55 protein-coding genes, 1 other RNA gene, 3 pseudogenes and 1 other annotated feature (1 of these 60 cut by a window edge) are annotated in these 57,118 nt (G+C 45.9%); of the genes and pseudogenes, 21 read left to right on the forward strand and 38 right to left on the reverse strand.

All coding sequences use genetic code 11. From position 1 onward, the window contains the following. Positions 1-82: 82 nt before the first annotated feature. The 3 genes and pseudogenes from ACOTYB_RS19085 to ACOTYB_RS19095 all read right to left on the reverse strand — a co-directional run. Positions 83-1,153 (reverse strand): annotated as a pseudogene (locus tag ACOTYB_RS19085) (integrase domain-containing protein); the annotation flags it as partial. A 722-nt stretch (positions 1,154-1,875) separates the two neighbouring features. Beyond that, complete coding sequence (locus ACOTYB_RS19090; RefSeq protein ID WP_023317204.1) at positions 1,876-3,228, reverse strand: SIR2 family NAD-dependent protein deacylase; 1,353 nt, start codon at positions 3,226-3,228, stop codon at positions 1,876-1,878. Between the two features lie 888 nt (positions 3,229-4,116). Then, positions 4,117-5,109, reverse strand: coding sequence for an ankyrin repeat domain-containing protein (locus ACOTYB_RS19095; protein WP_000424355.1), 993 nt, complete (start codon positions 5,107-5,109; stop codon positions 4,117-4,119). Between the two features lie 174 nt (positions 5,110-5,283). Between ACOTYB_RS19095 and ACOTYB_RS19100 the strand changes: the two are divergent. Then, positions 5,284-5,431 (forward strand): annotated as a pseudogene (locus tag ACOTYB_RS19100) (ATP-binding protein); the annotation flags it as partial. Between the two features lie 66 nt (positions 5,432-5,497). On the opposite strand, the pseudogene ACOTYB_RS19105 reads toward ACOTYB_RS19100, so the two are convergent. After that, positions 5,498-5,626: pseudogene (locus ACOTYB_RS19105) on the reverse strand (IS3 family transposase); the annotation flags it as partial. Between the two features lie 240 nt (positions 5,627-5,866). Here ACOTYB_RS19105 and ACOTYB_RS19110 point away from each other — a divergent pair. The 3 genes from ACOTYB_RS19110 (at position 5,867) to ACOTYB_RS19120 (ending at position 7,530) form a co-directional block, all read left to right on the forward strand. Continuing rightward, positions 5,867-6,721, forward strand: a complete 855-nt coding sequence (locus tag ACOTYB_RS19110) for a DUF6387 family protein (protein WP_000800614.1) — start codon at positions 5,867-5,869, stop codon at positions 6,719-6,721. Between the two features lie 122 nt (positions 6,722-6,843). Further along, positions 6,844-7,050 (forward strand): helix-turn-helix transcriptional regulator, encoded by a 207-nt coding sequence (locus ACOTYB_RS19115; protein WP_001064738.1) that lies wholly within the window; start codon positions 6,844-6,846, stop codon positions 7,048-7,050. Positions 7,051-7,254: 204 nt separating this feature from the next. After that, positions 7,255-7,530 (forward strand): hypothetical protein, encoded by a 276-nt coding sequence (locus tag ACOTYB_RS19120; protein ID WP_001065761.1) that lies wholly within the window; start codon positions 7,255-7,257, stop codon positions 7,528-7,530. 173 nt (positions 7,531-7,703) lie between these two features. Here the strand turns inward: ACOTYB_RS19120 and ACOTYB_RS19125 are convergent, their stop codons facing one another. Further along, entirely contained in the window at positions 7,704-8,009 is a 306-nt protein-coding gene (locus tag ACOTYB_RS19125) for a hypothetical protein (RefSeq protein WP_000813690.1), read from the reverse strand. A 69-nt stretch (positions 8,010-8,078) separates the two neighbouring features. Continuing rightward, the gene (locus ACOTYB_RS19130; protein WP_000072654.1) at positions 8,079-8,642 is read right to left on the reverse strand and encodes a helix-turn-helix domain-containing protein; all 564 of its coding nucleotides are present in this window, start codon (positions 8,640-8,642) and stop codon (positions 8,079-8,081) included. Between the two features lie 994 nt (positions 8,643-9,636). Here ACOTYB_RS19130 and ACOTYB_RS19135 point away from each other — a divergent pair. Continuing rightward, positions 9,637-10,062, forward strand: coding sequence for a hypothetical protein (locus ACOTYB_RS19135; RefSeq protein ID WP_000065074.1), 426 nt, complete (start codon positions 9,637-9,639; stop codon positions 10,060-10,062). Positions 10,063-10,198: 136 nt separating this feature from the next. Here the strand turns inward: ACOTYB_RS19135 and ACOTYB_RS19140 are convergent, their stop codons facing one another. The 19 genes from ACOTYB_RS19140 to smpB form a co-directional block, all read right to left on the reverse strand. Then, positions 10,199-10,519: a hypothetical protein gene (locus ACOTYB_RS19140; RefSeq protein WP_001594383.1), complete on the reverse strand. Its 321-nt coding sequence runs from the start codon at positions 10,517-10,519 to the stop codon at positions 10,199-10,201. Between the two features lie 26 nt (positions 10,520-10,545). Continuing rightward, positions 10,546-10,932, reverse strand: coding sequence for a hypothetical protein (locus tag ACOTYB_RS19145; protein ID WP_001079016.1), 387 nt, complete (start codon positions 10,930-10,932; stop codon positions 10,546-10,548). Between the two features lie 49 nt (positions 10,933-10,981). After that, positions 10,982-11,254, reverse strand: a complete 273-nt coding sequence (locus ACOTYB_RS19150) for a hypothetical protein (protein WP_000377562.1) — start codon at positions 11,252-11,254, stop codon at positions 10,982-10,984. 188 nt (positions 11,255-11,442) lie between these two features. Next, complete coding sequence (locus ACOTYB_RS19155; RefSeq protein ID WP_000677821.1) at positions 11,443-12,666, reverse strand: relaxase/mobilization nuclease domain-containing protein; 1,224 nt, start codon at positions 12,664-12,666, stop codon at positions 11,443-11,445. Then, positions 12,663-13,067, reverse strand: coding sequence for a hypothetical protein (locus ACOTYB_RS19160; RefSeq protein ID WP_012139001.1), 405 nt, complete (start codon positions 13,065-13,067; stop codon positions 12,663-12,665). Before ACOTYB_RS19160 ends, ACOTYB_RS19155 begins: the two co-directional genes overlap by 4 nt. Before the next feature lie 177 nt (positions 13,068-13,244). Then, positions 13,245-14,189 (reverse strand): ankyrin repeat domain-containing protein, encoded by a 945-nt coding sequence (locus ACOTYB_RS19165; RefSeq protein ID WP_205916315.1) that lies wholly within the window; start codon positions 14,187-14,189, stop codon positions 13,245-13,247. A gap of 15 nt (positions 14,190-14,204) precedes the next feature. Further along, a complete protein-coding gene (locus ACOTYB_RS19170; RefSeq protein ID WP_001044498.1) occupies positions 14,205-14,645 on the reverse strand; it encodes a hypothetical protein in 441 nt (146 codons plus the stop codon). 355 nt (positions 14,646-15,000) lie between these two features. Continuing rightward, positions 15,001-15,987 carry an ankyrin repeat domain-containing protein gene (locus tag ACOTYB_RS19175; RefSeq protein WP_012138996.1) on the reverse strand — a complete coding sequence of 329 codons (987 nt, stop codon included), beginning with the start codon at positions 15,985-15,987 and terminating at the stop codon, positions 15,001-15,003. Positions 15,988-16,416: 429 nt separating this feature from the next. After that, positions 16,417-17,388, reverse strand: a complete 972-nt coding sequence (locus tag ACOTYB_RS19180; RefSeq protein ID WP_000494846.1) for a Kiwa anti-phage protein KwaB-like domain-containing protein — start codon at positions 17,386-17,388, stop codon at positions 16,417-16,419. Positions 17,389-17,398: 10 nt separating this feature from the next. Continuing rightward, positions 17,399-17,992 (reverse strand): anti-phage protein KwaA, encoded by a 594-nt coding sequence (gene kwaA, locus ACOTYB_RS19185; protein ID WP_000378353.1) that lies wholly within the window; start codon positions 17,990-17,992, stop codon positions 17,399-17,401. Between the two features lie 52 nt (positions 17,993-18,044). Then, on the reverse strand, positions 18,045-21,284 hold the full coding sequence (locus ACOTYB_RS19190; protein WP_001096909.1) for a type I restriction endonuclease subunit R: 3,240 nt from the start codon (positions 21,282-21,284) through the stop codon (positions 18,045-18,047). 58 nt (positions 21,285-21,342) lie between these two features. Continuing rightward, complete coding sequence (locus ACOTYB_RS19195) at positions 21,343-22,464, reverse strand: restriction endonuclease subunit S (protein ID WP_021536851.1); 1,122 nt, start codon at positions 22,462-22,464, stop codon at positions 21,343-21,345. Then, positions 22,461-24,008 carry a type I restriction-modification system subunit M gene (locus ACOTYB_RS19200; protein ID WP_000101605.1) on the reverse strand — a complete coding sequence of 516 codons (1,548 nt, stop codon included), beginning with the start codon at positions 24,006-24,008 and terminating at the stop codon, positions 22,461-22,463. Before ACOTYB_RS19200 ends, ACOTYB_RS19195 begins: the two co-directional genes overlap by 4 nt. Before the next feature lie 1,410 nt (positions 24,009-25,418). Next, positions 25,419-26,315, reverse strand: coding sequence for a ParB/RepB/Spo0J family partition protein (locus ACOTYB_RS19205; protein WP_000614783.1), 897 nt, complete (start codon positions 26,313-26,315; stop codon positions 25,419-25,421). Then, complete coding sequence (locus tag ACOTYB_RS19210) at positions 26,312-27,208, reverse strand: ParB/RepB/Spo0J family partition protein (RefSeq protein WP_000936460.1); 897 nt, start codon at positions 27,206-27,208, stop codon at positions 26,312-26,314. The genes ACOTYB_RS19205 and ACOTYB_RS19210 overlap by 4 nt, the downstream gene beginning before the upstream one ends. Next, positions 27,198-28,754 (reverse strand): recombinase family protein, encoded by a 1,557-nt coding sequence (locus ACOTYB_RS19215; RefSeq protein ID WP_000135614.1) that lies wholly within the window; start codon positions 28,752-28,754, stop codon positions 27,198-27,200. Before ACOTYB_RS19215 ends, ACOTYB_RS19210 begins: the two co-directional genes overlap by 11 nt. 282 nt (positions 28,755-29,036) lie before the next feature. Further along, positions 29,037-30,266, reverse strand: coding sequence for an integrase domain-containing protein (locus ACOTYB_RS19220; RefSeq protein WP_001062342.1), 1,230 nt, complete (start codon positions 30,264-30,266; stop codon positions 29,037-29,039). A 166-nt stretch (positions 30,267-30,432) separates the two neighbouring features. Further along, positions 30,433-30,796: a transfer-messenger RNA gene (gene ssrA / locus ACOTYB_RS19225) on the reverse strand. 89 nt (positions 30,797-30,885) lie between these two features. Continuing rightward, positions 30,886-31,368, reverse strand: a complete 483-nt coding sequence (smpB, locus tag ACOTYB_RS19230; protein ID WP_003863115.1) for an SsrA-binding protein SmpB — start codon at positions 31,366-31,368, stop codon at positions 30,886-30,888. A gap of 156 nt (positions 31,369-31,524) precedes the next feature. On the opposite strand from smpB, the gene ACOTYB_RS19235 reads away from it, so the two are divergent. After that, positions 31,525-31,962: a type II toxin-antitoxin system RatA family toxin gene (locus ACOTYB_RS19235; protein WP_003863117.1), complete on the forward strand. Its 438-nt coding sequence runs from the start codon at positions 31,525-31,527 to the stop codon at positions 31,960-31,962. Next, the gene (locus ACOTYB_RS19240; RefSeq protein ID WP_023314692.1) at positions 31,952-32,239 is read left to right on the forward strand and encodes an RnfH family protein; all 288 of its coding nucleotides are present in this window, start codon (positions 31,952-31,954) and stop codon (positions 32,237-32,239) included. The genes ACOTYB_RS19235 and ACOTYB_RS19240 overlap by 11 nt, the downstream gene beginning before the upstream one ends. A 61-nt stretch (positions 32,240-32,300) precedes the next feature. Here ACOTYB_RS19240 and bamE read toward each other — a convergent pair whose 3' ends face one another. The 3 genes from bamE to nadK form a co-directional block, all read right to left on the reverse strand. Beyond that, the gene (bamE, locus tag ACOTYB_RS19245; RefSeq protein WP_032609930.1) at positions 32,301-32,639 is read right to left on the reverse strand and encodes an outer membrane protein assembly factor BamE; all 339 of its coding nucleotides are present in this window, start codon (positions 32,637-32,639) and stop codon (positions 32,301-32,303) included. Positions 32,640-32,777: 138 nt separating this feature from the next. Beyond that, entirely contained in the window at positions 32,778-34,439 is a 1,662-nt protein-coding gene (gene recN / locus ACOTYB_RS19250; RefSeq protein WP_409249053.1) for a DNA repair protein RecN, read from the reverse strand. Between the two features lie 85 nt (positions 34,440-34,524). After that, on the reverse strand, positions 34,525-35,403 hold the full coding sequence (gene nadK, locus ACOTYB_RS19255) for an NAD(+) kinase (protein WP_003863124.1): 879 nt from the start codon (positions 35,401-35,403) through the stop codon (positions 34,525-34,527). A gap of 122 nt (positions 35,404-35,525) precedes the next feature. On the opposite strand from nadK, the gene grpE reads away from it, so the two are divergent. Continuing rightward, positions 35,526-36,119 (forward strand): nucleotide exchange factor GrpE, encoded by a 594-nt coding sequence (gene grpE, locus ACOTYB_RS19260; RefSeq protein ID WP_003863126.1) that lies wholly within the window; start codon positions 35,526-35,528, stop codon positions 36,117-36,119. A gap of 52 nt (positions 36,120-36,171) precedes the next feature. Here grpE and ACOTYB_RS19265 read toward each other — a convergent pair whose 3' ends face one another. Together ACOTYB_RS19265 and ACOTYB_RS19270 are read right to left on the reverse strand one after the other, a co-directional pair. Continuing rightward, a complete protein-coding gene (locus ACOTYB_RS19265; protein ID WP_026094274.1) occupies positions 36,172-37,458 on the reverse strand; it encodes an HlyC/CorC family transporter in 1,287 nt (428 codons plus the stop codon). Between the two features lie 19 nt (positions 37,459-37,477). Continuing rightward, the gene (locus tag ACOTYB_RS19270; RefSeq protein ID WP_045343837.1) at positions 37,478-38,269 is read right to left on the reverse strand and encodes a cytochrome C assembly family protein; all 792 of its coding nucleotides are present in this window, start codon (positions 38,267-38,269) and stop codon (positions 37,478-37,480) included. 166 nt (positions 38,270-38,435) lie between these two features. On the opposite strand from ACOTYB_RS19270, the gene ffh reads away from it, so the two are divergent. From ffh to ACOTYB_RS19305, 7 genes are all read left to right on the forward strand, one after another. Beyond that, positions 38,436-39,797, forward strand: coding sequence for a signal recognition particle protein (ffh, locus tag ACOTYB_RS19275; RefSeq protein ID WP_045343829.1), 1,362 nt, complete (start codon positions 38,436-38,438; stop codon positions 39,795-39,797). A 116-nt stretch (positions 39,798-39,913) separates the two neighbouring features. Beyond that, the gene (gene rpsP / locus ACOTYB_RS19280; protein WP_003863133.1) at positions 39,914-40,162 is read left to right on the forward strand and encodes a 30S ribosomal protein S16; all 249 of its coding nucleotides are present in this window, start codon (positions 39,914-39,916) and stop codon (positions 40,160-40,162) included. Between the two features lie 15 nt (positions 40,163-40,177). Then, positions 40,178-40,717, forward strand: coding sequence for a ribosome maturation factor RimM (rimM, locus tag ACOTYB_RS19285; protein WP_003863136.1), 540 nt, complete (start codon positions 40,178-40,180; stop codon positions 40,715-40,717). A 31-nt stretch (positions 40,718-40,748) separates the two neighbouring features. Next, on the forward strand, positions 40,749-41,516 hold the full coding sequence (gene trmD / locus ACOTYB_RS19290) for a tRNA (guanosine(37)-N1)-methyltransferase TrmD (protein ID WP_003863138.1): 768 nt from the start codon (positions 40,749-40,751) through the stop codon (positions 41,514-41,516). Between the two features lie 43 nt (positions 41,517-41,559). Then, positions 41,560-41,907, forward strand: a complete 348-nt coding sequence (rplS, locus tag ACOTYB_RS19295) for a 50S ribosomal protein L19 (protein WP_002914145.1) — start codon at positions 41,560-41,562, stop codon at positions 41,905-41,907. Between the two features lie 132 nt (positions 41,908-42,039). Continuing rightward, entirely contained in the window at positions 42,040-42,444 is a 405-nt protein-coding gene (locus ACOTYB_RS19300; protein ID WP_003863141.1) for a DUF2946 domain-containing protein, read from the forward strand. Between the two features lie 38 nt (positions 42,445-42,482). Next, positions 42,483-43,853, forward strand: a complete 1,371-nt coding sequence (locus ACOTYB_RS19305; RefSeq protein WP_023314689.1) for a PepSY-associated TM helix domain-containing protein — start codon at positions 42,483-42,485, stop codon at positions 43,851-43,853. 2 nt (positions 43,854-43,855) lie between these two features. Here the strand turns inward: ACOTYB_RS19305 and ACOTYB_RS19310 are convergent, their stop codons facing one another. From ACOTYB_RS19310 to ACOTYB_RS19325, 4 genes are all read right to left on the reverse strand, one after another. Further along, positions 43,856-44,341, reverse strand: a complete 486-nt coding sequence (locus ACOTYB_RS19310) for an OmpA family protein (RefSeq protein WP_220153299.1) — start codon at positions 44,339-44,341, stop codon at positions 43,856-43,858. 12 nt (positions 44,342-44,353) lie between these two features. Beyond that, positions 44,354-45,574 carry a diguanylate cyclase DgcN gene (gene dgcN / locus ACOTYB_RS19315; RefSeq protein WP_023323614.1) on the reverse strand — a complete coding sequence of 407 codons (1,221 nt, stop codon included), beginning with the start codon at positions 45,572-45,574 and terminating at the stop codon, positions 44,354-44,356. Further along, a complete protein-coding gene (locus ACOTYB_RS19320; protein ID WP_045343831.1) occupies positions 45,567-46,103 on the reverse strand; it encodes a YfiR family protein in 537 nt (178 codons plus the stop codon). The genes dgcN and ACOTYB_RS19320 overlap by 8 nt, the downstream gene beginning before the upstream one ends. Positions 46,104-46,255: 152 nt before the next feature. After that, positions 46,256-46,630, reverse strand: a complete 375-nt coding sequence (locus tag ACOTYB_RS19325) for a DUF2799 domain-containing protein (RefSeq protein WP_045343833.1) — start codon at positions 46,628-46,630, stop codon at positions 46,256-46,258. A gap of 212 nt (positions 46,631-46,842) precedes the next feature. Between ACOTYB_RS19325 and aroF the strand changes: the two genes are divergently transcribed. Genes aroF through ACOTYB_RS19340 form a run of 3 tightly spaced genes read left to right on the forward strand, consistent with a single transcriptional unit; the run spans position 46,843 to position 49,978 of the window. Next, positions 46,843-47,913 carry a 3-deoxy-7-phosphoheptulonate synthase AroF gene (gene aroF / locus ACOTYB_RS19330; protein ID WP_006811632.1) on the forward strand — a complete coding sequence of 357 codons (1,071 nt, stop codon included), beginning with the start codon at positions 46,843-46,845 and terminating at the stop codon, positions 47,911-47,913. Between the two features lie 10 nt (positions 47,914-47,923). Next, entirely contained in the window at positions 47,924-49,045 is a 1,122-nt protein-coding gene (gene tyrA, locus ACOTYB_RS19335) for a bifunctional chorismate mutase/prephenate dehydrogenase (protein ID WP_006811631.1), read from the forward strand. A gap of 60 nt (positions 49,046-49,105) precedes the next feature. Beyond that, positions 49,106-49,978, forward strand: coding sequence for an SMP-30/gluconolactonase/LRE family protein (locus tag ACOTYB_RS19340; RefSeq protein ID WP_421765869.1), 873 nt, complete (start codon positions 49,106-49,108; stop codon positions 49,976-49,978). Here the strand turns inward: ACOTYB_RS19340 and pheA are convergent. From pheA to bamD, 4 genes are all read right to left on the reverse strand, one after another. Further along, the gene (pheA, locus tag ACOTYB_RS19345) at positions 49,975-51,135 is read right to left on the reverse strand and encodes a bifunctional chorismate mutase/prephenate dehydratase (RefSeq protein ID WP_023314685.1); all 1,161 of its coding nucleotides are present in this window, start codon (positions 51,133-51,135) and stop codon (positions 49,975-49,977) included. The genes ACOTYB_RS19340 and pheA overlap by 4 nt on opposite strands. Positions 51,136-51,165: 30 nt before the next feature. Beyond that, positions 51,166-51,291, reverse strand: a sequence feature (Phe leader region). Continuing rightward, positions 51,243-51,290 carry a pheA operon leader peptide PheL gene (gene pheL / locus ACOTYB_RS19350; RefSeq protein WP_100229775.1) on the reverse strand — a complete coding sequence of 16 codons (48 nt, stop codon included), beginning with the start codon at positions 51,288-51,290 and terminating at the stop codon, positions 51,243-51,245. (Overlaps the previous feature by 48 nt.) Before the next feature lie 104 nt (positions 51,292-51,395). After that, positions 51,396-51,737 (reverse strand): ribosome-associated translation inhibitor RaiA, encoded by a 342-nt coding sequence (gene raiA / locus ACOTYB_RS19355; RefSeq protein WP_003863162.1) that lies wholly within the window; start codon positions 51,735-51,737, stop codon positions 51,396-51,398. A 267-nt stretch (positions 51,738-52,004) separates the two neighbouring features. Beyond that, a complete protein-coding gene (gene bamD / locus ACOTYB_RS19360) occupies positions 52,005-52,742 on the reverse strand; it encodes an outer membrane protein assembly factor BamD (protein WP_003863164.1) in 738 nt (245 codons plus the stop codon). A gap of 131 nt (positions 52,743-52,873) precedes the next feature. On the opposite strand from bamD, the gene rluD reads away from it, so the two are divergent. The 3 genes from rluD to clpB all read left to right on the forward strand — a co-directional run. Beyond that, the gene (gene rluD, locus ACOTYB_RS19365) at positions 52,874-53,854 is read left to right on the forward strand and encodes a 23S rRNA pseudouridine(1911/1915/1917) synthase RluD (RefSeq protein ID WP_023314684.1); all 981 of its coding nucleotides are present in this window, start codon (positions 52,874-52,876) and stop codon (positions 53,852-53,854) included. After that, complete coding sequence (gene yfiH / locus ACOTYB_RS19370; RefSeq protein ID WP_003863167.1) at positions 53,851-54,582, forward strand: purine nucleoside phosphorylase YfiH; 732 nt, start codon at positions 53,851-53,853, stop codon at positions 54,580-54,582. The genes rluD and yfiH overlap by 4 nt, the downstream gene beginning before the upstream one ends. Positions 54,583-54,711: 129 nt before the next feature. Further along, a protein-coding gene (gene clpB, locus ACOTYB_RS19375) for an ATP-dependent chaperone ClpB (RefSeq protein ID WP_003863168.1) crosses the window boundary here: on the forward strand, positions 54,712-57,118 show its 5' portion. It continues 167 nt past the right edge of the window; 2,407 of the gene's 2,574 nt are visible here — the first part of the coding sequence; it begins with the start codon at positions 54,712-54,714; its stop codon lies beyond the right edge, outside the window.

Raw genomic sequence — 57,118 nt, forward strand, 5'->3', positions numbered from 1 at the left:
ATAACGCTTACCGCTCATGGGTACCTCTCTTTAAGTCATCTTAAATGACTCTGAGGTGTCTGTTAAACCTGTGGCGATTCACAATGACATCAGGCGGAAATCCTTCCTCATTGAGTGCCGTACTAGCGATAGAACGTAAACCGTGTGATACGAGTACGCCTCCTAAGCCAGCACGCTTAAGTGCGGCATTAACTGTTTGGCTGTTCATTGGCTGGGTTGGTTTGATGCGGCTGGGAAAGATAAACTCTCGGCCACCGCTGAGGGACTTCATCATTTCCAGAATTGAGATAGCCTCATCTGATAGTGGAACCGTATGGTCTCGGTTCATCTTCATTCGAGCTGCTGGAATTTTCCATTCGTTAGCATCAAAATCGATCTCATCCCATCGTGCCTCAGCGGCTTCGGCAGGGCGGGTAATGGTGAGAAGCTGCCACATGAACAAGCACCGCGTTGACATACTGATACTTGCTGTACGCATTGTTTGCATTAACTGTGGAAGCTGATCCGGACGGATACTCGGCATGTTTTTCTTTTGCGGTTTCTCGAACGCTTTTCCGATATTTACACTGGGAACTGCATCAATCAGGCCTGTGTTCTGCGCATAAATCATGACTTCGTTAATACGCTGACAAAGGCGGCGAACAGTCTCTAATGCACCTCTGGCCTGAACCGGCTGAACAGCTTTAACCAGAGTATGAGCCTTAATCTCAGTGACACTGATATCACCGATTGCTGGGAAAACATCTCTCTCAAGCGAGCGCCAGATATCGTCGGCATAGTCCTCTGTTACGCTGGTTTTCTTCACATTCCACCAACGCTCGGCAACTAACAGGAAAGTGTTGGTTTTAGCCTCTTGAGAACTTCTTACCTGTTCTTTCTGATGTTCCTGAGGATCGATGTCTTTCGCCAACAAAACTCGAGATTCAGCTCTGAGTTTACGCGCATCAGAAAGGGAGACAGCAGGGTAGGCACCGAAGCTCTGTTTGGTTCGCTGTTTTGTCAGCGGTCGATAGTAACGGAACTGCCAGAGCTTACTACCACTGGACTTGATTAATAGAGTAAGCCCGTCACCATCATACAGCTGGTAATCGGCATCTTTAGGTTTGGCGGCTTTGATTTCCGTATCGGTTAACGGCTTGGTTTTTCTTGCCATGGGAGTCTCCATGCGTTTAGGCCCAACGAAAACAATAGAGCTTTTCGTTGGGCCTATCAATGGGCCTAAAAGGTTCGGATTTAATTAGTTCTCTTCGGACTTCGCGGGACAAATTGAGGGCACAAAAAAGCCCGCAAGGCTTGCGCCGTGCGGGCTCTTAGGACTTCATCGGATGACTCTGGTAATCATCGATGGAGAATTTTGGTGGGCTGGCGTCCCTGTGCTTTTAATTATAGTGTATTGATATTTAATATTTTTGTTTAAATTAATTTCGTTATGGGTTCCAAAAAGGAACCATAAAGTAGAACCACAGAACCTCGCATGGTTCCAACATGCCTAGCGACTTCAAAATAACACGCTCTATGGCAAACTAAATGTAAGTGTGGCTGGATATTTAGCGTCTGATTACTGAGAGGGTCAATAAAAACTGCTCTATCTCAAATACTGTAGTGGCCCATAAACTTGTCCGCTTGAGTCGATGGTGTACCTCGTCCGTTCAGGCCCGGAGTGGCTAATTAGCAGAGTATTCATGTCTGCTATGAGCGAGGATCGGACGTAAAACAACTGTAAAAAACTATTTAACTCAGGCAGAAATGTCAAGATTCAGTGAAAATGTCTAATCACTGGTTCGTTAGAAATGCCCATATGTTGAAAAGGCTGCTGCAAAAAAGTCTCTCGCAGCGGCCTCTTTAATATAACGTCATTGTGTGCATCATCTTTAATTATGGGTTTAACTCAAACTGTTCCCCGTTTATTAATTTTCGCAATAAGTCAAGTGCCTCAGATGAGTATTTTCCGACACCACTTTTCCCAGATTTAATGAAAACATGATAATTGTTGTCTGATGCTTTAATGTTGAAGTCGGTTAGTTTTCTTAATTTTTCGAATTCTTGATTAACATAGTGCCACGATCCCATGTCGAGAATCCTTGCCAGATCAGACATTGTATATGGGAAACTAGCATTTAGTGCCTGCCCATTATTGAGTTCAGCGATACCATACATTTTTGCTAATGCATCATCATGCTCTGCAATATTGCGGAACATCTCAAAATCGTATGGAAGTTCTTGTTTAACAAGGGATTCTGATGCGAATGTGTACGTTCTGGCTAGAAATGCACGCACAAGTTTTGGATTAACGCTAATTTCCGGTGTATTAGATGATAACGCATCAAAAATCCAACCAAAATTATTTGCGTATATCACCTTGATTCGAACGCTTTTATTCTCACCAACACCGATTAGCAATTCCTTTTGATGAGAACCAGTGGCCTCGCAGTCCTTACTGAAGGAGACAAGATAAATATTTGGAATCAATGCATTATTGGGAGCGATGATTTCATCTATATCAGAGAGAATTGCCTTTATGTTTTCATCATTGATACTGTACCCAAAGAAAAACAAGGGGTGTTCAGCAAAATATGTTAGCAACTTAGCACTGATATATTTCTTACGTTTATAGAAATCAACATAATCTTCATTTGTAATAACAATACTTTCAACTTCATGACTGCTACCATGAATTTTCATGATTTCGCCATAAGATGAATAATTCACTTTAACAACGTTATGACCAACTATTGCCTGATAATTGTCAAATATTTTTTCTAATGTGTCGTCATAATTTGTTGTGATTATTGCATGAGGTTTTACTTTCCTTAATTTCTGAACTTCCTCTGTATATTCCATGTTCGAGAAATCAACGGAGTTTGATAATTCATTCAGAATGGATGCAATTTCATGCTTAATATAAATATCTTTTGGAGTCGTTCCTTCAAAGTATGTCTCTGGATAGCGATCCTTGCCATCATCCCAAGCCCATTCAGCATAGAAGTCACAAAAATCGCTAGCAATCAAAGGTTTGTTATCACCCTTTGTTTGGCTGTAGTAACCATAAGGGCGTTTGATCAAGGGGCATATTTCCGCTAGTTGCTTTAATAGACCTTCCCAGTCAGGCGCTTTTATATATCGTTGTGAAATACCTGCACCCATGAATAAAATGGGTTGGACTTGTAAGTTTTCAAGGCAAGATTTAACATCTTCGATTATTTCTTCTTGATATTCCGTAAAGTCCATATAGTTACCTCAGGGATAGGTGATTGCTATGTGATGCACCGCGAAACGGTTCGGGGCTTTGTGACACCCAAACTTTACCCCGGTTTCCCAGCGTTTCCTTTGTATATAATATCATTGAAGTTAATTGCGTTTCTCAGAAATCTTCTTAGGATGTGATTGCAATAACGGCAACACAGCGCACACATCGCGGCTGATCAGTGAGTATGAAGTGGTTTACTGAATTTGGCCGCCTGAATCGAGAGACAAAATGTCCGCTCCTGGCACTAAGCAGAAGTTCCCGAACAACGTAAGCTGGCATATGCCCTCGTTCCTCCGTGGGGACTATCGATCTATTTGCCGGTTGTGTTTAAGCAATATCGCCAGCGGCGTGAGCTCTCAGTGCATTCAATCAAGCTCACAAATCACACAGTCTTTACTTTTTTTAGATTCCCTAATGGTTTCGCGTCATAGCCTCAGCCAGATAAACCTGAGCTGCTTTAGGGGTATATGCCTTTCCGAGCATAAAGGATACTGTTTCTATGAAAACTGATCGCGAGAGCACGATTAGGAGATCAGAACCTGATTTGACATTGATACTGGCTATCAGCGATGGGCAGTTCTCGAATACATCTGACAATCATTTACCTCATTAAGTTTTATTTCCAGAAGTGCCGTGATCCAGCACGAGTGCTGATAATCAATATCACTTGGGTAATGATTGACAAGTTCACTAAACAACGAGCAGATATTTTAAAATTGCCTGCAGCTTCCACATCACCAGGCAGAGGCGTCAGACCCTTAGCACCATACGATTCATAGAGTAATTCCCAATATAGTTGATGCTGAATTTCTTTGTTCATGTTGAGGCAGTATATTGAAACAATGAGAATGAATCACACATATAAGCTCTCACAATCTTCCGCCGTTTTTGACTGTTGCAGATATACTTTTAGCAGGTTTTAAATGCCTGGAGATTTCTTTCTGTTCTCGACGGATTTTGTATGAATTAATTTCTTCATAATCCTTGTGTTTATTTATTTTTGATAAATCAACCAAGAGATTATTTCTTATCATCCACTTTACAATTCGCTTGTTGATATCTTTATAGAGAGGGCCGCCTTTATATTTATAGAAGTGAATATCATGAATTTCACTGATGAAATCAAGTATGGATAAGATTTCTTTATAATCACCAATGTAACTGTTAATGGTGAAATGGTCTTTATTAAGTTCTATTTTGAATCCATGTTCAGAAAGGTAATACAAGAAAAAGGCTGAGTCGAGATCACAAAAATCTACATGCAGCGTTCTTCTGTCAAATTTATCAATATGCGAGAGAATGATATCATGTAATTCATAATCATATACATTTTCAATAAATCCTTTCCCTGAATGATCAATTTGATTGACATTGCATCCAGCATCTATTGCTACGGATAAAACTTCCGGGGAAAGGGGCATGAAGAGAATATTCATTCCTTTTTTATCGATGTGATTTATATCACAACCAGCATTAATTAATTCTGTCAATCCTTCAGCATTCCTGTAATGTTCAAAAATGCATGTGTAGCCATTAGTATCCGTATGCGAGGTGTCTAAACCCAGTTCAATCAGTTTCTTCAGTATTTCTGGATTTTTTTGATGAAAGAGCGCATTTTGCCCATGTCCGTTGATATGGTGTATATTAATTCCATAACTGAGCAGGCAATCCATGGCTTCCAGGGTTCTGCAGGCAAAAATGGCATTGTTGCCGTTACTGTTAACAGCATTAATGTCATAGCCTATTTTTAAAGCTTTCTTTATATCATCAGGTGATCTTGCATTGAAGAATGATTCAGAAATGGCAAGGTCTAATGCCTTTTCTAATAATCCCTTTTGTAATAAGGATATGACTAATTCCATAAACACCCCCATGAAAAAATGTTTAAGTCATTAGATATCAGAAATTCTGTGAAATGCAACAGCTGGGGAAAGGTGTTCATGATGTGCGGAATAAAAATTTCCACAAACCACCCGTGGATACATCAGAAACACCTGCAGTAAATTTACGCCTGTAACCTGCCGTCCGGACTATAGGACCAAACCTTCGCGGGAGATGCTACCATTACATCGGCAATGTTGAACCGGATTTTACATCACACACGTCGTACAAATAAAAGAAGAAGGCTATCGACTGAAGCAAAAACGGAAAGCCGGGGTTATCGCTGAAGCTAATCCTGAGTAAACAAGGTGGATCAACATTAGACCGTCGGTGGTGGCGGTATGCGGATCACTTTTTACCCGTTGTTGACCCCTGGCGCTCCCAAACCATTTCCAGTGCTCTGATGGTAAGTTTGTTGTCAGGTGAGAATTGAATTTCATTGCCCACCCCTCCGGTTTTTCTGGCGAACAGGTCGAGAACAACGACAAGATACGCCCAGAGTAAAGTAAGAGGCAGGGCGTAGTCGGTCCATGTCCCTGCCTCTCCTTTCCTGACAGGACGTAGACCCTGGCAAGTTGCATCAAAAGATAACAAATTTCTCAGTTCAACTTCCTTCTGGCTAGGTTAACTTGCAAGCAGGAAGTGCTTTTCATCGATTAGTGAATACGGTAGTTTTTTCAAACTAACTGAACTCTATTCGTATGACTTAAATCTTTAAGAAGGCAGGAGATTTGAATTTTGAAAAACTGGTCACCAGAGCATACTAAAGAAATCAAAGCTTGGCTTGACATAGATAACTATCGCAAGCTCGAAGACATCAGTTTAAATGCCTTGTATCACGAACTTTGGGCAAGAGCACTTCTGTACAAGCCTGGGCCTACTGACGAAGAAAAGAAAGGGCTATGGGTGTACATGACTGAAATTTTCAGTGGGAACCCCCATCTTTTCAAAGGGAAGCATCTCGATTATCCAACAGTTAACGATACTCTCTACAGTCCTCCACACATTTTTATCACGGATATCACCAGGCTTGCTGAACTTAGTGTGATGGCTCTTAGTGTGAATCTTTTCACCTGGGAGGAAGGAAACGATGAATATTGTGTTAATGCGCCTCATCACGAAGCTTATGTGTCACAACTCTTGTCCCCCTTATGTGAGAAAACGGTGTTGCTTGAAATCGATCTTGGTAGTGGTACTGACGATGAAATAGCCGAATCGATAAAAGCGGCCCTGCCACAATGGAGATCGGTAAAAGGAGTGGAAGTTAATGAAACCGGTATCGTTCGTTTCGGCTATGGAACCATTAAAAAAATTATAAATTACAGGTTGGTTGCGATGCTGGACATCTTACTTTGGGCAAAAAGGAAAGAACTAAGAATCTCAGATGATCGCCTCTCCCGGCTTCTTTATACTGATGAAGATGAAGAAACAACTACCCGTTTAGGGTATCACATTAAAGACTCAGATCGTCCGCTTGCGATGAAAGCTGCAACGATAGACTTCATTAGGCAGTTCAATTTTTTCATGAACCGAAATCCCCACCTGAAAAACATGAGAGTTTCAGATGTGATGAAACTCTCTGATTCTAACTGATCTCGAATTCCCGAAGTCTACTACTGCAGGGCAGACCGTAACCCTGCAGTTAGGAAGCTCGCTCCTTTCTTTTCCCAACTGTTCGTATAGTGATCCCATCACAACGACAAAGGGAAAACAAAATGAACAATCAAAATACCCGCCTAATTCGCTTGCCAGAAGTTATGAACAGAACCGGCTATGGCAAGGCCTGGATTTATCGTCTAATCAACGAAGGTTTATTTCCACAACCAATAAAAATTGGTTCGCGTGCAATTGCATTTGTCGAAAGCGAAGTAGATGAATGGATCGCATCTGCAATTGAACGTTCACGTAAAAATGCAGCCTGATTACGGGGCTAATGATGAGTGTATTAAATTTGGTGTGTAAAAATAAATGGTGCTATTCAACAATGAGCCGAGGGCCGCCTGATATTTTATAAGTAGTATTAGGTTAGGCTTTGGTATTAAGAAGTAATAACAATAGTCATTGGTGGAAATTATGATGGCATTTTTACCGTGACATTATAAATTAATAAGTACAGGAGATTTAAAATGAATAATTCAATCAGAGTACCGGAAGATAAAGATTTTGTATGTGCATTTGTGACTTCACCGGATAGCTTGTATGAGGCTATTGAAACCTATCGTAATTATGTAGATCCAGTCGAAGAGATAGAGTTTGAGCACGTCCTTCTTTATTTGTTGTGTTCTATACTGGTCGAAGGTGCTACAGATGTTACCATTAATGATGAAGTACGAATGTGTATTGAGCACCTTGTCAATGAAAAAAATATTATCAGAAAGAATAATGCAGGTAAAAAGGTGTAAAGTCTGTAATAAATTATCATGGGTACAGACAGCACAAGTCTGTACCTTCTTATTTTAATCCTACTGGTAATGATATATAAAAATTATGTGCTTTTGATAGCGGTCATGTGGTTTTGCTATAGTAAGCATTGCAGGATAGGAATATCCTAAACTTTCATTCTCTGCCCTTTGTTTTATTTAAGATAACTGAAAAATACAGGGTTTAAACGATACTGGTATTTGAACTCAGTAGGTATAATAACATTCGTATCAATCAGTTCATCGATGGCCCGATAAAATCGGGCTGGCGTAATATGTATATCTTCCTGCTGTGCGATGGATGTTGCACGGTGAAAGTTCAGGTAAACAGTGTTTTTATCTGGTGTGTATGAAGCGATTAATGTGAGAAGCCAAAACACATAGTGAGCAGTATTGTTCAGATTGCGTTGTTCATCTGATAATTTATTCTGGTAAAGGTAAGCAGGGAGTCTTTGCTTCATAAAGATATCCTTTGTTTTATTAAGTTTTTCGCTGGTGTGGGGCGTAAAATCACCGCGCTGTTATGTCTTTTAAAAGGGAATGCCGTCAGTTGGATATCTGTTTCTGGATTTTTTTACAGGCTTTGTTTTGCGCCCTGCGCGATAAAAGTTGAATGAAGTGGCAAAATCTTCAGTCTCAAGTCTGGATTTACTGAATTTATCCATCAGATCTTCATTGAAACGATGAGGAATACCTTTTACGCATAAATTAGAATTCAGGTAAACCTGACCGTCTTCAGCGTTACGAATCAGTATTTTCCTCTCAAATAATTCTCTGAATGCACGTGAAACATTCGATTTATTCAGTCCTAACTCTCTGGCAGTACGTGACTGTGAAAAGTCAGGGATAATATTTCCATAATCAATGACTGAGAAAAGATAAAGAACAATTCTGAATGCCGTTGGTGTCAGATCCATTCGGGCGAGTGTGGCCGTATTATCTTTAAAGACCATCGAAAAATCGTCACGAAAGGATGTCTTTTTACAGGCACTTGCTTTAACTTTTATTTCTTCCAGATCTTCGGGCATAACATCTAATGCTTCTGCAATGATTGCTTTTTGTTCTTTAGTTAACATAACACTTGTGTTTGACATAATGGCTCCTTTTTTATTATTGTGATAACAGATATGGCATATTAAATTTGTTTGTCAATATTATTAGTAATAAAAATTTTAAAATATTATATTTATTGCTCTGTGATTATTTTTTTAGTGAAATATTAAGGGTTGTCAGAGTTATTACGAAGGGTGCTAAATTTCACCATCACCCGTTATGTCATTAATAATTTTTGGTTCTGAAAGATACAACCAATATTCTATCTTAACTTGTTGATGTAATTGATTAATTTTCTTTTTGTATTTGCAAGATAAAAGAGTGATAAAGAAACAAGAAACCGAAATTTAGCTTTAGACTGACACAAAATTCCATTGTACACAGTTTGATAAACACTGCTATTGCTGATTTTCCTTCGTAATATTATTCCTTAAGTGAAGCCTGCGCACCTGTATGTTGCGCCACTGGGCTTCAGAACATTGCTATAGTGTTTAACTGTCAGTAGAAATACGCTTCGCGCAGGAGTTCAGACAGTTGGGTTTAGCTCTCAGCACAAATACGCTTCGCGCAGAGATTCAGACTGCTGAGTTTAGCGAAAGAGTGGACCCGACTACATGATTTACCCGTTAACTTAATACGGCTCACGCCGGAACCCCTTCGGAAAAATCCTTTCTGCTTCAGCGAGTGAGTGCTGTGGGCACTCAGCGGCGCTGCAAGAGGGATTAAACGTTGGGTTTTCATCTGACGGGTAAAAATAATCTACATATATCTGTCGTCGGGGGCGTGAGCCGGTGCGTAGCACTCTCTCAAAAAAATTCCTGAAGGGGTTTTATCTGAAATCTGGAAACTACCTGGCTTTTGAAAAAAGGAAGTGGTAATGCAATCGATCGGACTCAACATTGCAACAGCGTAAGCTGTTTCCAGTATTAAAAGAATAAATAGTTGTCATTTTAAAATAAAATATTTTCAATTTTGTATTGATTTAAATTTTAAAGCTGATAGTACTTAATTATAAAAACAAAAAAGGAGAGGGTTATGAGTAATATTTGTGTTTCTTCTCAGGAAGAAAAGTTTATATTTGTTGTTGATAAATATATAACACAGCATCGCGACAGTGTTAATAACAATATTTTTTACAGAAAACTTTATGTGCTTTTCGCTGGATACCATCTGAAGTATTTTTATTCACGGGCGCAATATCGCAATTCGTGTTATCACGTTGATAATATCATGCAGATGTTTATGGGTGTCGTTTCTACCCTGAAGGCCCCTCTGCTCAGGCAACTCGCAAACAGTGACACATTACTGCATTGCCTGAATTCGCTCGTGAATTATATTTCAGGCAATCTGGATGAAGCAGAGCACATTTATGCTGATTTACTGGCACAGTATGAAAAGAAACGCATTGCACGTTCTCTGGCTTATACACCACCAGGATCCGTGGTCAGGAAAAGGCTGTGAGGCAGCGGATACGTACTGGACAGGGGATGGCAGAGTGACATAAAAGCAGTCGTTTCCCGCAAGACATTACCGGGCATTAAAAAGGCAGGAGCCACCGGTCTGGTGTCCTGCCTGGCGGGATTGTTTTACTGTGGTCTTACTTATCAATGACCTGCCAGCCATCATCCGTTTTGATCAGCGTGACAGCCGCTGTGCGTTTTTCGTTATCGACAACAGCTGTTACATTGCATTTATAGCTTTTATCCGATAGTTTTTCGCAGTCATGCTTTTTGACAGATTTTAATTCCCGCAGTGCGTCTTTCGGGACATCTTTACCTGCTATGGATTTAACGATGGCATTCGTCTGCTCCATGACCTTATTCATCGCAGTGTAAATATCCTGCTCAGACGGTTCACCGGTACAGCCACTCAGCAAAAAAATGGACGCAATGAGTGTGGTAAATGCATATGTTTTCATAAAATAATCCCAGACTGTAGAGTACGTTATTGAATAAGGCCGGTTTTCATCTTGCTGTTGTTTTCAGAGATCGTCCACTTACTGACCGTTTCGCCTTTAAATTCGATTTCCAGCGTTTTGGCCTGCGTCTGTGAACCGCCTGTCAGCAACCCGACCACTGGAATGAATGTGGTGGCATCAAACTGATTGTTATCCATCGAATAAGTCCATTCTTCATTGCCACTATCAAGTGTAGTTTTGGTTTCGGGCTCACCTAATGCGGTAATGATTTCTGATTTCGTTGTTTTATTTTTTATAATTTTCGACTGCAGACTTTGTGCTGTTTCTTTTTTTAGATGCTGGTTGCCTGATGTTGAACAACCAGAAATAAGGAAAGCAGAAATAAAAAACACAGAAATCATGAATCTGTTCATAAGTTCTCTCATATTAATTTTTTATGTTTGCGGTGGTGCGAAATTAATATCACCGTATAAAAACAACTCTGTCTGCATATTTCTTTTTAATTATGCAGATAAGAATAATGACGCTGGCAAAAAATGTAATGACTGAGACAGGAGTGCTACCGGTCAATGAAAATACTAACCAGGCGAGACCGAATGCCACGAATTGAAACAGGAATGCCACACTGAGCGGACTTTCACCATAGGCCACTTTTGCATGGCAACCTTTGCAAATCCTCACGCCGTGCGGGCTTTGTGTAAAGCAGAAGGGGCAGCTAATCGTTTTACTATCCATCATGACTCCGTGGCCTGATTTAAAGTGATGTATTTTTGAACATTTTCGATGAATGATCCGCTTTAGTAAAATTGCTTGTACCGATCGATGGATCTTAGATGATAGGTTTTAACTATCATAACTAGTTTATCGATCTATATAAACGATCAATATTTTGTTGACTATTACTAAAGTATGGACTGTTTAACTTATGGTGCAGGATGGGGGTTGTTTTTAACTAATTGTTCTTTAATGGGATTTGTTGTCATGGAATGACAGGGTGTCAGAAGATGCAGGTGCAGGATTTGGTGGAAAGAATGTGCAGTGGCATGTAACAGAGACATGCCCCTGCGCCTGAGAAGTGCCACAATATGGCCGAGCAATACAAGCCACGCCTTCAGGCGACGCTGGCGGGGTATCTGACGGGTTGTATTGTGCAGCTTGCTCCTGAGCTGAATGATACCCACTGTCTCCTGTTGTCTTTCCAGACGAATTTTTTCTTCAAGCTGATGGATTTTCTCCAGAATCGTTTCCCGGTTTGCAGCCTGTTCTTCAGACTCGCATGATGGCATTGGCACTGGCATTGGCACTGTTAATGGCACAGGTGCAGGTACTGTTGGCTTTTGTGCTTGTTTCAGTAAAGTCAGATGTTCCGGTACGAAATCAATCAATGTTTGCAGGGAAGACCAGCCATATTTTTTACCCAATTGAGAGGCTTTAAAGGCAATACCTTGGTACTGAAATGAAAAGCCGTTCATTTTTCCCGTTGAGGCGATATTGGGTTTGCAGCTGACGTCTACCTTTTCCAGCATAGCGATAAAAGTCAGCAAATCAGGGCGGCCGGTTAACGCATTATCAATCAGGCTCTGCAGAGTGGACCTGGGGCAGGGAGTTGTCGTTCTTTCAGCCATCATCAGCTCGTTGCGGGAAGGCTTTCTTTTCTCCTGACTATGACTACTGATTGCAGATGTGGTTTGAGTGAGTTTGTGGACTTTCTCCAGCTCGCTGATAATCCGGGTACTGATAAGATTTTCATTTTTCCCAAGGTACAGCTTCCCACCGACCATGTTAATTCTGTTAGCTATTATATGGATATGCTGCCCGTCCGAATCATCGTGCATGATATAGCAGCGAAGATGGGTTTCAGTGAATCCCATCCGGGTCATATAATCGTCAGCGAATGCAGCCCATTGTCTGACTGACAGTGTTTCTCCCTTTGGCAGGCGAAGCGAATTATGCCAGACAGGTTTGGCGACACCGGGGCGCAGTAGTCTTGTGCCTTCAAATTCACTGATAAGTTCAGCAGCAGTGCTTCCCGTCATGTTGCCACCGATAATATAAGGCGTGATTTTGTGGTGAGATCCTGACTTAAGGCTATAGAGAACCACACCTGCAAACTGTTTACCCCGCTTTATTTTCTGCATGCCTTTCACTGGTCTTGCTCCAGAAAGGTTGATGGAATAAGGTGATCCCTGAGAGTTTTGATTTGTCTGCGCAGGGCGAAGAGTTCTGTACGGGTCAGTTCGCTGTCAGGGCTTTTGCTGTCGAGATGATTCAGCAGGCGGTTTAAATCCTGTGAAAGGTTGCCGAGTTTAACCCATGCTTCACGATTGATTTCAGGTAATACCGGTGGGAGTTTGTTGAGGGATGCCATTCTTAGCCATTCCCCTTTTTTATAAGGGCCTCTTTTACTATCGAGAATAGATAATTCTTCTTCGTTTAACCGAACGCTGACGCAGTGAGTTCGAACTTCATTAGGTGAATATTTTGCTGTATGGAATTTACCTCTTCTTGAGCTTCTTGATAGATCTTCTTTACTTTCATTTTTATGCATATCTAACCTTTTTTAAAATGTGTTCATGATCTACAGTTAGCGCATTGGTAAAATAAGTCAAGGCAGTGTCGAAATTTATAAATAAGATAGGTGGAGCAGATTGCTAATTAGGTAATCTGCTCTGGGTAAAAATAGGGTTCATATTAAATTCATTATGACAGTGAGGAGGAGCGGAGGTTACAATCTACGTTTTACTGGCATTAAAGATATTGTTTGTTTCATAATTTCGCTAAGTTTCTTTCTCTCATGTTCTGCTATATATTTACAAATCTCATCATGTCGAATATGCTGTTCCAGTTGTTTTTTATCTATTTTGATGTCATTGCGGATAAACCATTTAATTGTTTCAATGTCCCCGCGTAAATCATAACCTCGCAGTACAATATGGCGAAAATGTGTGTTGCTGATATCTGTCTTCTTCTTTAGTTCGCTGAAGAAAGAGCTCATTTCATTTTCATTGGCACTTAGATAAACCTGGCAGTTATCAGAGATAGTAAAGTTAAGGTTTTTCTTCTGAAGCAAATCCATTATCTGCAGACTTTCGCTGTTGAGGTAGTTGAAAATTACTGGACTGCTATCCTTCATACTAATATGACGAATGAGCATTTTGGCTTTGAAATCGCCTAATGAATAGCAAATTTCAAAAATACCGTGACCCTGGTTATCTCTGTGGTTTATATTGCAACCGGCCTGAACCATCAAATCAAAGATAGAGTGATTTTTTACGTAAAAAAGTATTGTTCTTCCGCATTTATCCACATTGTTGACATTAATTCCAGCATTGATCAGGGTTTTGCAACAGGATATATTATCAGCTAACGAGCATAAACAGGTTTGGCCGAGACCATTTTTGTGGTGTATATCTACGCCGGAATCAATCAATTTTTTCAGTATGTGAGGATTTCGCTGGTTAAACAAAACATTGTGACCATAGTTGTCAGCATGGTTAAAATCTATTCCTGCTTTAACCAGAGTGTCAATCATTCTTGGGTTTTTACAGTAAAACAGTATATTTCTTCCAAACGAATCCAGTGTATTAATATCGGAGCCTGCATTAATGCAAGCCTGAATGTCTTTTGGAGTTTTACAAGAGAGTAATGCATTTATTGCGTTGTTATTCATAATTTTTCTCCTCTGTTAAGCGACTAATCTGATATAGTTGTCATGGTTGGTTTTATATTCCTTTATTTTTTTAATGTCTTCGTAAATTCGAGCGAGTGAAAACCATGAGATCTCTTTCAACATGTTTTTGTTGCTTACATACAAAATGTTACCACCGCGAAATGAAAAAGCATTATGGAATGTACTTTCATTCGTCGTTTTGAGAAATCGAATGAAATTTTTTATTGTCTCTTTTTTGTTCATGTTATAAGAGGTGAATGTATAGATAGAGAATACGGTTAAAATATTTCTCTTCGAGACCATATGTCTTGAGAAATAATCGAAATAAAATCTTTGCTCCTGAGTGTCACTTTTGCAAAAAAAAGAAAATTGTGGATTATATAATCTATAAAGATCTGCGTTCTTTTTTGTTTTGGCGAGATAGTTAGTCAGGCTTGGATAGTTTGTTTTATTCATTTTAGTTCTCCTTTATTTAATTAACAAAGGAAATATATATTATTAAATAAACAAAATGCAAATATATTTTTATATTTATTTAATTAAATAGATATATTTTTATTATATTTCATATAAGGTGTTGTTTTTCATTGTTAATTATTTTTATCAAAAAGTGCTGTGTTTTATTTGATTGATTTGGTTTGAGAGTAGTAATTGATATTGTATGAATTGGCGATGAGGGTGTTTTAAAAAATAAATTTCTCAAAGTGCTAAGGTGCAATGTGGGGCTTTGTATTAAATTAATGATGTTAGCGTCCCTTGGCTATCTAACTAAAGGTTAAAGCCAAGGGGAGAGTGTTCAGGCAGATTCAATTCATAATCTTTTTTTTGTAATTGCTTTACAGGTAACTGGTTGAATCGTTGTTCGTAAAACCTTTTGCTCTCTCTGTGATTTTTCCTGGAGGATTTCTTCATAGAAGTAGCGTTCTTTTAGTGATTCTATATCAACTTTTATATCATGACATATTAACCATTTAATTAGCAGTCTTCCTGCATAGTGAGTCAGTAGATATGTACTGTTTATGTAAAACCAAACATGACTAATGTCTGTCAGTTTCTTTAGTTGTAAAATTAATTTTTTAACGTCGGCATTTGTTGGTGTGATAATGCACTTATCACTTATCTCAAATTCATTTTTTTGCTTTATAAGTAACGACAACAGCTCAATTGATTTAAATGTAATGTTCGTGAATACAATTTTTGAACTGTCTTTAAGATGAATATTACGGATAAGAAAACGAATGTAGTTATCGTTTTTAGATTCCCAGTGAGTATATTTACCAGCTATGCTGTGGTTTTCTGACTGCCAGTAATCGAATGCTGTCTGCCCGCTTAAATTTTTATGATTAATGTCGCAACCAGCCTCAATGAGTGCATCGTATACATATCCTTCAAATGGAATGAAAAGAAAGGAGTTGCCATAGCTATCTTTGGTATGGATATCTAGTCCAGCTTTGATAAGATATTTTACTAACCCTGGTGAAACATCAATATGTTGAATCGCAAGGGTACCTGACTTATTCCGGTGGTTAACATTAATACCATTGCTGACAAGAAGTTCCACTGTTTCAACATTTTGAGCATAGAATAATGCATTATTACCGTCATTATCCAAGTGGTGAATGTCAATGTCAGCGTCAATCATTGCCTGTATAGCTTCAGGTACATTACAGGTAAAAAGAGCAGTTTGACCTTTACTATTGCACATATTTATATCCATGCCAGCCTTAAGGCAACGAAGGACACCATTTTTAGACTTTACACGGAATAGGTTATTTTTATTATTTTCTCTTGATATCATTATTTATCTCCTTTTTTGTTGTTTTCAAGATATTAATGACACCAGATTTTACGGTATTCAAATTTACTTTTGTTTTATTAGGGGGTATCTGATTTGGTTTGCTTGAGGTTATTCTTAACTTAATGGAACATAGGGACGTTAAGGTTATCCTATGTGATGTGGATCAACCATTTTCACAAGAATATTTATCCATATTGGAGCTAATCTGTATAAAGGAGATAATTAGAGGCGCAGATATTAATACTATAGAGAGTAATGCTATAGGATATGGAAAAGATCATGTAATATAATGGTGGTTATTAATGTTCTTCTTAATTTTGGAAATTAAATGAGTAGTGTTTTTTATGAGGTTTTTTGCTGTTGATAATTCTTATTAAAATTTGAAGAGCATCCTTTAAGTTATTCGGCTTGAGGATGCTCATTTAAAATTTAAGCAGCGGAGTCTTTTTCAACAGCCAGGAAGGGCGAGTTATCAAGTGCTGCAAAAGATGCTTCATTATTTAGAAGCCGAATAAAGTATCTCTTTTGATCTTTAGTATTAAGGTTTATTAATCCTCCTGTTAGATCAATATTCCGTTGAAATACAGGGAATTTTTGCATAACTTGTTGTATTTGAGGGACTGAAACTCCCGTTTTTACTAAATTCCCTTTTGAAACCATAGCAAGTCTACGCATAAATGCTCTGTCTTTATACATGTCCTTGAAAATATCTAGTGGCACTGGCATACCTTGTGTATTAACAATTCCAAGGTTTATTATTAATGGCGTTGAGTTATTTGCAAGATTATCTATTACACTTTCTAATCCATACATTCTTTCAAGAAGTTTAATGTTTAGCGCATAGTACTTATTCTGAAAAAAGAAGAAGTCAATCGTGTCATTTATATCAATACTGTCATGAGTGATCTTATCTAAGGTTCTGCCATTTAGACTCAAGAAAGACTTTTTTGTTTTCTTATGTAGAGAAACAGGATATTTATGTTGGTAAATGACTACGCTGTTTCCATTACCATCACAAAGGTGGTAAATTACGGCTTTTACCGATGTCAGGCTTTGTGTTGCAAAATCAAACTGTGTTGCATTCCCATTGACACCGAAATTTAGCACGTTGTTCATTTTAGTAAATTCAATTGGGAGATGATTAATTGCTAAGTGATCATATTCGAAAACTTGTTTATCTCTTTCTAATAAAGTGGATACAAGTGGAACGGCCACTTTACCTCTGTTAGGTTCAATAATATTATTGATTAAGCTTTTAGAAAATGAAGTGGTCAGATCTTTTTCAGCATCAGGTTCAAGGTTAACCTTAAATATATCTATCGTACCTTGAATATCAGTGACAAAAAAAGCTTCGCCAGAGATGCGTTTCGATTTTGAAATATTTTCAATGTTAGTGAACATGTCATGACCTCTACACTATTTTAGCCAAATAAGTTTCATTGTCGATTTTTATATACTTTATATTATCTGTGCTCTTTAGAACACTGCGGCAGATTACTGTGCATTTTTTCACTCCACGGTCATGGACATTAGCTTTGTATATTCTGAATCCGAGTATTGCAAGTGATGGGTTAGAATAAAACCGGTTTGTCTTTACGTATATTGCGCCGATTAAAAATATCATCAATCCTAAATTTAATACAGTTCTCTTACTATCGACATCAGTGAAAACTAAGGGCATTATATAAGTGGTTAAAAACTCTAAATGTTCATGGTTTTCATTGCTGATATCCGAGACAGTGCATGCAACAGACCAACCCGAACCAAAGCTATTTGCAAGGACTATTAAAATAATTGCACCAATAAAGATGAAAATCAAACTAACTATGAAAACGATATTTCTCACTTTCAATGACGAGATTGAGAAAGTAAAGTTTTCAGTAAAAATATAGTCCCACACATTTTTTATCAAAACCTTATCGTAGGACATAATTAATAATGATAAAAATAGAAGCCATAGTGATAGTATATATAGTACTGTTTTAAGATATGGCCTGCTATCCATTAGCTTCTCCTGTATAACTTAAAATAGTTTGTATGTTAAAAATTTAGGGGAATCATTTTCCTAATTCTCCAGCTAAAAGTTCAGCCTGCTTCAAAATGGTCTCTGTGGCGAGCAAGGACATATCGGGTGGATAACCATATTTTTTGAGCAGACGTTTTACCACCACGCGAATTTTTGCTCTTGCTGCTTCTTTCACTGTCCAGTCAAGACTGACATTGTTGCGGATAGCCTCTGTAAGTACGACTGCCAGTTCTCGTAGTTTTTCCTTTTCCATTAACTCGCGAGCACTGTCGTTATCTGCAACAGCAGAATAGAAGGCATATTCATAAGCGCTGAGGTTTAACTGGCTGGCAAGGCTGTCAGATTCCTGGATAGTCTTGGCAAGCTTGATTAGCTCATCAATTACCTCCGCTGCGGTCAGTACCTTGTTCTGGTAGCCATTGATTGCAGAGGTCAGCATATCAATCAGTTTTTTGCCTTGGGTGATACTTTGATTCGAGCGAACCTTGATCTCGTCAGAAAGCAGTTTTTTAAGCGTTTCCAAAGCAATATTTCTGTGTTGGTAATCCTTCATTTCCTGAAGGAATTCTTCAGAAAGAACGGAAATATCAGGCTTTTGTATCCCAGCAGCGTCAAAAATATCAACAACTTTATCGGTAACCAGAGCCTGATCGATAGTCTGTTTTACCCGAACTTCCAGACTGTCATTGTGTTCTTCTTCTGATCCGTCTGAGTTTTCAGTAAATTTATTCAGTCTGGCTTTTACTGCCTGGAAGAATGCTACTTCGGGTGCCGCTTCCATTGCTTTATCGTGCGGTGTCGCCAATGCAAATGCCTGCGACAAGGCTGCAACCGCAGCCAGGAAACGCATTTTACCTTTACCGTTATCCAGCCCTAAAATATGGTTTTCTGATTCAAGAATAATTGTCAGGCGTTGTGAGGTAGTTGCGGCAAAGTAAGCTTTGTAATCGTATCCATGCATCATGCCTTCCAGGATTTCCAGCTTTTCCTGCATGAGCGTTACGGCTTCTTCCTGAACCTCAGCAGGATCTCCACGTCCACCTGCATCAGAGTAAAAGGAGAGGGCTTCTTTTAAATCAGAGGCAATGCCCAGATAGTCAACAACCAGACCGCCTATCTTATCTTTATACACACGGTTCACACGGGCAATTGCCTGCATAAGGTTGTGGCCTTTCATTGGTTTGTCGATATACAGCGTATGCATGCTGGGAGCGTCGAAGCCGGTTAACCACATATCACGCACTATCACCAGTTTCAGCTTGTCGTCGTCATCCTTCATACGGTTAGCCAGAACCTGACGTTCTTTTTTTGTGGTGTGGTGTTTGGCAATTTCTGGCCCGTCAGCAGCAGAAGAGGTCATGACGACTTTTATTATACCGTCATTTAAATCATCGCTGTGCCATTCAGGTTTTAAGGCTATGATTTCTTTATATAGTTCAGCAGCAATACGGCGGGACATGGTAACAATCATGCCCTTACCATGATCGGCATTGGATTTTAAGCGCTGCTCAAAGTGCAGAACCATATCCGCCGCAATCGCTTTAATACGTTTTGAACTGCCAATCAAACCTTCGATTCTGGCCCATTTAGAACGTTCTTTTTGCGTGAGCGTCAGTTCGTCCTCGTTAAACTCATCATCAAAGTCTTCAATAAGCTGACGACCTTCATCACTGATGGCAATTTTGGCAAGACGGCTTTCATAAAAGATACGAACTGTTGCACCATCTTCAACGGCCTGCGAGATATCGTAGATATCAACATAGTTACCAAAAACAGCAGGCGTGTTGACGTCCGTTTTTTCTATGGGGGTTCCGGTAAAGCCGAGATAGGTCGCATTAGGTAAGGCATCACGCATATATTTGGCAAAGCCATAAACAGTGCGCTTACCTGTAACGTTGCCTTCACTGTCTTTCACGTCAACTTCTTTGGCGCTGAAACCGTATTGTGAACGGTGGGCTTCATCAGCGATAACGACAATATTGGTTCTGTCTGACAACAACTCATAGATATTGCTGCCATCATTAGGCTGGAATTTTTGAATAGTGGTAAACACCACACCACCAGAGGCTACGCGCAAATATTCTTTGAGTTCTTCCCGGTTGTCGGCCTGTTTTGGTGTCTGACGAAGTAGCTGAGTGGCAGAAGAAAACGTACCGAATAGCTGATCATCCAAATCGTTACGGTCAGTGATCACTACCACTGTTGGATTATTCAGCGCCAGTACAATCTTCCCGGTATAAAACACCATCGAAAGCGATTTACCGGAACCCTGGGTATGCCACACGACCCCCGCTTTACGATCTCCGGTTTTTTGCGCATTAACAAGAACTTTACTGTTACGTCCCTGCTGGCGCAGTGCTACTTCGGCAGAGGGGGAATCTGCATTTACACCTGAGGCACGAATAGTGGAAAGTACTGCTGCATTAACCGCGTAGTACTGGTGATAAGCAGCCATTTTTTTAACGGTACGGATACTGATAATCCCTTTGCTGTCTTCATGTTTGCTGGCTTCAAACACGATAAAGTGGCGGATCACATCCAACAGCGTTACAGGATTAAGCAATCCCTGTAATAAAACTTCGAGCTGTGGTTGGGTACTGGTAGCTTGTGTTTTACCATTAGCGGTTTTCCATGTCATATAACGACTGAAATCGGCAGAAACCGTCCCCGCTTTGGCTTCCAGCCCGTCAGATATCACATTAAAAGCATTGTAGTTAAACAGAACGGGGATTTGGTTCTGATAGGTTTTAATCTGATTATAGGCACCTGTTACCGTAGCATTTTCGTCAGCGGCATTTTTAAGTTCGATAACGACTAATGGCAGGCCGTTGATGAATAAAATAAGATCAGGTCGGCGGGTATGATTGCCTTCTTTGATGGTGAGCTGATTAATGACCAGAAATTCATTATTAGTGGGATCGTTAAAGTCGATCAGGCAGGCCAGCTCTCCTTGTGTATTACCATCCTTACTGACTTCGATATTGATCCCTTCGGTCAACAGGCGATGAAAGGCCAGATTGTTTGCCATTAGATCAGGTGTGCTGATCTGCATCACCTGTTTCAGGGCTTCCTCACACTTCTGTTCACTAAGGTGCGGATTCAGGCGTTGTAGAGCAATACGCACCTTATCTTCAAGGATAACCTGCTGATAGCTACGTAACGGATTGATGCCACTGGGTTCAATGTCCGGGCCGTAAACATACTCATAGCCCAGCCCTTGCAGGTGCTCAATTACCATTACTTCAATATCGGATTCGGTCATCTTTGCCATGCGTACTGTCCTTATTGCCGCTTAACCAGAGAGCGGGCTGTACACCCGCATAATTATTTTATGCTACTGATGCGATTGCTTCTTCTGCATACTGAACCCGTACTTCACCGCTCATCAGTTTGGGAAGTAAGGTATCGCGGAGTTTTTCTAAGCTATCAATTTGTTTTGAGTTGTTAATAAGTTTACTTTCAAATGAATCTAATAGCTCATTAATTATACGTAGCGAAGCTTCTGTTGGCAGATTAACATTGAACTTCTTAAGATGATCCAAGTTAACTCGTTGTCTGCCAGTTGAACCTTCCATACAGCTTTCTGCATATTCTTTGAAGTCCGGGTTTCGGCACATGATATATGAGATAAAAGGATGGATTTCTTTTTTAGGACGCATAACTATGAATTCGGTAGAACCCCATCCAGTTTCATTGTCGTCTAAAAAATCAATATAGGCCGCTTTCCCATTTTCTAAACATGGGGTAATTCTGGCTAGCAAGGTATCTCGTTTAGTAAATTTAGTTCCTGAAGAAAATGGACGTCTGTAATATCCATTTGCACGAAAAATAACAGTGCTCAGTCCAGCCATGTCCAAATAAGTAGCGTCTTGGCTTTTAATTAAAGTTCGCTTTGGATTAAAGTCAATTATCTGATCTATACTAACTGATACACCAGTACTATCTAAAATAAACCACTGCCTAAACAGGGTTTCGGCCATGGATTCCAGAGTTTTATTCTGGCGATGAAGCAAGTCTATTTTGTCATCAAGAGAGGACAGCACAGAGGCGATGGCTTTTTGCTCTGGCAGTGAAGGTAATAGGATCTCTTGACTATAAGCGGTATCCCTGTTTAGTCCAGGAACAGCGCTATCTTCGTTCAGTTCTTCCAGCCCTAATGTTTTCAACAAATAGAATAAAAAAACAAAATCATATTTCGAAGGGTTAGGTAAAATATAATAAGCAGTATCAATACACCAAAATGGTCCATAAGTTAAGTACGCTTTCCCAACAGTTCCTTTACGACCAATAATAATTCCTTGTTCGTTTATTAATGCTTTGTTATGCCAACCAGTTAATCCACCTGAACTATATACAGGTATAGAGCCAGCATTCCTATCCTGTGCCTTTAATGCTTTACCATAATTAAGAATGACAATCTCACCAAGTTTAGTTTTTATCCACTGACTCATAAAACCACCTTCGCCAGACTCTCAGCGATAGACTTATTCAGATGCGCTTCTTCTTCCAATTGTGCTTCAAACTCCGCTTTAAGAGCCGTAAAACGTTCTTTAAAGTCAAAATCGTCTTCTTCGTCAGCAAGGCCAACATAACGGCCAGGCGTCAGCACATAATCAAGTTTAGCGACTTCATTGATATCGACAGATGCACAGAAACCAGCCACATCTTCGTAGTCGCCACCTTTGTTACGCCAGTTATGGTAGGTGTCAGCAATAGTTTTGATATCTTCGTCAGAAAGCACTTTGCTACGGCGGTTGATTAAATGACCAAGATTACGGGCATCAATAAACAGAATTTCTTTACTGCGATCACGATAATGACTGCTGTTTTCACGATCTCGGCGCATAAACCATAAGGCCGCTGGGATCTGGGTATTCAGGAACAGTTTTGCGGGTAAGTTAACGATACAATCAATCACATTGGCATCTTTGACCAGTGCTGCACGAATATCACCTTCACCCGAACTTTTAGAGGTTAAAGCCCCTTTTGCCAGCACAACGCCAGCCTGACCTTTTGGCGACAGGTGATACAGGAAGTGTTGCATCCAGGCAAAGTTAGCGTTGCCAGCAGGTGGAATGCCATATTGCCAGCGGGCATCACCACGAAGCTGCTCACCAGACCAGTCGGAAACGTTAAACGGTGGGTTAGCTATGATAAAATCAGATTTCAAATCTTTGTGAGCATCGTTAAGAAATGAACCTTCATTATTCCAGCGAACGTGTTCAGAATTAATCCCACGAATTGCCAGGTTCATTTTTGCCAGACGCCAGGTGGTCTGGTTGGACTCCTGCCCATAGATCGAAATATCGTCAATATTTCCCTGATGTGCTTCTACAAATTTTTCTGACTGAACGAACATACCACCAGAACCACAGCAGGGGTCAAAGACTCGGCCTTTATAGGGTTCCAGCATGTTAACCAGCAGGCTTACGATGGATTTTGGCGTATAGAACTGACCGCCCTGTTTACCTTCTGCCAGTGCAAATTCACCAAGGAAGTATTCGAATACGTGGCCTAATACATCAGCAGAACGCGCTTTGGCATCTCCCAGTGCAATGTTGCCAATCAAATCTATCAGTTCACCCAGCACGGTGGCGTCGAGGTTCTGGCGAGCGTAGACTTTCGGCAGCACACCTTTTAGCTGTGGGTTACCCGCTTCGATAAGCTCCATAGCATCATCAACCAGCTTACCGATTTCAGGTAGCTTGGCCTTAGATATTAGATAGTTCCAGCGTGCAAGCTCAGGGACAAAGAAAATGTTGTAAGCGGTGTACTCGTCTTTATCTTCCGGGTCAGCGCCTGCGAACTCGCCTTCACCTGCCTTCAGCAACTCATAATGAGATTCAAAAGAATCAGAAATATACTTAAGGAAAATGAGGCCCAGCACGACATGCTTATACTCGGCTGCATCAATGTTTTTACGCAGCTTGTCTGCCGCTTTCCACAGGATGACTTCTAACGGATCTGTTTTGATTTCTTTAGGTTTTCTTGCCATTGGCGTAACTTCGTGAATTAGGATGGTAGCCCTATTTTGCCTTAAAGTTCCGCTTGTTACGAGCTTATACAGCGATTAATTATTATCTGATTTTAGTGTTTTCGTTCAGCTCAGCAAGTGCAATGACTCATGGGGTAAGTGCTTTGTAACAGGGTTGTTGATGTCAGTCGTTGGCCCTCAATGGAGTCACGGTCATAGACATAATTGCTGTATAGCTGTTAATGTTTGTCTGGGTGAATTTCTACTACTCGGACTAACACCAAGTGAGTTCCATACTACATAACTGTGAGCATTTTCTGTACCCTTTACTCTATCCTCTTCTTGCATATTTACAGGAAGATAAAGCAAAAGATACAAAACTTTGTAATCAAAAAACTGTCTTAATGTACTTACATCACGTTTAGTTATTAAGTTTTTTGTCATGGTGAAAATTTTTACTTGGTCATTAAAATTCATCGGATGTTAATATTCTAAACGAATAGGATGTCAAGCTAAAATGATGTGTCAAGTTGTTTGTAAAGTGAGAGGTTTATTTTTGGAAGATATGCTTAAGAGAAGTATATATGATATTTTACTGAGTAAAATTATTGATATGCAAGGTTGGCAGAGGTTTTCTTTCTTTTCTAACCGAAGGGAAGAAAAGCAAGGGGAACTCGAAGAAGCAAGCGCAGCGGCTTCGCAGAGTTAGCCCTTGCTTCTCTTATAATTGGCATTATTCATTCAAGAACAATAGGATCTTCGCTTGTACAAGCGAAGCTATAATAAAAACAATCAATTAATTATTTTAAAAGTATTAAACAAGAACCTATTGACATTCATAAAATACAAGTTATTTATAATGTATGCCATAAATAAAAAGTTTTATGTCATATGTATCCTGCACTATGTGCAGTTAATGTACCACTTGTCCCATAGATGGGAATATTGGAAAGGTTACTTTGTTTTGAAGTAGCCTTTCGTCCTTCAATATTAACGATTACTTATTGCTATTACCAAGTCCAGTCGAATCGAAGAACATCTTTTATCTGAAACGACTCCTAATACCCGGTTAAAGCCACAATAACTCTCGCATACGTAGACCAAAGAAAAATTATGATATTAAATATGTGATTTTTTTTAGTGTTAAGTTGAATAATTAAATACTGGAGAGTTTTCTGTGCACTACCAATTGCTGGTTCATCTGTTCTGCCGCTGATGTTTCTGACGAATCTCCCGGTGACACAGAACTGTCCCTCTCTACCAGCCTTTATTCGACTCAATGTCCGGCTGCTGATACGCAGTTATCCCTTCGTATCAATGACTGACACTTAAACGTAATGCTTTGGTTGCTGGCGTATCTGACAGCTTCTTCGGCGTGAAGGTCGTTGTGTAAGTATACTTCTTGGTTTATTTAGGCTATATAAAACATGACTATGACTTGCTGTTTTCAGTAAGAGTCTTATCATCCAAAGAATTTATTCTAGAAATTCTTTTTAACTCATTAAGATAATCAACCTCGTTTTCTAAGAACCAATGAAGAACTTTAGAATTGCCAAGTAATTTATTAATATATGACTGGATTATAACGAATTTCAACATATCTGAACCATACTCGGTTTGAAGCTTTTTCGTTTCTTCCGAAGTTGTTGCCATTTCTTGTTCCAGACGAAGTATGGTTTTTTTTATGTCCTTTTTATAGGGAGTGTTTTTCCCTTTATTTACTATCATCGATGCCGGTGTTGCATCCAAGATGCTCATTGCAAATTTTTTACTATAATTATCAAAATTAATCATTGTACCGACTGCTTCAATTTGGCGAATTGGCTTCATTTTCCTCAAAACGTCAAATGTAGCCTTAGGTATAGGTTTATCAGAAAGTTTCGCAATTACACTTGGATCTATGCCGTTCATCACATTCGCTTTATCTTTTATGGCATCAACAGATATGCCCAAAGCAGCACTAAGTTTTTCAATTGATACTTTTGCCAGAGACTTAATTATCATTCTATGTTCTTCAACTACATTTATATGATTCACTTGTTTGTTAGGAGTGAAAGCATCATCTATGCTCGAAAGTATACATGGAGCTTTTTCTATACCTAAGTCTTTTAAAGCCTCAACCCTTAAATGGCCATCAAGTATCTTAGTGACATCTTTATCTTTGTCATAGAATACTATTATTGGTTCAATAATACCTAAGCTTTCGATAGAGGTAACTATTTGATGATATTTATGGCTTCGCTTTACGTTTTCTAATAATTCCTTAGATGGAATTAACTTATTAGTTTCCAGGTAAATAAAATTATCGCCAAAACGTATCTGAATCATTTTAATACCTCTTTGTTTACTGGGGTTAATATCTGAGATGGTAGTTCTGAAAGATTCTCTTGTTCAAGTATATGTTGAAAGCTTTTATTCATCATTATGATGTTAAAAATCTCATTTACTATTAGTAGGTTGGTTTTTATGAATTTTGAGTTGTTATAAACAGATTTATGTTCAGCGATACTATTTTCATAAAGCTCAATCAACTCCTCTGCAGTCATCCTTTTTGATGGTTTGTGATAATAAAATCCGGCTGCTTTTGCACCTTTATTCCCAACTGTTCTTTGATTTAGAATGTGTTTTATCTTTATAATGTCCCGACTTTTTATTAATTTTTTATCATATGCTTCGGTAAGAATATCTTGTGCTTCCTCAGTTTCACATCTTGCAAATTGCACTGCGAGATACAGAGGCAAATTACCCCGTTCGACTGCTGAGAGAAGTTTATGCTCTCCCTTATCAAGTAGCATATTAATACTGCTCACCCAGTTCGATGAATATCCAGTAATCTCACTTATTTCGGAGTCTGAAAGTCCTCTGATTTTCATGTCTTTAATCACCTGTAATAACTCATTAGAACGTGGTCTTCTCCTTGCAATGTTTTCAACTAAACTCATAACGTAAGCATCTTCTTCTGATACATCTCTTATAATTGCTGGAATAATAGTTTCACCTAATGCAACGAGAGCCTCTATTCTCCCTTGACCACAAATTAAAGCATATTTGAAATCGCCTTCATCAATAGCTCTTACGCTTATAGGCTTGCTTAATCCTCTTTTTTTTATGCTTTCCTTTATTTCTTCATGCACTAACTTATTTCTTGTTCGTGGGTTAAGAAATTTTATTTTTGCAATCTCAATTTGAATTATTGGGAATTCATTTTTTTCAGGCAGCATATAGTTCCCTCACTTTCATGCGAGTTATAATTTGTAGAAGTTTATCAAGATTATCAAATCTATAGAGATCTAATCGAATGTTGTTTGTTTCCGTCATGCACATTTTATTATATTCGTTTTCAATCTTTGGTATGATATAAAAATCAAGAGGTGAAATATTTTGTGAATTCATTCGTATAACAATTGTTATGTCTGCTTTCTGTGAGTTATCAAACCGGACTTTCCATCTAAGTTTACCTGATTTCATATGTATGCATTTAGTAACAAGGACGGAAATTAAAAACTCATCATTGATGTAAAGCATTGGGGCATATTTATACTCGTCTATATGACAGTTACTTTTTAAAATTTCACCCTTAAAATCCTCAATTATCTCTGAGTGAAATGATCTTAGTGCTTCATTTATTTTGAGATAGCTGTAATCATGTTCTGGCTTATAACCAATCAAAGTATATGCTCTTAAAAGACCACCAAATCGGGTTCTATAAACAGAAGATGAAGGGCCTGTATCATCTTCATCAATGATAAAGCCTGATAGTTTTCCATTAGATTCTAATTTTTGTTTTAGTTTTTCTAATAGATCTTCATTAGTCAAATGAATGGATCGGAGCTGAATTATTTCTTGAGCTTTATTGTATTTTTTCTTTGAAATAATAGGTTTATATGCCTTGTCACATCTAACCCATTCATGTTTGGGGTTTTTTACAAGTCTACTTTTTAATTTAGATGAGGTTTTGTTATATATGTTGTTTCCAATATATTTTTCATTTGTCAAAATTTGATGTATTTTTGCACGAGTCCATAATGTTCCATTTTCTGCAGGTATGTTCTGTTCATTTAATCTCTCAGCAATAATGAATTCTGGGACGTTATTATCTATAAAGAGATCATATATTCTATTTACAATTTTTATTTCATTTTTTGGTCCCGGAATTAATATTACCCTATCTGTTTGAATACTCTTTCTTTTGCGGAAACTCAATATTTCTTTAGCTATGCCATTTTCGTCTACTAAAAGACGTCTCAGCCCATAACCAGCCATACCGCCTTGATGATAACCAAGCTTTATTAAATTTACTTGCCCTATAAATACCTTTTCAGATAAATTCCTGCTGTGATATGCAGCACTAGATCTTTTTATATTCAGTATAACAGAGGACTCTAAAGGGAAATCTTTAGTGGGTATAGGTTCGGAACAATATATAAGATCTACACCATTTCTCTCAAATAGAAAGGAATAATATGCCGCTTCATCACTATTTTGAAAACGACCAAAACGGCTCACATCATAAAATAATACAGCCTGTATATCTATTTTCTTTTGTTCTACATCGCTAAGTAACTGCTGCAAAGAATGCCTGCCTACGATACTGACTCCGCTCTTACCTGCATCATCGTAGGTATAAGCGATTTCCATATTGTTCTTTTCAGCATAATCTTTGATATATTCGGACTGATTATGTAAAGAATATTGCTGATGGTCGGTAGACATCCTCAAGTACTGCGCGACCCTAACTCTATGATTTTTGTCATTTTCGCTAGCCATGCACGAAACCTCATGGATGATTCAATACAATGTAGAGGATAAAATTGATCAAATTTTAACCGAATTCAACTGTTTTATCATTGATTAGAGCGAATTTGGTAGATCTTCGAGGTGTATGATAATCGAGAAGAGATGTGAATTATTTAGCTGATATGACCGACAGCTTTCGTTATGTGGACTCAATGTCCCCATTTGTAAATGGCTATGCTTAGTCCACATAGGTTAATGGTGTGATTATTAATTCTTTAACTAAATCAAGATAGTTAATCCATCATGGGAGAGTTATGCGGCAATAACTTTGCATTTTTGAGACGAAACATAGTCACTCCACCATTGCATGAGAACCACCCGTTCAGTGAGATACTCTGCACGATTGTAGGCTGCAATTATTTCATCTTTCTTCGAGTGGGCAAGGGCGGCTTCTAAGACATCAGTCCTAAACTTGCCAGACTCCTCAGCAGCCGTTCTAGCAATGGATCGCATACCGTGAGCTACAAGCTCACCTCCGAAACCCATACGGATTATGGCCGCATTAGCTGTTTGTTCATGCATGTGATTGAGTGGAGCTTTGATACTGGGGAACACCCACTCTCTATGCCCGCTGATGACTTTCATTAAATCCAAAACTCGCAAAGCTTCTTTGCTCAGTGGAACTTTGTGAGGCTTCTTCATTTTCATAAACTCCGCCGGGATGTTCCACATGCCAGTTTCAATATCAATATCTGACCATCTTGTGCGAACAGCTTCACCTGGGCGAACCCATGTGAGAAGTTGCCACTCAATCAGTAGCCTTGTTTCCAAACGGATAGAAGCATTGTTTAGAGCAACCAAGAAGCGAGGGAGTTCGGAAGGGGGTAATGCTGGCATATTCTGTTTTTTTGGCTTGCTGAACCGTTGCCCCAGGTTGTCTGCCGGGTTGAATTCTATGAGTTCTTCTGTTGCTGCATAGCGGAAAATTTCATTCAGGCGGGATATGATGCGGCGAAGTGTTTCAAGGACACCTCGTTTTTCTATGGGTTCTAAATGCTGTTTAAGCATTTTAGGGCGAATCTCCTTAATTGGGGTATCACCCAATGTGGAAAAGATATTTCTCTCTAGGCTTCGCCAGATGTCGTTAGCATGATCTTGGGAGATGCCTGACGTTTTGACTTTCTCATCAAGCCACTTCTTGGCTACTGCTTGAAATGTATGTTCCGTGGCATCTTTCAGTGCATTGGCTTTTTGGTTGTTATGAACTTGGGGGTCTATACCATTTGTAAGCAACGACAAGTATTCATCACGTAAAGCTCGTGCCTTCGCAAGTGTAAGGTGAGGATAGGTTCCTAAGCTCACCTTAGTTCGCTTTTTGGTCACAGGCACTGCATATCTGAAATACCAATTTTTCTTCCCTCCCTTCGCCAGGGGAGCGATTCGCAACAGCAAACCATCGCCGTCAAAAAGGTTAACCTCTTTTTCGGCAGGTTTGGTGCTTTTGATTTCAGTGTCAGTGAGCTTCTTAGCGATTTTGGCCATGTTTGGGACCCTCGATTTTAGGACCCATCTTCGTGGGTCCCATTCAGGGTGCCATAACTCGTAGTTCTCAGCAATTCTCACTAGACTACAATAGACGTAAAAAAGCCCGCAGAGCTTGTGCTGTGCGGGCTTAGTAGACTTTACTGAACTTCAGTACATCAATATTTGGTGGAGCTGGCGGGAGTTGAACCCGCGTCCGAAATTTCTACATCCTCGGTACTACATGCTTAGTTTGTCTTTACATTCGCACGCCAGCTGCGGACAGACACGCCACTAACGAACTAGCCTGATTAGTTTTAACGCTTCAACCCCAGGCAGGGTTTCCACGCGATCTCTTTTGGGTTTGACCTCTCTTTGATCCCCGTCTTAAGAGCGGAAGCTAGGGAGAGAGGGCTCTTAGCAGGTTATTAAGCTGCTAAAGCGTAGTTTTCGTCGTTTGCGACTATTTTTTTGCGGCTTTTAACGAGGCAAACCGCCCCTCGGCATGCACCTTGGGTTTCGCAAATCCCGTCGAATCCAGAATCAGCCCCAATAGTGTTGAACTCAGTATACCAGATTTTACTTCCTCGACACCAGCCCGAAACGCTAACTTATTGAATAGTACAATAAGTGCGCAGAATCAACGTCCTGCGTTTTTCATGATACGTGCTTTGTCGAGCTGCCACTCGCGTGCTTTCAGGTCAGTACGCTTGTCGTGTTGTTTCTTACCTTTCGCCACGCCGATTTTCACTTTGCACCAGGCGTTTTTCCAGTACAAAGAGAGTGCCACCACTGTGAAGCCTTCACGGTTGATGCGTCCGTAGAGGGATTCCAGTTCGCGCTTGTTTAGCAGCAGCTTACGGGTGCGGGTAGGATCGCAAACGTAATGTGAAGAGGCGACGGTCAGCGGCGTAAAGTTCGCGCCGAACAGGAAGGCCTCACCGTCTTTCAGGATCACGTAGCTGTCGCCGATATTGGCTTTCCCGGCACGCAGCGATTTTACTTCCCAGCCCTGCAACGCAAGGCCGGCCTCGAATTCTTCTTCGATGAAATACTCGTGGCGAGCACGCTTGTTAAGCGCAATGGTCGCCGAACCAGGTTTATGTGCTTTTTTCTTCGTCATAAGTGTCGTAAAGCCGTCGGTAATCTGATTTTAAAAAGTCACCTCATTGCGTCCTGTGAGGTCTAACGCGCTATATTAGCACGAGATAAGGCTTAGCGTTTTTTTAACAGGTGATAAATGTTATTATTTGTCTGTTGTGTGACCATGGAAAATGCTATGCCTCAGATTAGCCGTACTGCGCTTGTTCCCTACAGCGCGGAACAAATGTATCAGTTAGTGAACGACGTTCAGTCCTATCCGGAATTTATTCCAGGATGCACCGGTAGCCGGGTGCTGGAATCCGGCCCGACGCAGATGACTGCGGCCGTGGATGTCTCCAAAGCGGGGATCAGCAAAACGTTCACCACGCGCAATACCCTGACGAGCAATCAGAGTATTTTGATGCATCTGGTGGATGGTCCGTTTAAAAAACTGATGGGAGGGTGGAAGTTTACGCCATTGAGCGCTGACGCCTGCCGCATTGAGTTTCATCTGGATTTTGAATTTACCAATAAGCTGATCGAACTGGCGTTTGGCCGAATCTTTAAAGAGCTGGCCTCGAATATGGTTCAGGCGTTCACCACGCGCGCCAAAGAGGTTTACAGTGTCGCATAAGATTGCTGTTGAGGTGGTGTATGCGCTGCCGGAGAAGCAGTATTTGCAGCGCGTGATGCTTGAAGAGGGTGCCACCGTTGAGGCGGCTATCCGGGCCTCCGGCATCCTTGAACTTCGCCGTGATATTGACCTGGCGAAGAATAAAGTCGGCATTTATAGCCGTCCGGTTAAGCTCGGTGATGTGCTGAAAGAGGGCGACAGGGTTGAAATCTATCGTCCGCTGATTGCCGACCCGAAAGAGTTGCGCCGTCAGCGAGCAGAGAAATCCGGTAAGTAGCCAAATAAATGTACACAAAAAAGGTGCTCATTGAGCACCTTTTTGCGTTGCTGACGCCTGATTATTTGGTCAGGGCAGGCTTGTTGTCGATGTTAGTCAGCACGCCGCCACTGCTGAAGGTCAGCGTCAGGGTTTGCTGGGTTACATCTTCATGACCAGGCTGCTGGCGGAATACATAGAACCAGGTGTTTGTGCCGAACGGATCGGACATCATCGGGGTTCCCAGGGCATAAGCGACCTGCTGTTGTGTCATACCCACGCGGATTTTGGACACATCGTTAGGGGTAAGGTAGTTCCCCTGGTTGATGTCAGGACGGTAAACCACTTTCTCCAGAGTGGAACAGCCTGCGGTCAACATCAGAAGAACCGCTGCGGCAGCGGTCAGCGTTTTACAGCGCATAGTGATTTGATTCCTTTTCGGGCCCGAGCAGTACGCGGCTCATATGTAATATGCCGATGATAATAGACCTTGCCCCACTTTGAAACCGGTCTGGCGGCGTTTTTGTTGTTCTGTATGACCCTGAGATCCCGAAAAAGTTTATGCCGCCAGCAGTTCTTTCGCATTCGCGAGGGTATTGCGAGTGACTTCACTGCCGCCGAGCAAGCGTGCCAGCTCCTGCAAGCGTGAGCGTTTATCCAGCGGCTTCATGTGCGTTTCCGTCATTTCACCATCGGTTTCCTTGCTGACGATAAAGTGGTGATGACCACATCCGGCGACCTGCGGCAGGTGAGTCACACACATGACTTGCGTCGATTCACCCAACTGACGCAGCAGTTTGCCGACAACGGCCGCGGTCGGGCCGCTGATACCCACATCCACTTCATCGAAAATCAACGCCGGGGTTTCCATTTTACGGGCGGTAATCACCTGAATGGCCAGGGCGATACGCGACAGTTCACCACCGGAAGCCACTTTCGAAATTGCCTGCAAAGGCTGGCCCGGGTTGGTGGTGACGCGGAATTCTACGCGGTCTGCGCCTTCCGCCGTCAGGTGATTCTCTTCAAAGCGAACATCTATGGTGAACACCCCATGCGGCATCGCCAGCGTATGCATGCTGTCGGTAATGTGCTGGCTAAGCTCCTGCGCATAGTGTTGCCGCACGTCGTGCAGCCGTTTCGCCGTTTCCAGCGCCTGCTGATGATGCAGATTAACCGCCAGAGACAAGGTTTCAAGGGAATCGGCCTGATCGTCCAACTGCTGCTGTTCCTCCAGCAGAGACTGATAGTAATTCGGCAGCTCTTCCGGGGTAACGTGATGCTTACGCGCCAGTGAAATCTGACGGGAGATGCGTTGCTCAAGCTCGAACAGACGGTTCGGGTCGAGATCCAGACGTTCACAGTAGTGGCGCAGCTCATCCCCGGCTTCTGAAATCTGAATCGCGGCCTCTTCCAGCATTTCCAGTACGCCAGAAAGCTTATTGTCCATGCCGGTCAGTTCGGTCACAAGCTGACGCACGTTGTACAGCTGGCTCTGCAAATTCACGTCTTCGCCATCCGCCAGCATGTTAAGGGCAGTCTGGCTGGTGGAGAGCAGCTGACCGCTGTTGGCCAGACGCTTGTACTCTTCGTCGATTTGCTCAAATTCACCCGCCTGCGGGTTAAATTCGTTCAGCTCTTTCAGCTGATATTCCAGCAGCTCGGCGCGCGCGGTACGCTCCTGGCTTTGCTGCTGATGCTGCGCAAGTTCGCGGCAGCTTTGATGCCACTGACGATAGTGCTCCGCCATGAGTTGAGTAAGCGCGTACTCACCTGCGTAGCCATCAAGCAGGGCTTTCTGTTGTTCGGGTTTGATTAACTGCTGGTGCGCATGCTGACCATGGATCTGGATGAGCAGCTGGCCCAGCTCGCGAAGCTGGGAGAGGGGAACCGCTGTACCATTGATAAAACCGCGGGAGCGGCCATCGCTGCTGATGACGCGGCGAAGTAAACACTCACGTCCGTCTTCGAGCTGGTTTGCTTCCAGCCAGCGCAGGGCGGCAGGTGTGTCTTTTAACGAGAAGCGGGCGCAGAGATCGGCACGGGCGGCGCCTGTGCGCACTATATCCCCCTCTGCACGACCACCGAGGCACAAGCCGAGGGCATCAATGGCAATGGATTTACCTGCACCGGTTTCACCGGTAATCGCCGTCATTCCGCTATGGAAGTCGATTTCAAGCTCACGAACAATGGCAAAGTTGCTGATGGTCAGTTGTGCCAGCATAATTGTTTTCCTGTATGAAAAACCATAACTGTGTTTGTATACAGTATAAACTGGTTTTATATACAGTAAAGTGCTGTATGCAAAATCAGAACAATTTTTTTGACCAGCCGAGCTTGGAGCTTAATGTGTTGAAATAGCTGTAATCTTTTGGGTGAATGAGGTTCAGGTGGTAATCGCAGCGGCGAATGAGGACATCTTCACCTTCCTGAATGGGGAGCGCAATCTGACTGTCGCAGCTGATCTCCAGATCGCTGCGGCGATGAGAAAAACGCAGGCGGATGGTGCTGTCGCCGTTGATCACCAGCGGACGCGCCGAGAGCGTATGCGGGAACATCGGCACCAGGGTAATGGCATCCAGCGATGGCGTAAGGATTGGACCTCCGGCTGAAAGCGAGTAGGCGGTGGACCCCGTCGGGGTTGAAATAATCAGCCCGTCAGACCGCTGCGAGAAAGCGAAGATTTCGTCGATATAGACTTCGAATTCGATCATGTGCGCCACTTTACCGGGGTGGAGAACCACCTCGTTAATGGCGGTGCTGATGCGCTTCTGGCAGTCCTGCTGACACACCTGGGCTTCCAGCAAAAACCTTTTTTCACTGATATAGTGGCCTTCCAGCACGTCCGCCAGCTGCTGCTGCGCATTGTCCGGGTCGAGGTCGGTCAGGAAACCGAGATTGCCACGGTTAACACCAATAACCTTAATATCATAGCGAGCCAGCGTTCGCGCCGCGCCCAGCATATTGCCGTCGCCACCGACCACCACGGCGAGATCCGCCTGCTGGCCAATTTCCGCCAGCGTGCCGGTTCTGACGCTTTTAAGCTGCAACTCCTGGGCAATCTGCTGCTCGACCATCACTTCATAGCCTTTACCACACAGCCAGCGATACAACATTTCATGTGTCGTCAATGCGGTAGGGTGACGCGGATGGCCGACGATCCCAATACACCTGAAATGATTATTCATTTTCTGGAGGTCCTTGTGCCTGATGAATGATGACAATCTGCCTTGTTCCCTTGAATCCAGGAAACTGATCCCCATAATAAGCGAAGTTAGCGAGATGAATGCAGAAAAACGCGGAGAAATTCATGAGTAGTAAAGAACAGAAAACGCCTGAGGGGCAAGCCCCTGAAGAAATTATCACGGAACAGCACGATGAAGTTGAGGCAGTAGAGCCAGACACGTCTGCTGAGCAGGTGGACCCGCGCGATGAAAAAATTGCCAACCTGGAAGCTCAGTTGGTAGAAGCGCAGAATCGCGAACGCGATGGCGTACTGCGTATCAAAGCGGAAATGGAAAACCTGCGCCGTCGTACCGAGCTGGACGTTGAAAAGGCGCACAAATTTGCGCTGGAGAAATTCGTCAACGAACTGCTTCCGGTGATCGACAGCCTGGATCGCGCGCTGGAAGTGGCGGATAAAGCTAACCCGGATAACGCGGCGATGATTGAAGGCATTGAGCTGACGCTGAAATCCATGCTGGATGTGGTGCGTAAGTTCGGTGTTGAAGTGATTGCCGATACGGATGTACCTCTGGATCCAAACGTTCACCAGGCCATTGCGATGGTGGAATCCGAAGACGTTGCCGCGGGTAACGTGCTGGGCGTGATGCAGAAAGGGTATACCCTGAACGGTCGTACTATTCGCGCTGCGATGGTGACCGTGGCGAAAGCTAAAGCGTAATTTGCCGACCCGTAGTGCCGGGTGGCGGCTTCGCCTCACCCGGCCTACAACATTACTCGGCGATACTTTCGCGTAAAGGTTTAACGGGCAGGACCTTCACCTGCTTAATCATGTTGTCCTGAACGTCCAGAATATCAATATCATACTGCTCAATACGCACGCGCGTGCCTGCCGCCGGGATCTCTTCCAGCGCTTCCAGGATCATTCCGTTCATCGTCCGCGCTTCGTCTTCCGGCAAATGCCAGTTGAACGCTTTATTGATTTCACGAATGTTAGCGCTGCCGTCGATAAGCACTGACCCGTCGTTTTGCGGGGTGACTTCTTCCGCAAGGGAAGGCGACATCGAGGTGGTAAAGTCCCCGACAATCTCTTCCAGAATATCTTCGACCGTCACCAGCCCCTGTATATCGCCGTATTCATCCACCACCAGGCCGACTTTCTTCTTGTTGCGCTGGAACTTCACCAGCTGCGTGCTGAGTGGGGTGCCTTCCGGCACGTAGTAAATTTCGTCGGCGGCACGCAGCATTACCTCTTTGGTGAACTCGTTTTTCTCAGTCATCAGGCGATAGGCCTCGCGCACACGCAGCATGCTGATGGCATCGTCGAGAGAATCGCGGTAGAGGACGATACGCCCGTGCGGGGAGTGCGTCAGCTGGCGGACAATGGCCTTCCAGTCGTCGTTGATATCAATCCCGACGATTTCATTGCGCGGCACCATGATGTCGTCAACGCTGACCTTTTCCAGATCCAGCACCGACAGGAGCATGTCCTGATTGCGGCGGGAGATCTGCGAGCGGGATTCGTTCACGATGGTACGCAGTTCGTCTTTGCTGAGCGCGCTACTAATGGTGACGTCTGCCTTTATACCGACCATGCGCATCAGCACCCGTGTCACCATATTCAGCAGCCAGACCAGCGGCATCATCAGAATAAGCAGCGGTGCTAACAGGAAGCTGCTCGGGTAGGCGACTTTTTCCGGGTAAAGCGCCGCGATGGTTTTGGGCAGCACTTCCGCAAACACCAGTACCACAAACGTGAGCACACCTGTGGCAATCGCCACGCCTGCGTTGCCGTACAGACGCATCCCGACGATGGTGCCCAGTGCAGAGGCGAGAATATTGACCAGGTTGTTACCGATAAGCACCAGGCTAATCAGACGGTCCGGCTTACGTAGAAGCTTTTCGACACGACGCGCGGCACGGTTACCCTGCTTGGCGCGATGACGTAACCGGTAGCGGTTCAGCGTCATCATGCCGGTTTCAGAGCCAGAGAAATAAGCGGAGATGACCACCATGATGACCAGAATGACGATCAGCGTGGTGGTAGAGATGTGTTCCAGGGGGAACTCCTTTTGTTACTTAGCCAGCAAATTGCTGTATGAAGCGGCTACCAAAATAGGCAAGCGTGAGAATGCCCGCACCCGCAACGTTGAACCAGACCACGCGGCGACCGCGCCAGCCTTCATGATAATGGCCCCATAACAGGACAATATAGACAAACCACGCGATGATGGAGAGCACCGCTTTATCGATATTCTCCACGCTGAACAGGTTCTTCATGTAAAACAGCCCGGTGCAGAGCGTGAGCGTCAGCAGAACCACGCCGACCTGGGTGATGTGGAACATCTTACGCTCAATCACCATCAGCGGCGGCATTTCGTGGTTAAACGCCAGCTTTTTATTTTTCAGCTGGTAGTCAATCCAGGCGAGCTGCATGGCGTAAAGGGCGGCGATGATCAGCGTCGCGTAGGCAAATAGCGACAGGCCGATATGCACCAGCATCCCCGGCGTGGCTTCCAGGTGAGTAATAAACTCATTGGGCATGAACGTGGCTAACGCCAGATTGATCAGCGCAAAGGCGTAGACTATCGGCAGCAGCAGCCAGCCACGGTTTTTAGACGCGACAATGGTCATGACCGTACAGATCATCAGGCTGACCAGCGAGCCGACGTTCAGTACGCTCAGATTTTGCACGCTGCCGTCGCCGGGGAGAATGCGTGATTCCAGCGCAAAGGCGTGGCTAATCAGTGCGATCACCGCCGAAAGAATAGCCATGCGCCGCCAGCCGCTGTTTTTTTGCAGCAGGCCAGGAATGATCAGCGCGAGGCTGACAGAGTAGGCAACAAGGGCGATCAGTGCGAAAACAGGCATATAGGCGTCGACAGTTGTCTTAATAAGAAAGAGAAGCAGTATAACGTTACGTGACGCCTGCTCCAACCGTTGCATAACAACAAAGGCGCCTTCATGTTATACTCCGGCAAAATTCTGTGTATGTGTCGCCCAGGCGACCTAACGTTTCTACCCCAGGCGAGAGACAATGTTTGATAATTTAACCGATCGTTTGTCGCGCACGCTGCGCAACATCAGCGGCCGTGGACGCCTCACCGAAGAGAACATCAAGGAAACGCTGCGCGAAGTGCGCATGGCGCTGCTGGAAGCAGACGTCGCGTTGCCGGTCGTGCGTGACTTTATCAACCGCGTGAAAGAGAAAGCGGTTGGCCATGAAGTGAACAAGAGCCTGACTCCGGGTCAGGAGTTCGTCAAAATCGTCCGTAACGAGCTGGTTTCGGCGATGGGCGAAGAGAACCAGGTGCTTAACCTGGCGGCTCAGCCGCCAGCCGTCGTGCTGATGGCGGGTCTGCAAGGTGCGGGTAAAACCACCAGCGTCGGTAAGCTGGGGAAATTCCTGCGCGAAAAGCACAAGAAAAAGGTGCTGATGGTGTCGGCGGACGTGTATCGCCCGGCGGCGATCAAACAGCTGGAAACGCTGGCCGAGCAGGTTGGCGTGGACTTCTTCCCGTCCGACGTGGCCCAGAAGCCTGTCGACATCGTTAACGCGGCGCTGAAAGAGGCGAAGCTGAAATTCTACGACGTGCTGCTGGTGGATACCGCCGGTCGACTGCACGTTGACGAAGCGATGATGGACGAAATCAAGCAGGTTCATGCCTCTATCAATCCAGTAGAGACCCTGTTTGTTGTTGACGCCATGACCGGTCAGGATGCGGCAAACACCGCAAAAGCGTTTAACGAAGCCCTGCCGTTAACCGGCGTGGTGCTGACCAAAGTCGACGGCGATGCCCGCGGCGGTGCGGCGCTGTCTATTCGTCATATTACCGGTAAGCCAATTAAGTTCCTCGGCGTGGGCGAGAAAACCGAAGCGCTGGAGCCGTTCCATCCGGATCGTATTGCCTCCCGTATCCTCGGCATGGGCGACGTGCTGTCGCTGATCGAAGATATTGAAAGCAAGGTTGACCGCGCCCAGGCGGAAAAACTCGCCAGCAAGCTGAAAAAAGGTGACGGTTTCGATCTGACCGACTTCCTTGAGCAGCTGCGTCAGATGAAAAACATGGGCGGCATGGCAAGCCTGATGGGCAAACTGCCAGGCATGGGCCAGATCCCGGACAACGTCAAATCCCAGATGGATGACAAAGTGCTGGTGCGTATGGAGGCCATCATCAACTCGATGACGCTGAAAGAGCGCGCGAAGCCAGAAATCATCAAAGGTTCCCGTAAACGCCGTATCGCTGCCGGTTGCGGCATGCAGGTGCAGGACGTAAACCGCCTTCTGAAACAGTTCGACGACATGCAGCGCATGATGAAGAAAATGAAGAAAGGCGGCATGGCGAAGATGATGCGCGGCATGAAAGGCATGATGCCGCCCGGTTTTCCTGGGCGATAATCGCTTTTGAGATTGCTTTTTGCCCGAAAATGAGTAAAATTTTCGGGCTTTTAATATGACACCCGGGCTCCGTTCCTCGATGGGGCCCGGTTGTTTTATTCACACAAGAGGATGTTATGGTAACTATTCGTTTAGCACGTCACGGCGCTAAAAAGCGTCCGTTCTACCAGGTTGTTGTGACTGACAGCCGTAATGCACGCAACGGTCGCTTCATCGAGCGCGTTGGTTTCTTCAACCCACTGGCCGCTGGCGCAGAAGAAGAAACCCGTCTGGATCTGGATCGTATCGCTCACTGGGTTGGCCAGGGCGCTACTGTTTCCGATCGCGTTGCTACGCTGATCAAAGCAGCAAACAAAGCAGCTTAATCTGTCACGGTGGTCATGATGAGCAATAAAGCACCTGTTGAACCGATCGTATTGGGAAAAATGGGTTCTTGCTACGGTATCCGTGGTTGGCTCAGAGTGTTTTCCTCCACTGAAGACGCTGATAGCATTTTTGATTACCAGCCCTGGTTTATCCAGAAAGCCGGTAAGTGGGAAGAGGTCGAGCTGGAAAGCTGGCGTCACCACAATCAGGACATCATCATCAAGCTGAAAGGCATTGACGATCGTGATGCCGCGAATGCGCTGACTAATTGTGAGATTGTCGTGGATTCGTCGCAGTTGCCGCAGCTGGAAGAGGGTGACTACTACTGGAAAGACCTTATGGGTTGCCAGGTAGTGACCACTGAAGGCTACAGCCTGGGGAAAGTCATCGACATGATGGAAACCGGGTCAAATGACGTTCTCGTCATTAAGGCAAACCTGAAAGATGCATTTGGCATCAAGGAGCGGTTGGTTCCGTTCCTCGATGGACAGGTTATCAAGAAAGTCGATCTCACTACTCAAACCATTGAAGTAGATTGGGATCCTGGTTTTTAAATTCTCCGGATAAACGGTAAAAGACGGCGCTATGTGGATTGGCATAATTAGCCTGTTTCCTGAAATGTTCCGCGCGATTACCGATTACGGGGTAACTGGCCGGGCAGTAAAGAATGGCCTGCTGAGCATCCAGAGCTGGAGTCCTCGTGACTTCACGCACGACCGGCACCGTACCGTGGACGATCGTCCTTACGGCGGCGGACCGGGGATGTTGATGATGGTGCAACCCTTACGGGACGCCATTCACACAGCAAAAGCCGCGGCAGGTGAAGGCGCGAAGGTGATTTATCTGTCACCTCAGGGACGCAAGCTTGATCAAGCGGGCGTGAGCGAACTGGCGACGAATCAAAAACTGATTCTGGTCTGTGGTCGCTACGAAGGAATAGATGAGCGCGTAATTCAAACCGAGATTGACGAAGAATGGTCTATCGGCGATTACGTTCTCAGCGGTGGTGAGTTACCGGCAATGACGCTGATTGACTCCGTCGCCCGGTTTATTCCGGGGGTTCTGGGCCATGAAGCTTCGGCAACGGAAGATTCCTTTGCCGATGGGTTGCTGGACTGTCCACACTATACTCGTCCTGAAGTGTTAGAAGGGATGGAAGTCCCGGCAGTGTTACTGTCTGGAAACCATGCCGAGATACGTCGCTGGCGTTTGAAGCAGTCGCTGGGCCGAACCTGGCTTAGAAGACCTGAACTTCTGGAAAACCTGGCTCTGACTGAAGAGCAAGCAAAGTTGCTGGCCGAGTTCAAAACTGAACACGCGCACCAGCAGCATGAACATGATGGGAAAGCGTAATACGCTCCCGAATATCAGTTTACCCAGGATAAGAGATTAAATTATGAGCAACATTATTAAGCAACTTGAACAAGAGCAGATGAAGCAGGACGTACCTTCCTTCCGTCCAGGTGACACCGTGGAAGTGAAAGTATGGGTTGTTGAAGGTTCCAAAAAACGTCTGCAGGCATTCGAGGGCGTGGTTATCGCTATTCGTAACCGCGGTCTGCACTCTGCATTCACTGTTCGTAAAATTTCCAACGGCGAAGGCGTTGAGCGTGTCTTCCAGACTCACTCTCCGGTAGTTGACAGCATTGCTGTTAAACGTCGTGGTGCTGTACGTAAAGCTAAACTGTACTACCTGCGTGAGCGTACTGGTAAGTCTGCTCGTATTAAAGAGCGTCTGAACTAAGATTCGCTTAAGCGACATCCTGTTAGAAAGGGCTGGCCGAAAGGCTGGCCCTTTTTTTATCCCATCGCACCTCTCGCGTTAACCCTTCCGTCATAAATCATTTACAATGTTCGCCTCTTGGGTGGAGGGTAAGTGGATAACGTACTGCATCAGCATAGCTGGAAACGCGCAGCGGCATTGACCGCGCTGTTTGCGATCCTGCTGATCGTCGTGGCGCCGCTGATCTCCGTCTCGCTGCAAAAAGATCCCATGAGCGCCATGCCGGGCATGCACCACGACATGAGCATGATGTCGGTGGACGAGCATCATGGTGATATGACGCATTCTATGCCAGTTGACCATGCTGAAGCATGCGGCTACTGCGTGCTGTTAGCGCATGTTCCGGGCGTGATGCTGGCGCTTATCGTTCTGCTCAGCGTGGTGTTGCAGCGGCTGCGCGTGAAGCCGCCTCGTCAGGCGGTCAGCCACTGGCACTTTTTCCCCTGGCTTTACCCTGATACCCGCGCGCCGCCGCGTCGGTCTGCTTTCTCCCTTTAAAACAAAATCACTCACTTTTTGCCTTAAATAGGAAAAGTATGACTACCTGCACTCCGCGCGCGGCATGGGGAAACCTGCTGCGTCGCCTCCATTTCTATATCGGGCTGTTTGTCGGTCCGTTTATCTTCTTCGCAGCGCTGACCGGTACGCTGTATGTCGCCACGCCGCAGCTTGAAAATGCGCTGTACCATTATGCACTCCACACGGATGCCGTTGGTGAGGCGCAGCCTCTTGCTGAACAAATTGCCGTGGCAGAAAAGGCCGTGGGTTCAGCGCTGCGTTTACATGCTGTTCGTCCGGGGCTGGAAGAGGGTGAAACGACCCGCGTGATGTTTGCCGACCCGGCGCTGGGTCCCTCCGAGCATCGGGCTATTTTTATTGATCCCGCCAGCCTTGAGGTTCGAGGGGATATGACTGTGTACGGCACCAGCGGGATTTTACCGCTGCGTCAGACTATCGATTATCTGCATACCTCGCTGATGCTGGGCAACATCGGGCGCCTCTATAGCGAGTTAGCCGCCTCGTGGATGTGGGTTGCTGCCCTGGGCGGGATCGCGCTGTGGTTCTACACCCGACCGAAGCGCCGTATTAACAATCGTTTCCAGAATCGTCGTCGCCTGCATGTGATCTTAGGCTGGACGTTACTGACGGGAATGCTGCTGTTCTCAGTCACCGGGTTAACCTGGTCACAATGGGCCGGTGGCAACGTCGATAAGCTGCGTGCAGAGATGAACTGGCTGACGCCGCAGGTAAATACCACCCTTTCCGGTGCGCCGGAAATGAGGGATGAACACGCCGAACATCGTGGTCATCACGGGGGAATGACGATGCCTGAAATGCCTGTTGAACTGTCGCTTTTTGACAGCGTATTGCAGGCCGCCCGCCAGTCAGGAATTGATGCGAAAAAGGTTGAGATCCGCCCGGCAAGCAGGGACGACCAGGCCTGGACGGTGACGGAAATCGATCGCCGCTGGCCGACGCAGGTTGATGCCGTTGCCGTGGATCCCCACTCACTGAAGGTGCTGGACAGCACTCGCTTCGGGGATTTCCCGCTGATGGCTAAACTCACCCGCTGGGGCGTGGATTTCCATATGGGGATCCTGTTTGGTCTGGCAAATCAGCTGCTGCTCATCGCGTTTGGCGTTGCGCTGTGCGTGTTGATTATCTGGGGATACCGGATGTGGTGGATGCGTCGCCCTGCAACGTCAGCCGCGAACCCGGTACAGACGCTCTGTCAAAGCTGGCTGGCATTGCCGCTGTGGGGAAGGGGAGTGACGTTCCTGATAAGCCTCCTGCTGGGGCTGGCGTTGCCGGTAATGGGCGTCAGTCTGGTGGTCTTTATTGTGATTGACTGGCTGCGCTGGCGAGCGGTTTCAGGCGTGTCGCTCGCCGGAACATCCGTTAAATAGCCTTAAGGCGTGCTGATGACTACCGCAACCCGGCGGTTTTCAGCGCGCCCCTGTGCAGTGCGGTTGCTGCTGACAGGGTATTTTTTGCCTAAGCCCCGCGTGGTGAGGTTGCTGCGCGGGATGTTCGCGCCCTTCGCCCAGGCATCCGCCACAACATTGGCACGTTTTAACGAAAGCGCTTCGTTGTAGCTCTCTTCGCCATAGTTATCCGTATGGCCATCCATCCGGGCGTGGTTCAGGCCGGTTGCCGCCAGGCGTGAGGCCATAGTCTGGATCTGCGTTTCACTTTCCGGGCGCAGCCTGGCGTCATTTTTATCAAACAGGATCTTATCTGACAGGCCCAGAGACCAGTCGCCATTCAGTTCGTTAAAGCCATAGGATTTCATGGCCGCGATTTGCTCTGGCGTGAATTTCCCTTCAGGGGATGACTGGCATCCGGACATTGCCAGTGATGCCAGTAACAACGGCGCAAAATATCGCTGTAACATATCGTCTTCCTTTCAGGATATTGTTTTCGAACGCTGGTTTTTGACCAGATACATATTGCGATCGGCTTGCTCCAGTAAGGCCTCAACGGAGGCATTTTCCCACGCCAGAGCAAAGCCAATGCTGAGTGACATTGATGCTGTGTGCCCGTTATGCAGATCAAACGGACGGATAAATTGCTGCGACAGCGCAGCGCAAATATATTCGACCTCACGCGCGGTGTGGACACCGTAAAGAATCATGGCAAATTCGTCGCCGCCAAGACGGTAAGACTGATGACGTTTTTCGCCAAATTCGACCATCCTTTTTGCGGCTTCGATCAGAACGCAGTCACCCGCGGCATGACCCCAGGTGTCATTGATAAACTTGAAGTTATCACCGTCCAGAAATAGCAGGGCGGAATTGGTTTTTGCCGAAGCGTCATTCATTAATGCTGCAATGTTGTTGCGAAACGCGGCGCGGTTTGCAAGCCCCGTGAGCGGATCGTGCATGGCGGTACGCAACAGTTGAGCGTTTTTCGCCTGTAGTTTGAGCTGCCACTCTTCCATTTCATCCAGCAGGCTGTTGAAGTCTTCTCCAAACTGGTGGAACTCTTCAATGCGGCCTTCCGTTACCCGGCGAGAAAAGTTGCGGTTGGTGCGAACGTCATGCACAACGTCAGTGATGTTTTGCATTTCAACAACCATGCCATGATGTAGCGAGCGGGTGATGGTCAATGCGACGGCAGAAGCAAAAAGAATGCACCCGGTGAGGACTGCAAACGAGAGCCAGATAAAGTGGCTAATCAGGCTGTCGCGTGCGGTCAGACGAATTTCGCCAATCACATTGCCGTTATGTATGATGGGCTGTGCGACAGGAACAGGGAACAGCCACCGGTTGACCAGCGCGCCCAGCGTGTCGGTATTATCCGCCGGGTTCCACGACCACCAGGCAAACCGTTTATGATGTGCATTAAGCACTTCCGCCACGGCAAACTGCCCCTGCTTGCCGAGGGTCGCCAGCGTTTCATTTGCTGCCATGGCATCGTTGAACACCAGAGAGGCTTCAAGGCTGTGGCTCATGGTGGCGCCGGTAAGTTCGAGGTTTTTTTGCGCGTATTGCTTTAATGTCACCACGGAAGCGAAACACAGCAGCAACCATATAAACGTCATCGTTATAATGACGCTTATCATGCTGATTCGCCGCAACGTTCTTTTAAACGTCGGACGCGGTGTTGGTACGACTTCCTTATTCATGCTTCTTATTCCGTGCGAGCATTAATACATCCGGATTGACTCTTACGCCACTGCGCGCCAGCGCATCCAGATTTACGGAAAACCTGACCTGGTTGTGCTCTATTATCAGACAAAATGCGCTGCCAATAACGCATTCAGGATTTTGTTCTGACATTAATAGCAACGCCTGGCCCTGATATTGATTTATTATTTCCTGTTGTTTTGCTGGCGACTCGCTCCCGAAATAGAGGGCATCGCACCTTGCAGTGAGTGCTTCCCGATCGCTATGCACAATGACAGGACTATAGGGCAACGGGTTGTGTTCATCTTCACTGCTGAGCGCCTGTCTGTAATGGGAAGAGGCATAAATACAGAGCTTAGGCTGGCCAGACAGTGCTGGCCATCGGGTGTAGCTCACGATACCAGAAACAATCAAACGTACTGATTTATCCGTTTCAGTGAACGAGCCTGCCTTTGCCGGGGCCACTAAAATGAACAGCATTAGCGCCAGGGGGAGTCGGAGCAAAGCGATCAAGATTGCATTTCTCATCAGAATCCGCCAAACCGCCCCGGAAATAGATGTCCTTAAGAATTGTCGGCAGAATACCATTGTTTATCAAAGCCGTCATTATGTCAGAAATATCCCTGTTTTGACCTAAGCTAAATCTACAGTGAGCTATATTCAGAGGAATTAAGGCAGGCTCAATTAAGCCTGCTGGAACGCATACTTTCATCCAATCCTTGTTGCCAGGATTCATGCAGTTTTACTGCATTTTCAGTTGTATCGCAGCTGGCAGGAAATGATTTTCCCGCTAATCCCCAGGCGTGAATAAAGCCCTCTTCGCATATTTTTTTCTGTCCGTCAGCGTAGCCACGAAGATATTCCCCTCGATCAACCTGAGGGTCATTAAAACTATCGGCCAGAGCCTGGTTATCTTTAACCGGAACACCATTCATAGCGTCTTCTTTACCGGCAGTGAACCAGTCCGGGCTGGCCCAGCCAGGCTGAAAAGTATAAGGATTGATCTGGCAACCCGACAAAATCAGCGACAACAACATGAGAGTAATTGAACGCATGGCTATTCTCCTTTTTGTGAGCATAGCCTGGCTTATAAGCGTTCGCGTGTAATTTTAAATTTACGGTTTCAGGCCATTAATTTTGCAATTAAAAAGCTTCTGTAAAGTAATGTGTACGTATTTTGGATTGAAATCTTTACTTGATGTGATATCGTTGTGTCACCTCTTCGAGGAAAACCACTATCGCAAACGAGTTTGACAGGATCGCAATCATGCAAAAAGACGCGCTGAACAACGTACATATCACTGACGAACAGGTGTTAATCACCCCGGATCAACTGAAGGCGGAATTCCCGCTGAGCGTCGCGCAGGAAGCTCAGATTGAGCACTCGCGCCAGACCATTTCTGACATTATCGCAGGCCGCGATCCGCGTCTGCTGGTGGTATGTGGTCCTTGCTCCATTCACGATCCTGAAACCGCCATTGAGTACGCTCGTCGATTTAAAGCATTAGCGGAGGAGGTCAGCGATAGCCTCTATCTGGTGATGCGCGTCTATTTTGAAAAGCCACGTACTACGGTTGGCTGGAAAGGGTTGATTAACGATCCGCACATGGATGGCTCGTTTGATGTGGAAGCGGGCCTGAAGATTGCGCGTCGCCTGCTGGTGGAGCTGGTCAGCATGGGGCTGCCGCTGGCAACCGAAGCGCTGGATCCTAACAGCCCGCAGTACCTCGGCGATCTGTTTAGCTGGTCTGCGATTGGGGCGCGCACCACCGAGTCGCAAACCCACCGCGAGATGGCGTCTGGCCTGTCTATGCCGGTTGGTTTTAAAAACGGTACCGACGGCAGCCTGGCTACGGCGATTAACGCCATGCGCGCCGCCGCTATGCCCCATCGTTTTGTCGGGATCAACCAGGCGGGCCAGGTATGCCTGCTGCAAACGCAGGGCAACCCGGACGGGCATGTGATCCTGCGCGGCGGTAAAGCGCCAAACTACAGCCCGGCGGATGTTGCGCAGTGTGAAAAAGAGATGGAACAGGCGGGACTGCGTCCGGCGCTGATGGTAGATTGCAGTCATGGTAATTCGAATAAAGATTACCGTCGCCAGCCTGCGGTTGCAGAATCTGTGATTGCACAGATTAAAGATGGTAACCGTTCAATTATCGGCCTGATGATTGAAAGTAATATTCATGAAGGCAATCAGTCATCGGAACAGCCGCGTAGCGCGATGAAGCCCGGCGTCTCCGTCACGGATGCCTGCATCAGCTGGGAAACCACTGATGCGCTACTGCGTGAGATCCACAAAGATTTGAACGGCCAGCTGGCGACGCGTCTGGCATAAGAGGATAGTTATGGTTGCTGAATTGACCGCATTACGCGATCAAATTGATGAAGTGGATAAGGCGTTGCTGGACCTGCTGGCGCGCCGCATGGCACTGGTTGCTGAGGTCGGCGAAGTTAAAAGCAAATACGGCCTGCCAATTTACGTTCCGGAGCGTGAGGCCTCTATGCTCGCCTCCCGCCGTAAAGAGGCACAGGCCCTGGGCGTTTCACCTGATTTGATTGAGGACGTCCTGCGTCGCGTGATGCGGGAGTCCTATTCCAGCGAAAACGACAAGGGCTTCAAAACCCTCTGTCCGTCACTGCGCCCGGTGGTTATCGTGGGTGGTGGCGGGCAGATGGGGCGTCTGTTTGAGAAAATGCTGACGCTTTCTGGCTATCAGGTGCGTATTCTGGAGAAAGAGGACTGGTCGCACGCGCCGGAGCTGATGAAAGACGCCGGAATGGTTATCGTCAGCGTACCGATTCATGTGACGGAGCAGATTATCGCGAAACTTCCTCCGCTGCCGGAAGATTGCATTCTGGTGGATCTGGCGTCCGTTAAAAATGGTCCTCTACAGGCAATGCTGGCGGCGCACACCGGGCCCGTGCTTGGGTTACACCCGATGTTTGGCCCGGACAGCGGCAGCCTGGCGAAGCAGGTAGTGGTTTACTGCGACGGTCGTCAGCCGGAAGCGTATCAGTGGTTCCTGGAACAGATTCAGGTCTGGGGGGCACGTTTGCACCGTATCAGTGCGGTTGAGCATGACCAGAACATGGCGTTTATTCAGGCGCTGCGCCACTTTGCAACCTTCGCCTATGGTCTGCACCTGGCGGAAGAGAACGTTCAGCTTGAACAATTGCTGGCGCTTTCCTCGCCAATCTATCGTCTGGAGCTGGCGATGGTCGGGCGACTGTTTGCCCAGGATCCACAGCTTTACGCCGACATCATCATGTCGTCTGAAAATAACCTGGCGCTGATCAAGCGCTACTATCAGCGTTTTGGCGAAGCGATCACTTTGCTGGAACACGGCGATAAACAAGCGTTTATCGACAGTTTCCGTAAAGTGGAGCACTGGTTCGGTGATTACGCCACGCGATTCCAGAGTGAAAGCCGCACGCTGTTGCGCCAGGCAAATGACAGTCGCCAGTAATCTGATGATGTATATACTGAAAGCCAGCATTGCTGGCTTTTTTCATTTTGGGGAACTGTCATGGCTGAACCGCAGCTGCTGTTGAACTATACCGGGCATCTGCCTGAATGCCCGACGTGGAGTGCAGAAGAGAAGGCGCTCTACTGGGCGGATATCCTGGAAGGGGAGATCCATCGGTACCATCTGCCCACCGCGGAACACTCGGTGCTCTCATTCCATGAAGAAGTTGGGTGTTTTGCCCTGCGTGAACGCGGCGGATTTATCGTCGCGATGCGAAACGCCATCTGGCTGACCGATAAACACGGCCTGCTCCAGCGTAAGGTTTGCGATAACCCATCCAACCCGCAGCTTGCACGTTTTAACGATGGAGGCACCGACCATCAGGGACGGTTTTATGCGGGCACGTTCTGGGGGCCGGGAGATTATAACGGGGCCATGTTGATGCGTATCGACAACGACCTGACGCCGAAAGTGATCCAGTGCGATATCCAGGGGCATAACGGTTTAGTGTTTAGTCCTGACAAACGGTGGATGTTTACTTCTGATACGCCGAACGGTGTGATCTACCGTACGCCGCTTGATGAGCAGGGGGAACCCGGTAAGCGCGAAGAGTTTCGCCGGTTTAGCGAGGGAGACGGTATTCCCGACGGTGCGGCAATGGATGAGGAAGGCTGCTACTGGAGCGCACTGTTTGACGGCTGGCGTATCGCACGGTTTTCACCGCAAGGCGAACAGCTGGAAGAGCACCGGCTGCCGGTACGCTGCCCGACAATGGTCTGCTTTGGCGGCGACGATATGAAAACGCTGTTTATCACCACCACGCGGGAAAATATGGAGGCGGAGGAGCTGGAGAAATACCCGCTTTCCGGTGCCATCTTCACCCTGCCTGTAAATGTGGCAGGGATGAAGAAAAGCCGCTTTATCGAACATTAAGCCGGATCGACCGGGACCACGGTTTCGCTCGGATAGCAGCCCAGCACTTTCATGGAGCGTGTGATCTCGCCCAGTTCGCGCAGGGCTTTCTGCATGGATGCAGACTCCAGGTTGGCCTGAACGTCGAGATAGAACATCTCTTCCCACGGGTTGCCATGTATTGGGCGGGATTCCAGCTTCGTCATGATCAGGTTGTGATTACGCAGCACCAGCAGCGCTTCAACCAGCGCACCCGCCTGCTGGCCGGTCGCCATCAACAGGGTGGTTTTCGCCGGGACCTGGTCCGACACGTTGATGGCCTTGCGGGCCAGAACCACGAAACGGGTGATATTCTGCGTCTGGTTGGCCAGATTGCGTTCCAGCACCTGTAAGCCATACAGCGCGCCGCCCGCTTCGCTACCGAGAGCCGCGACGGCAGGAGAGTTTGCCTGCGCCACTTTTTCCATCGCCGCCGAGGTGCTTTCGGTGTACTCAATTTTCCAGTGCGGATAACGGTTCAGGAACTGGCTGCACTGCTGGAACGGCTGCGGGTGACTGTACACCGTTTCGATCTGACTCAGATCGGTTGAGCCAGAGACCAGCACACAGTGATCGATAGGGATGGTCAACTCGCCGACTAACGACAGGCTGGTGTGCTGGAGCAAATCGTAAACATCGTTGATGGCGCCGGAACTGGTGTTCTCAATAGGCACCACGGCGTAATCTGCCTGGCCGGTTTCGACCTGGTTGAAAATGTCTGCAAATTTCGCGCAACCGCTCTCAATAAACTCTTCGAAATGGCGGGCTGCGTACTGGCGAGCCGCCAGATGAGAATAGGAGCCTTTCGGGCCGAGGAAAGCGATACGAGCAGAGTGCGGGTTGGTTTTGTTCAGATGCTGCTGGAGCAGGGCCTGTTGCGTCAGAACGGAATCTTCAATGATGAGCTGGAACAGGCGGGTGATGTAGTGCGCATCCAGATGATGCGCTTTGCCGAGTTGAATCAACCGTTCCAGTAAATCACGTTCGCGATCGATATCGCGCACCGGCCGATGGGACTCGAGCTTCGCTTTGCCCACTTCAATGGCGAGCGCGCGGCGTTCGGCCAGCAGGGCCAGTAATTTTTCGTCGAGTGCACTGATTTTTACGCGTAAATCCAGGAGCGGGTTTTCCGGTGTCATAGTGTTGTCTGTCTCATTTTATCGTTATCAATAAAAAAGGCCTCCCGGTGTGGGAGGCCTTGTTGTTCGTCTTCGCATTCTTTATCACACGACGAAACGCCTCCCGGTCAGGGGAAGGTAAAAAAGAATGCGAAGAAAAACGGCGTCTGTTTCATAAGGTCATCCTGAAAATGATAGGGTTAAAGTACCTGCACTGTTTTGATCCTGTCAATAAAAAACGCGCCCGAAGGCGCGTTGTCGGTACACTCAATTTTAGAGGATTACTCTTCTTCAACTTCTTCCGCGAAGCTGGCGTCTTTCACCGAGGTTGCGGCGCGACGTGCTTCACCTTTGTGTTGCACTTTATTGAGCTGCCGTTCCAGCTTGTTGATCAAATCGTTAATTGCGGTGTACATATCCTCGTGTTTTGCGCTGGCGACCAGATGGCCGTTTGGAGTATTGATAGTTGCATCAGCGATGAAACCCTGCGGCTCCTTGGACAGGATGATATGTGGATTAATCAAATGTGTTTGCCATTTATCCAGTTTGGCGAGACGGTCTGCGACGTGCTGGCGGATTGCCGGAGTAATTTCCATTTGTTTACTGGTAATGTTCATTGTCATAAATTTTACCTCTTGTCTTTCCGTCTTGGTGATTCCAGCATACCCGACCCAATGTCAAAATGTGTGATTTATATCACGTTATTTTGTCGGTTTTTGTCAGGGAATCTTTTTTGTGAGGCAGGGCAGGAAGAGGTGAGATTTACCTTGTCGAAGCCAACAATTGCGGTCATAGTTGAATGGATATGTTGAAGCTAAACCGCTTCAGCGTAAGTCTGAAAGAATAAAAAAACGGCAGCCCGCGGGCTGCCGTTATGCGTTGTAGCGGTATCAGGTGTTGCTGCTGTTCGCGGCGATGATTTTCGCCACTTTGTCAGCCTGAGCCGTCATCTGCATCTGGCGATACGCATTTTCCATCAGCTTCAGGCCATCACGCGTGGCTTGGGTATCCGGATAATCACGCAGCATGCCTTCTACACGGTTAACCACGGCAACCCATGCGCCACGGCGGGTGTAGTATTCCGCAACGGAGTACTCATATTTCGCCAGACGATCTTTCAGGAACACCAGACGCTTAGTGGCATCGGTAATGTACTGGCTGTTCGGGTAGCTACGCACCAGTTTGGAGAAGTCATTGAAAGCATCACGCGCATGTTGCGGGTCACGGTCAGAACGATCCACCCCGAAGAAGCCCTGCAATGCACTGTCATCCAGCGCCATGTTAGTCAGGCCGCGCATGTACATCACGTAATCGATGTTAGGATGGGTAGGGTTCAGACGCATGAAACGATCGATCGTTGCCTGAGCCAGCGGCAGATCGGCATTTTTGTAGTAGGCGTAGATAAGATCTAACTGTACCTGCTGCGAATACGGACCAAACGGATAGCGATTATCCAACGCTTCCAGTTGCGTTATCGCCTGTTTCCAGTTACCGTCCTGCAACTTTTGTTGTGCAGTCGCATAGATTTCATTCGGCGGATTGTCAGGGACCTGTTCATTCGAACCGGAGCAGCCCACCAAAGCCAGGCTCAACGTGGCCGCTGCCACCAGATATTTCATGCGCGTCATGACGTTTTGACTTTCCTCAAATGTTTGTCCGGGAGAAACTCAGTTCCTGCTCCCGATTAAGACCAGCTACAATAGCACACTATATTAAACGGCAAAGCCGTAAAACCCAACGTTAAACGAAGAAGCAGTTTATGGCACAACGAGTAGAACTCACCGCAACAGTCTCCGAAAATCAGCTCGGTCAACGCTTAGATCAGGCTTTGGCCGAATTGTTCCCTGATTATTCGCGTTCACGCATAAAAGAATGGATCCTTGACCAGCGCGTGCTGGTAAACGGCAAGATCTGGGACAAACCAAAAGAGAAAGTGTTTGGTGGGGAAGCTGTCGCCATCAATGCTGAAATCGAAGAGGAAATCCGCTTCGAGCCGCAGGATATCCCGCTGGATATCGTCTACGAAGATGACGACATTCTGGTCATCAACAAGCCGCGCGACTTTGTTGTTCACCCGGGCGCGGGCAATCCTGACGGTACGGTACTTAACGCACTCCTTCATTATTATCCGCCGATTGCCGACGTACCGCGTGCCGGTATTGTTCACCGTCTGGATAAAGACACCACGGGTCTGATGGTAGTGGCGAAGACGATTCCCGCCCAGACTCGCCTGGTGGAATCGTTGCAACTGCGCGAAATCACCCGTGAGTATGAAGCGGTGGCGATTGGTCATATGACCTCTGGCGGCACGGTGGAAGAGCCTATCAGCCGTCACCCAACCAAGCGTACGCATATGTCCGTACACCCGATGGGTAAACCGGCGGTAACCCATTACCGCATCATGGAACATTTCCGTATTCATACCCGCCTGCGTCTGCGCCTGGAAACCGGGCGTACTCACCAGATCCGCGTGCACATGGCGCATATTACCCATCCGCTGGTGGGTGACCCGGTTTACGGCGGTCGTCCGCGTCCACCAAAGGGCGCATCGGATGAATTCATCTCCGTGCTGCGTAAATTCGATCGCCAGGCGCTGCATGCGACGATGCTGCGTCTTTACCACCCAATCACCGGAATTCAGATGGAATGGCATGCGCCGATCCCACAGGATATGGTGGAACTTATCGACGCGATGCGCGCAGATTTCGAAGAACATAAGGATCACGTGGACTGGTTATGACCAAACTGATTGTCCCGGAGTGGCCACTGCCTGAAGGCGTGGCCGCCTGTAGTTCAACCCGTATCGGTGGCGTGAGCCAGGGCGCGTGGGAGTCTTTGAACCTCGGTGCGCACTGTGGCGATAACCTGGAGCACGTTGAAGAGAACCGTAAACGCCTCTTTGCTGCGGGAAACCTTCCTTCAAAACCGGTCTGGCTTGAGCAGGTGCACGGTAAAGCGGTGCTGAAGCTGACGGGTGAGCCCTATGCGTCTAAACGCGCCGATGCTTCGTACAGCAATACGCCGGGAACGGTTTGCGCGGTGATGACTGCTGATTGCCTGCCGGTGTTGTTCTGCAATCAGGCAGGAACTGAAGTGGCTGCTGCCCACGCCGGATGGCGAGGCCTGTGCGAAGGCGTGCTGGAAGAGACCGTTGCCTGCTTCCAGGACGATTCTGCAAATCTCATTGCCTGGCTTGGCCCGGCGATTGGTCCGCAGGCATTTGAGGTCGGGCCCGAAGTGCGCGATGCCTTTATGGAAAAAGATCCGCAAGCGGTCGAAGCGTTTGTGGCTTCCGGAGATAAATATCTGGCCGATATTTACCAGCTTGCCCGCCAGCGCCTGAATAACGTCGGCGTGACCCAAATCTTCGGCGGAGATCGCTGTACCTTCACCGAAAAGGGTGATTTTTTCTCCTATCGCCGCGACAAGACGACAGGCCGTATGGCAAGTTTCATTTGGCTGATATAACCTAAAGAATCAAGACGATCCGGTACGCGCCGTTTTCTTTTCACATAATTCAGGTTATTAACCTTGAATAATTGAGGGATGACCTCATTTAATCTCCAGTAGCAAATTTGACCTGTTATGGGAGGAGTTATGCGTCTGGATCGTCTTACTAATAAATTCCAGCTTGCTCTCGCCGATGCCCAGTCCCTCGCACTGGGGCACGACAACCAATTTATCGAACCTCTTCATTTAATGAGCGCCTTGCTGAATCAGGAAGGGGGATCGGTACGTCCGTTATTAACGTCCGCTGGCATTAATGCCGGCCAGTTACGCACCGCCATCGATCAGGCGCTGAGCCGTTTACCGCAGGTCGAAGGTACCGGCGGCGACGTGCAGCCGTCGCAGGATCTGGTGCGCGTGCTGAACCTTTGCGACAAGCTGGCGCAAAAACGTGGGGACAACTTTATTTCGTCAGAGCTGTTTGTTCTGGCGGCGCTTGAATCACGCGGTACCTTAACCGACCTGCTGAAATCCGCCGGTGCAACCACCGCTAATGTGACCCAGGCGATTGAGAAAATGCGCGGAGGTGAAAGCGTGAACGACCAGGGAGCCGAAGACCAACGTCAGGCTTTGAAGAAATTTACGGTCGACCTGACCGAACGTGCCGAGCAGGGCAAACTTGACCCGGTGATCGGCCGCGACGAAGAAATCCGCCGGACAATCCAGGTACTGCAACGTCGTACCAAAAACAACCCGGTGCTGATTGGTGAGCCAGGCGTCGGTAAAACCGCCATTGTTGAAGGGCTGGCGCAGCGTATCGTTAATGGCGAAGTGCCCGAAGGGCTGAAAGGCCGTCGCGTACTGGCGCTGGATATGGGCGCGCTGGTGGCCGGGGCGAAATACCGCGGTGAATTTGAAGAGCGTCTGAAAGGCGTGCTGAACGATCTGGCGAAGCAGGAAGGTAACGTCATCCTGTTTATCGACGAACTGCACACCATGGTGGGGGCGGGTAAAGCTGACGGCGCAATGGATGCCGGGAACATGCTGAAACCTGCTCTGGCGCGCGGTGAACTTCACTGCGTCGGCGCCACTACGCTGGACGAGTACCGTCAGTACATTGAAAAAGATGCCGCGCTGGAGCGTCGTTTCCAGAAGGTGTTTGTCGCTGAACCAAGCGTAGAAGATACCATCGCCATTTTGCGTGGTCTGAAAGAGCGTTATGAGCTGCACCATCACGTGCAGATCACCGACCCGGCCATCGTTGCGGCGGCGACGCTTTCGCATCGTTACATTGCCGACCGTCAGTTGCCGGATAAAGCCATTGACCTTATCGATGAAGCGGCGTCCAGCATCCGTATGCAGATTGACTCGAAACCGGAAGAGCTGGACCGACTCGATCGCCGTATTATCCAGCTCAAGCTGGAACAGCAGGCGCTGAACAAAGAGTCTGATGAAGCGAGCAAGAAACGCCTTGATATGCTCAACGAAGAACTGGACGAGAAAGAGCGTCAGTATTCTGAGCTGGAAGAAGAGTGGAAAGCTGAGAAAGCCTCCCTCTCTGGCACCCAGACAATCAAGGCGGAGCTGGAGCAGGCTAAAATTGCCATTGAGCAGGCGCGTCGCGTAGGGGATCTGGCACGGATGTCCGAACTACAGTACGGCAAGATCCCTGAGCTGGAAAAACAACTCGAGATCGCCACGCAATCAGAAGGCAAAACCATGCGTCTGTTGCGTAATAAAGTGACGGATGCCGAGATTGCCGAAGTGCTGGCGCGCTGGACGGGTATTCCTGTGGCTCGCATGATGGAAAGCGAACGCGAGAAACTGCTGCGTATGGAGCAGGATCTGCATCAGCGCGTCATTGGACAGAACGAAGCGGTCGAAGCGGTATCTAACGCCATTCGTCGTAGCCGTGCGGGGCTGTCCGATCCGAATCGTCCAATCGGCTCGTTCCTGTTCCTGGGGCCAACCGGTGTCGGTAAAACTGAGCTGTGTAAAGCGCTGGCTAACTTTATGTTCGACAGCGATGACGCGATGGTGCGTATCGATATGTCCGAGTTTATGGAGAAACACGCCGTCTCGCGTCTGGTCGGTGCGCCTCCGGGATATGTCGGTTATGAAGAGGGCGGTTATCTGACGGAAGCGGTTCGCCGTCGTCCTTATTCCGTCATCCTGCTGGATGAAGTAGAAAAGGCACATCCTGACGTGTTTAACATTCTGTTGCAGGTGCTGGATGATGGGCGTCTGACGGATGGGCAGGGAAGAACGGTCGACTTCCGTAACACGGTGGTGATCATGACCTCGAACCTGGGTTCCGATTTGATTCAGGAACGCTTCGGTGAGCTGGATTACAGCCATATGAAAGATCTGGTGCTGGGTGTGGTCAGCCAAAACTTCCGTCCGGAGTTCATCAACCGTATTGATGAAGTGGTCGTGTTCCATCCGCTGGGTGAGAAACACATTGCGTCGATTGCGCAGATCCAGTTGCAGCGTCTGTACAAACGTCTGGAAGAGCGTGGGTATGAAATCCACATCTCGGATGATGCGCTGAAACTGC

The sequence above is a fragment of the Enterobacter cloacae complex sp. IR5450 genome (assembly GCF_049238665.1).
In the GTDB taxonomy this organism is placed as follows: Bacteria; Pseudomonadota; Gammaproteobacteria; order Enterobacterales; family Enterobacteriaceae; genus Enterobacter; species Enterobacter hormaechei_C.

What these genes read in the sequence shown, in the direction of transcription:
- ACOTYB_RS19090 (WP_023317204.1), bottom strand. Translation starts at nt 3,228, where the DNA reads ATGGACTTTACGGAATATCAAGAAGAAATAATCGAAGATGTTAAATCT.
- ACOTYB_RS19095 (WP_000424355.1), bottom strand. Translation starts at nt 5,109, where the DNA reads ATGGAATTAGTCATATCCTTATTACAAAAGGGATTATTAGAAAAGGCA.
- ACOTYB_RS19115 (WP_001064738.1), top strand. Translation starts at nt 6,844, where the DNA reads ATGAACAATCAAAATACCCGCCTAATTCGCTTGCCAGAAGTTATGAAC.
- ACOTYB_RS19120 (WP_001065761.1), top strand. Translation starts at nt 7,255, where the DNA reads ATGAATAATTCAATCAGAGTACCGGAAGATAAAGATTTTGTATGTGCA.
- ACOTYB_RS19125 (WP_000813690.1), bottom strand. Translation starts at nt 8,009, where the DNA reads ATGAAGCAAAGACTCCCTGCTTACCTTTACCAGAATAAATTATCAGAT.
- ACOTYB_RS19130 (WP_000072654.1), bottom strand. Translation starts at nt 8,642, where the DNA reads ATGTCAAACACAAGTGTTATGTTAACTAAAGAACAAAAAGCAATCATT.
- ACOTYB_RS19135 (WP_000065074.1), top strand. Translation starts at nt 9,637, where the DNA reads ATGAGTAATATTTGTGTTTCTTCTCAGGAAGAAAAGTTTATATTTGTT.
- ACOTYB_RS19140 (WP_001594383.1), bottom strand. Translation starts at nt 10,519, where the DNA reads ATGAAAACATATGCATTTACCACACTCATTGCGTCCATTTTTTTGCTG.
- ACOTYB_RS19145 (WP_001079016.1), bottom strand. Translation starts at nt 10,932, where the DNA reads ATGAACAGATTCATGATTTCTGTGTTTTTTATTTCTGCTTTCCTTATT.
- ACOTYB_RS19150 (WP_000377562.1), bottom strand. Translation starts at nt 11,254, where the DNA reads ATGGATAGTAAAACGATTAGCTGCCCCTTCTGCTTTACACAAAGCCCG.
- ACOTYB_RS19160 (WP_012139001.1), bottom strand. Translation starts at nt 13,067, where the DNA reads ATGCATAAAAATGAAAGTAAAGAAGATCTATCAAGAAGCTCAAGAAGA.
- ACOTYB_RS19165 (WP_205916315.1), bottom strand. Translation starts at nt 14,189, where the DNA reads ATGAATAACAACGCAATAAATGCATTACTCTCTTGTAAAACTCCAAAA.
- ACOTYB_RS19170 (WP_001044498.1), bottom strand. Translation starts at nt 14,645, where the DNA reads ATGAATAAAACAAACTATCCAAGCCTGACTAACTATCTCGCCAAAACA.
- ACOTYB_RS19175 (WP_012138996.1), bottom strand. Translation starts at nt 15,987, where the DNA reads ATGATATCAAGAGAAAATAATAAAAATAACCTATTCCGTGTAAAGTCT.
- ACOTYB_RS19180 (WP_000494846.1), bottom strand. Translation starts at nt 17,388, where the DNA reads ATGTTCACTAACATTGAAAATATTTCAAAATCGAAACGCATCTCTGGC.
- kwaA (WP_000378353.1), bottom strand. Translation starts at nt 17,992, where the DNA reads ATGGATAGCAGGCCATATCTTAAAACAGTACTATATATACTATCACTA.
- ACOTYB_RS19190 (WP_001096909.1), bottom strand. Translation starts at nt 21,284, where the DNA reads ATGGCAAAGATGACCGAATCCGATATTGAAGTAATGGTAATTGAGCAC.
- ACOTYB_RS19195 (WP_021536851.1), bottom strand. Translation starts at nt 22,464, where the DNA reads ATGAGTCAGTGGATAAAAACTAAACTTGGTGAGATTGTCATTCTTAAT.
- ACOTYB_RS19200 (WP_000101605.1), bottom strand. Translation starts at nt 24,008, where the DNA reads ATGGCAAGAAAACCTAAAGAAATCAAAACAGATCCGTTAGAAGTCATC.
- ACOTYB_RS19205 (WP_000614783.1), bottom strand. Translation starts at nt 26,315, where the DNA reads ATGATTCAGATACGTTTTGGCGATAATTTTATTTACCTGGAAACTAAT.
- ACOTYB_RS19210 (WP_000936460.1), bottom strand. Translation starts at nt 27,208, where the DNA reads ATGCTGCCTGAAAAAAATGAATTCCCAATAATTCAAATTGAGATTGCA.
- ACOTYB_RS19215 (WP_000135614.1), bottom strand. Translation starts at nt 28,754, where the DNA reads ATGGCTAGCGAAAATGACAAAAATCATAGAGTTAGGGTCGCGCAGTAC.
- ACOTYB_RS19220 (WP_001062342.1), bottom strand. Translation starts at nt 30,266, where the DNA reads ATGGCCAAAATCGCTAAGAAGCTCACTGACACTGAAATCAAAAGCACC.
- smpB (WP_003863115.1), bottom strand. Translation starts at nt 31,368, where the DNA reads ATGACGAAGAAAAAAGCACATAAACCTGGTTCGGCGACCATTGCGCTT.
- ACOTYB_RS19235 (WP_003863117.1), top strand. Translation starts at nt 31,525, where the DNA reads ATGCCTCAGATTAGCCGTACTGCGCTTGTTCCCTACAGCGCGGAACAA.
- bamE (WP_032609930.1), bottom strand. Translation starts at nt 32,639, where the DNA reads ATGCGCTGTAAAACGCTGACCGCTGCCGCAGCGGTTCTTCTGATGTTG.
- recN (WP_409249053.1), bottom strand. Translation starts at nt 34,439, where the DNA reads ATGCTGGCACAACTGACCATCAGCAACTTTGCCATTGTTCGTGAGCTT.
- nadK (WP_003863124.1), bottom strand. Translation starts at nt 35,403, where the DNA reads ATGAATAATCATTTCAGGTGTATTGGGATCGTCGGCCATCCGCGTCAC.
- grpE (WP_003863126.1), top strand. Translation starts at nt 35,526, where the DNA reads ATGAGTAGTAAAGAACAGAAAACGCCTGAGGGGCAAGCCCCTGAAGAA.
- ACOTYB_RS19270 (WP_045343837.1), bottom strand. Translation starts at nt 38,269, where the DNA reads ATGCCTGTTTTCGCACTGATCGCCCTTGTTGCCTACTCTGTCAGCCTC.
- ffh (WP_045343829.1), top strand. Translation starts at nt 38,436, where the DNA reads ATGTTTGATAATTTAACCGATCGTTTGTCGCGCACGCTGCGCAACATC.
- rpsP (WP_003863133.1), top strand. Translation starts at nt 39,914, where the DNA reads ATGGTAACTATTCGTTTAGCACGTCACGGCGCTAAAAAGCGTCCGTTC.
- rimM (WP_003863136.1), top strand. Translation starts at nt 40,178, where the DNA reads ATGATGAGCAATAAAGCACCTGTTGAACCGATCGTATTGGGAAAAATG.
- trmD (WP_003863138.1), top strand. Translation starts at nt 40,749, where the DNA reads ATGTGGATTGGCATAATTAGCCTGTTTCCTGAAATGTTCCGCGCGATT.
- rplS (WP_002914145.1), top strand. Translation starts at nt 41,560, where the DNA reads ATGAGCAACATTATTAAGCAACTTGAACAAGAGCAGATGAAGCAGGAC.
- ACOTYB_RS19305 (WP_023314689.1), top strand. Translation starts at nt 42,483, where the DNA reads ATGACTACCTGCACTCCGCGCGCGGCATGGGGAAACCTGCTGCGTCGC.
- ACOTYB_RS19310 (WP_220153299.1), bottom strand. Translation starts at nt 44,341, where the DNA reads ATGTTACAGCGATATTTTGCGCCGTTGTTACTGGCATCACTGGCAATG.
- dgcN (WP_023323614.1), bottom strand. Translation starts at nt 45,574, where the DNA reads ATGAATAAGGAAGTCGTACCAACACCGCGTCCGACGTTTAAAAGAACG.
- ACOTYB_RS19320 (WP_045343831.1), bottom strand. Translation starts at nt 46,103, where the DNA reads ATGAGAAATGCAATCTTGATCGCTTTGCTCCGACTCCCCCTGGCGCTA.
- ACOTYB_RS19325 (WP_045343833.1), bottom strand. Translation starts at nt 46,630, where the DNA reads ATGCGTTCAATTACTCTCATGTTGTTGTCGCTGATTTTGTCGGGTTGC.
- aroF (WP_006811632.1), top strand. Translation starts at nt 46,843, where the DNA reads ATGCAAAAAGACGCGCTGAACAACGTACATATCACTGACGAACAGGTG.
- tyrA (WP_006811631.1), top strand. Translation starts at nt 47,924, where the DNA reads ATGGTTGCTGAATTGACCGCATTACGCGATCAAATTGATGAAGTGGAT.
- ACOTYB_RS19340 (WP_421765869.1), top strand. Translation starts at nt 49,106, where the DNA reads ATGGCTGAACCGCAGCTGCTGTTGAACTATACCGGGCATCTGCCTGAA.
- pheA (WP_023314685.1), bottom strand. Translation starts at nt 51,135, where the DNA reads ATGACACCGGAAAACCCGCTCCTGGATTTACGCGTAAAAATCAGTGCA.
- raiA (WP_003863162.1), bottom strand. Translation starts at nt 51,737, where the DNA reads ATGACAATGAACATTACCAGTAAACAAATGGAAATTACTCCGGCAATC.
- bamD (WP_003863164.1), bottom strand. Translation starts at nt 52,742, where the DNA reads ATGACGCGCATGAAATATCTGGTGGCAGCGGCCACGTTGAGCCTGGCT.
- rluD (WP_023314684.1), top strand. Translation starts at nt 52,874, where the DNA reads ATGGCACAACGAGTAGAACTCACCGCAACAGTCTCCGAAAATCAGCTC.
- yfiH (WP_003863167.1), top strand. Translation starts at nt 53,851, where the DNA reads ATGACCAAACTGATTGTCCCGGAGTGGCCACTGCCTGAAGGCGTGGCC.